Genomic DNA, 57,671 nt, shown 5'->3' with positions numbered 1-57,671 from the left:
ATTCGCTGTGGATCGGTCTCCTACGTGGTCAAGGACATCGACGGCATGGCCGATGCCTACGTGCGCGGCGGCACGTTCTCCTATGGCAAGAAGCTCACGTTTGTCCATTCACCTGAGGCCTTTGACGAAACATCGGCAAAGCTGCTCAACCTTGTTGTGACGACAGTTGCCTATCTCGATGACATCACAAGCTCGCGTTCGGCGTCGTACGACTTTGCCCGCAGCGGTTTTGTTGCCGAGCGTCAGTTGCCGCTGTCCGAGCATAGCATCGTATATGTGCTGGACCTGCTGCGCGGCCAGACCATCTCCTTTGAGCCCGCCTGGTCGCGGGGGATGACGACGCATCGCACCTACGACGTGGCGGTTGAGCTGTCTCCGCAAAGGGAGGACGAGGCATCCGCTAAGCGCCCACCGCTGCTTGCCGCCAAAATCGCGCCGGCGGCTGGTGGTAGCTATGACCTGCGCCTGCCCGCCGATATGTACTGCTTTGCGTCGGGCGATGCCGCCTACTTGGTTGACACGCGCCGCGCGCGCCGTACCGACGCTGCATTTGCTCAGCATGCCGCACCTTTTTTGTCGCGCTTGCTGCCGTGCCGCACGCCCGCCCATATTGCCGCCGAGCAGGTGGGTGAGTTCTGCCGTATGGCGCTGCCCATTTTGCGCGACTACACCGACCTCACCGCGCCCGCCGCGCTCGATACCGTGGCACCCGAGCCGAGCTTTGCTATGGCGATCGGTGTCGACGATGGGCTCGTGACCTGCAAAATTACGGTTACCTACGGCGATTGGTCGGCGGATCTCTTTAGCCTGGGCGCTCCGGGCAGCCCCTTCGAAGAGCAGCGCCCCGGTGTGCCGCCCCGCGACGAGGTGGCGGAGTTTCGCGTTATGGATACGGCGGCCCTGTACTTCGATTTCTACGAGGGCGGTCTGGCGTTTGAGGAGCGCGATGACGCCCGCTTGTTCTGCCTGCTGACCGAGGGCCTGTCCGCCCTGTCCGAACTGGGTGAGGTCATGCTCAGCGACCGTCTGCGCCAGATCTCGGTCCGCCCCGCGCCCAAGCTCTCGGTTCGTGCGACCGCTAAGAGCAATCTGCTCGATGTCGAGCTGGGCGCGAGCGGGCTTTCGGCCGCGGACCTTGCCGTCTATCTCGATTCGTACAAGCGCCATCAAACGTTCGCGCGCCTTACGTCCGGCGACATCATTCGCCTGGACGAGGGGGCGCGCGCCGCGTTTGGCCTTGCCGAGGACCTGGGTGTCGATGCCGTCGACCTGCTCGACGGCGTGTCGCTTCCCGCGTCGAGCACCCTGTTCGTCGACAGCATGCTCGCACGCACGCCGGCGCTCGAGGCCGATCGCGACGCTGCGTTCCGCCGTACCGTCGAGCGCCTGGACACGCTCGGCAAGATGGACTTTACGGTGCCGGCATCGCTCAAGGCAACGATGCGCGGCTACCAGGTCGACGGATACCAGTGGCTCGGCTCGCTCGAACACCTGGGCCTTGGCGGCATCTTGGCCGACGACATGGGCCTGGGCAAAACGCTCCAGATGATTGCGCATATTCTGGCGCGCGTGGAGGCGGGGGACACCAAGCCCACGCTCGTGGTATGCCCGGCCTCACTCGTGTACAACTGGACTGCCGAGCTGGAGCGCTTTGCCCCGTCGCTCGATGTGTGCGCCATTGTGGGTGCCAAGGCTCAACGCCGCATGCAAATTTCCGGCGTGGCCGAGCATAGCGTGGTCGTGACGTCGTATGACCTTATGCGGCGCGATATCGACGAGTACGTCGAGCAGGATTTTGCCCGCGTGGTGCTCGATGAGGCACAGTACATTAAAAATCCGCTCACGCAGGTGGCGCGCGCTGCCAAGCGCCTGCCTGCCGGCGTGCGCTTTGCCCTGACGGGCACGCCCATCGAAAACCGCCTGTCCGAGCTCTGGAGCATCTTCGACTTTTTGATGCCGGGCCTTTTGGGGACGCGCGAGTCGTTTGCCAAGCGCTTTGAGAGCCCCGTCGAGCATGCCGAGGGCGATAGCGCCGCTCGCCTGCAGGCGCTCGTGTCGCCGTTTGTGCTGCGCCGTGTTAAGGAAGACGTGGTGGCCGACCTGCCCGAGAAGATCGAGGACACCGTCATGGCACAGCTTACCGGCGAGCAACGCAAGCTCTACCTGGCCAACCAGGACCGCATCGCCCAGCAGGTGCAGCACCGCGAGGCTGGGGAGTTTAAGAAGGACAAGCTCAAGGTGCTCGCCGAGCTCACCAAGCTGCGCCAGATCTGCTGCGACCCACGTCTACACTACGAGGATTACAAGGCGGGGAGCGCAAAGCTCGATACGTGTATGGAGCTCGTGCACGGCGCACTCGACGGCGGGCATCGCATCCTGTTGTTCAGCCAGTTTACGGGTATGCTCGATATCATCGGTAAGCGCTTGGCCAAGGAGGACATCGCCTTCCTTAAGCTCACGGGCGCTTCGTCTAAGGAGAGCCGCGCCAAGATGGTCGCGCAGTTCCAAGCGGGCGAGGTCCCGGTCTTTTTGATTTCGCTCAAGGCGGGCGGCGTGGGCCTTAACCTGACGGCGGCCGACGTGGTCATCCACTACGACCCGTGGTGGAACGTGGCGGCGCAGGACCAAGCGACCGACCGCGCGCATCGTATTGGCCAGCAACATACCGTGACCGTGTACAAGCTCATCGCCAAGGACACGATCGAGGAGCGCATCATGCAGATGCAGGAGTCCAAGCGCGACCTGGTCAACAGCGTGCTCGGCGGCGACGGCATCTCGTCGGCGCTGTTTACCCGCGAAGATGTTCTGGCGCTGCTGGGCGGCGACGGGCGCTAACCCGCTCGGGTGGGGCCGCCAGGGCGGATAGCGCACGCTGCCCCATCGTCCCCGCCCGTTATGTGTTCATTTGCAATGCCGTGGATGGTTTGTCTGCCTTTGGGCATAAGAACCATCAAGAACATTGGCACGTCAGCAAAGGAGAACATCATGGCGAAATTCTTTAAGGACCCCGACGGTAAGCTCATTGCCGCCCTTGGCAACGACGTTGCAACCCCTGCCGGTTGCACGGAACTGACCGCAAACACTGAGGACGCGGCGCACGAGAAGCACGTGCCTGTTGTCGAGACCGAGCGCGACGGTCACGTGATTCGCGCACGCGTTGGCTCGGTCGAGCACCCCAGCCTGCCCGAGCACTATATTGAGTGGATCGCCCTTGAGGCCGAGGGCCGCTTAGAGGTCCATTACCTTGAGCCCGGCATGAAGCCCGCGACGTTTTTCGCGGGCGGCTCCAAGACCGGTACCGTCTATGCCTACTGCAACCTGCACGGGCTGTGGTCCGCGACGTTCTAGGAGCGCGCCCCCGCTCGGGGTATCATAGCTAGCATATGCACATGCGAGCGCCGGCTGCATTATGCGGCCGGCGCTTTTACTACGACAACGATGGTTTACGACGGAAAGGGCTGAGCCATGAAGCTCGCGCTTGCACAGATCGATATGCGCCTGGGTGATATTGAGGGCATTTGCGGCCGCATCGAGGACCAGGCTCGTCTGGCCCACGAGCGCGGGGCGCGCGTGCTGTGCGTTCCGGCTCCGCTCTTTATGGGCGCCATGCCCGGGGGCCTGGTGGGCACTGCCGACTTTGAGCACGACATGCTTGCCGGCTTGACTGGTGTCGCCGAGCGTATCCAGGAGCTTGACATGATCTGCATCGTGCCCGCGGCGGTTTCGTTTGAGGGCCAGCCGCTGCTCGACTACATGATGCTCAAGGACGGTCATGTGGTGCCGGCGCGTTCGAGCATTGCCCTGCAGCGTGGTGAGAACAACGACACGCGTTGGGCGCCGCCGGTGTTCGACGTGGACGGCGTGCGCATTGCCGTGATTTTTGACTTGGACCGCGAACTCGAGATGTTGCCGACCGGTGTTGACCTCATTGCGTATTTCCAATTCAACGCGTTTGACATGACCGACCGCGAGACTGCTGCCATTGCCGCCGTACGCAGCGGCGCCTACCGCAAGATCGCATCCAAGCGCAGCGTGTGGTTTGCCTGCATGGCGCCGGTCGGTGCTTATGACGAGTCGGTGTATACCGGCGGTTCGTTTGTGCTCGACGACTGTGGTCGCGTGGTGGCCCAGGCGCCGTGTTTTGAGGAGAGCCTGCTGGTTCAGGAGATTCAGCGCGGCGTGATGCTCGATGCCCTGGAAGATCACGAACTGCCCGAGTTCCGTTCCGAGGAGTGGCTGTGGCAGGCGCTGGTGCTCGCCGTGCGCGACAACGCCCAAGCCCACGGTGCGTCGCGTGCTGTGGTGGCGCTCGAGGGCGACTTGCCGTCGTCCCTGCTGGCGGCGCTGACCGTCGACGCTCTGGGCCCGCGTAATGTGATTGGCCTGGTGCTGGGGCGCAACCGTATCTTTACGCCGGCGCAGGAAGAGGCCGAGGCTGCCCGCTGTGCCGCCGTCCGCGCCATCGCCGAGCGTCTGCACATTCGCACCGTCGAGCGCGATGCACCGGATGCGGCGCGTGTGCTCGATCGCGACGTGTCGGCGGGCGATGCCGAGCGTCTGCGCTCGCGCACGCTGGGCCTCATGCTGGAGGACACGGCGCTCGAGCTGGGTGCGATGGCGCTGAGCCCGCTGTCCAAAACCGAGTACGCGCTGGCGGCGCCGGCGCTTTGCGGCGGCTACCAGGGCGATTACGCGCCCTTTGGCGATGTGTACCTGTCGACGCTTGAGTTTGTGGCGCGTGTGCGCAACCGCACGTCTGCCGTGGTGCCCCAAGAGCTCGTGACGCTCAACGCGGTGGAAGATTATATGGAGCGAGTGCTGGCGCAGGCGCTCTCGACGCTCGACGGTCCGGTCGATATGCTCGACCGCGCGGCACAGCTGCTCGGCGGGCTTGAGCCGGGTGAGGTCGATGGCGCGCTCGAGGCGCACGTGGACCGCAATCGATCTTTCGACGACATCCCGATGGCCGCTGGCAAGCCTGAGGCCTGCTCGCTGCTGCTGATGCTCGTTCGACAGGGTGAGGCTGCCCGCCGCATGTTGCCGACGGCGCCGATCGTTTCGTCCCGTTCGTTTGCCGAGCGCTCCTGGCCGTACATGCTCGCGTGGTCCGACCTGGGGCTTAACGGCAAGGAGCGTATGACGGTCGATTCGCTGGCGCGCGCCGAGGTGCGCCGTTTTGCTGACGAGGATACGAGCGAGCGCATGCGAAACGAGATGATGGGCGTGCTGGGTGAGCTACTGGGTATCTCGCCCGAGCAGATGGAGGAGCTGCGCTCTGAGGACGGTCAACGTCGTTTGCACGAGGGAATGAAAAAGTTCGAGGGCGAGGTTCAGGACGCCATCGATAAGATGATGGGCGGCCAGGGTGGCCCGCAGGGTGGGCCCCAGGGCGGACCGATGCCGCATCCGCCGGTGGATCCCCGACAGTTCCCATTCTTCTCGCAGAACTAAACTGGGGATGGGATTCGCTCCCAACCCCGATACTTCAACTAAGCAGCTTGGCCCCGTTGTGTTATTCTAGAACAGACGTTCGTGAATAGTGCGCGAGGCCTTGTCTTGCGCCGTACTTGTGGCGAGGGGAGGTTGGCTTGGTTATCTTGGGCATTGACCCCGGTTTGGCCCATACGGGTTGGGGGATTATCGAGGAGCGGCGTGGCGAGGTTCGCTGCCGTGCCTATGGCTGCATCGAGACCAGTGCCGGAAGTCCGCTCGCGGTGCGCCTGTCGCATATCGCCCATGACCTTAAGGGTGTCGTCGAGCGTTATCGACCCGATACCGCTGCCATCGAGAGCATCTACTTTGGCGCCAACGTTCGCTCGGCCATTCCTACGGCGCATGCCCGCGGCGCTGCACTCGTGGCGCTTTCGGAATGCGCACTCGAGATCGGCGAGTACACGCCTATGCAGATTAAGCAGGCTGTGGTGGGTACCGGTGCCGCAGATAAGCGGCAGGTCGCCTATATGGTGCGCACGCTCACGCAGCTCGATCACGACCCGCATCCCGACCATGCCGCCGATGCCCTGGCCTGTGCCATCTGCCACGTAAACCTCAGCCGCACCCGCGCCCTTACCGGTGGCGAGTTCTATCAACAGAGAGGAACCGGATACTGATGATTTCCCAGCTCCACGGAACGCTTGTCGAGGCCACGATGAGCTCCGCTGTCGTCGACGTGTCGGGCGTTGGCTTTGAACTCGGCATCTCGGGTAGCACTGCGGCCACGTTGCCAACGCCCGGCGGCGAGGTCCGCCTCTACACGCGTATGCAGGTGCGCGAGGACGCCATGACACTTTTCGGTTTTTCCTCAAAGGATGAGCGCACGATGTTCGATCGGCTCGTGTCTGTCTCGGGCGTTGGCCCGCGCTTGGCGCTCGCCGTGCTTTCCACCTATACCGTGGGGCAATTGTATTCGCTGGTGATGGCCGAGGACGACAAGGGCATGGCCAAGGTGCCCGGTGTGGGCAAAAAGACAGCTCAGCGTCTGATCCTGGAGCTCAAGAGCACCTTTGCCAAGGACAAGGGCTTTGTGCCGGTCGACGTGATTCCCGGCCAGGTTGCGATGCCCGTGCCCGCTGCCGCTCCCTCGGCCATCGATGACGCCCGTGCGGCGCTCCTTTCCATGGGCTTTAGCCCGCAGGAGACCGATGTTGCCCTGAGCGGGTATGATGGGCAGAATATGCGTGTCGAGGATCTGCTCGGCGCGGCGCTTAAGCGACTCGGAATGGATGCGTGATGTGGGAAGCCGATGACTCTCAGGACCTGTGGGCGACGCCCGGCAACTCGCCGGCGGCATCCATGGCGCACGGCGAGCGCATGGTGGGCTCGGAGCTGACGGCCGAGGATCTCGATGTCGACCGCACTTTGCGCCCCCAGCGACTGGACGACTACTGCGGTCAGGAGCATATCAAGCAGAGCCTGCGCGTGTTGATCGAAGCGGCGCAGAGCCGTGGCGAGACGCTCGACCACGTGATTTTCTCGGGTCCTCCGGGCCTGGGCAAGACCACGCTGGCCACCGTTATCGCCAACGAGCTGGGCGCTCAGATCAAGACCACGAGTGGTCCGGCCATCGCGCGCACGGGCGACCTGGCGGCCATCCTTACTAACTTGCAGCCGGGTGATGTGCTGTTTATCGACGAGATCCACCGCCTCAACCGTTCGGTCGAGGAGGTCCTGTACCCCGCGATGGAGGACTTTGCCCTCGATATCGTGATTGGCAAGGGTCCGGCGGCGCGTTCGATTCGCCTGGATATTCCCAAGTTTACGTTGGTAGCGGCAACGACCCGCTCAGGCATGTTGACAGGCCCGTTGCGCGACCGCTTTGGCATTTCATATCGCCTGGATTACTACACGGTCGAGGAGCTCGCGCAGATTGTGACGCGCTCGGCGACTATCCTGGGCGTGACGATCGACCATCCCAGTGCACTCGAGATCGGCTCGCGTTCGCGCGGCACGCCACGTCTTGCCAACCGCCTGCTCAAGCGCGTGCGCGATTACGCACAGGTGCGCGGCAACGGTCCCATTGAGCTCGATATCTGCCGTCAGGCACTCGAGTTCTTCGAGATCGACGAGCTCGGTCTGGACTGGATGGATATTCGCATTTTGGAGACGCTCGCCAAGACGTTCTCCGGTCGTGCCGTGGGACTTACGACCCTTGCCAGCGCGGTGGGCGAGGACCCGGGCACGCTCGAGGATGTCTATGAGCCCTATCTGCTGCAGTGCGGGCTGATGATTCGTACACCGCAGGGCCGTCAGGCAACCCTTCGCACCTTTGAGCACCTGGGGATTGAACCTACCGTTTAGGGCGCTTTGTTTTGGCTAGTCTGTAGGCTATCGCTGAGCATTGGATAAACATATCGCCATTCATCGGTTACGGGTGTTTTACTATTGCGCGCCCGTGCTATGCTGAATTGGTCTTTTTCTCATTCGGTAACGAAAGGACCGCCCATGCCTACTGACATCGAAATCGCACGTTCCGTCACGCCGCTGCCCATTACCGAGGTGGCTAAGAACGCCGGCGTCGACGTAAAGCACCTGATTCCGTACGGCTTCGACAAGGCTAAGGTCGACTATTCACTGCTCAACGAGCCGACTGATCACCAGGCCAAGCTCGTCCTCGTGACCGCTATCAACCCAACGCCTGCGGGCGAGGGCAAGACCACCACGACCATCGGTCTGGCCGATGGCCTGCGTCGCCGCGGCGTCAAGAGCGCCGTGGCCCTGCGCGAGCCTTCGCTCGGCCCTGTCTTTGGCGTTAAGGGCGGTGCTGCCGGTGGCGGCTGGGCTCAGGTGATCCCCATGGAGGATATCAACCTGCACTTTACCGGCGACTTCCACGCTATCGGTGCTGCCAACAACCTGCTGGCCGCCATGCTTGATAACCACATCCAGCAGGGCAATCAGCTCGGTATTGACGTTAAGCGCATCACTTGGAAGCGCGTCGTCGATATGAACGACCGTCAGCTGCGCCACGTTATCGACGGCATTGGCGGTAAGGCCCAGGGCGTGCCGCGCGAGGACGGCTTCGATATCACCGTCGCCTCCGAGGTCATGGCAATCCTGTGCCTGTCTACGAGCATCAGCGACCTCAAGGAACGCTTGGGTGAGATCGTCGTCGGCTACAGCTTTGCCGGCGAGCCCGTCCGTGCCCGCGACCTTAAGGCCCAGGGTGCCATGGCCGCGTTGCTTAAGGACGCGCTCAAGCCCAACCTGGTGCAAACGCTCGAGGGCACGCCCGCGTTTGTCCACGGCGGTCCCTTCGCCAACATTGCCCACGGCTGCAACTCCATCATGGCTACGCGTATGGCGATGCGCTTTGGCGATGTCGCCATTACCGAGGCCGGCTTCGGTGCCGATCTGGGTGCCGAGAAGTTCCTCGACATTAAGTGCCGCATGACGGGCGTTCGCCCCAGCGCCGTCGTGATCGTCGCGACCGCTCGTGCGCTGAAGTACAACGGTGGCGTCGCCAAGGCCGACCTCAACGAGGAGAACCTCGAGGCACTCAAGGCTGGCATGCCCAACCTGCTGCGTCACGTCGACAACATCCAGAACGTCTATGGTCTGCCCTGCGTGGTCGCCATCAACCGTTTCCCGACGGACACCGAGGCCGAGCTTGCTCTCATCGAGTCCGAGTGCCAGAAGCTCGGCGTCAACGTTAAGCTTTCCGAGGTCTGGGCCAAGGGCGGCGAGGGCGCGCTCGAGCTTGCCGATGAGGTCATGCGTCTGATTGAGCAGCCGAGCGAGCTTAAGTTTGCCTATGAGGACGGCGCTGATGTCGCTGATGCCCTCGAGGCCGTTGCCACCAAGGTCTACCGCGCCGACGGCGTTGACTTTACGCCGGCCGCCAAGCGCCAGCTCGCCGAGCTGCGCGAGAACGGCTTTGGTAACCTGCCGGTGTGCGTCGCCAAGACGCAGTACAGCTTTAGCGACAACGCCAAGGTCCTGGGCGCTCCCGAGAGCTTCCGCATCACCGTGCGCGAGCTCAAGGTTTCCGCCGGCGCCCACTTTGTGGTCGCACTGACTGGCAGCGTTCTGACCATGCCGGGCCTGCCCAGGATCCCCGCGGCCGAAAACATCGACGTCGACAACGACGGCAACATCACCGGCCTGTTCTAAGCTCGCTGCTCATAGCCGCTTGCCCGCCCCGTCGCGCCTACCAAGGCCCGGCGGGGCTTTTTTATCCTTAGGCCCGCGCATGTCTTGTAGATACCGACGGGCTCTGCCCATCATAGGCTTTTGCGCGGGTAGAATGCATGGATAACTTGAGGCTCACGCGCGACGGAAAGGAATCGTTGCATGGATCAGGACAAGACAACCGTGATGGGCGGCTACGGTTCCGCGCAGGCTGGCGATAGCGCCGATGCGACCCGCGTTGTTCCCAACCCCGGTTATACCGACCCCGCCGCGACGCAGCCTTCTGCCGAGCCCACCCGGGTTATGGGCTATGGCGACACGGCGCAGGATTCTTACGCTGCATCTTCGCAAGGCCCCTATGGCAACGCAGCTCCGGATCCGTTTGATTACGCGCCGCAGGATTCTTATGCTGCCTCGACGCCGAATCCCTATGATGACCTGCCGCAGAATCCCATTCCGCAGCCTCAGCAGACGACGTATATGCCGCGCACGGTTCAGCCTCGTTACGAGTCGCGCGAGCCGTATCGCGAGTACCCCAAGTCGATTCCGCAATATGGCGAGGACGAGGAGAAGAAGCCGTCGCGTTCGTCGAGCGTGATCAAGAAGATCCTCATCGTGTTGGCGATCTTCTTTGCGCTGTCGGTTGTGTTTGCCATAGTGTCGGGCATGCTCAACAAGCGAGGGAGTTCAACGGCCGATACCGCTGCCGAACAAACCGAGTCCGCCTCGTCTAGCACCGTCGATCTGAGCGATATTCCGGGGCAGTACTGGTCCAACGCCAAGAAGCTCCTCAAGTCGCGCGGCGCCGATCTTTCGAATGCCGTGGTCCTGACTGATGATGGCTCAACGCCCGTCGTCGATGCCAACTGGGTCGTTACTTCTGCCTACTATAACGACAGCGGCAACCTCGAAATTCAGCTCACGCACAAGAACAGCTCAGGCAGCTCGTCCGACGGCCAAAGCGGTACCGACAGCTCGAGCTCCAACACGCTGGAGGACTTGAGCAACAAGGCACAGGAGTTGGGAGACAAGGCGCAAGAGCTGGGCGACACGGCTCAGAATCTCGGCGATACCGCACAGAACCTGGGCGATATGGCAACGAACGCTTGGAACGCCCTGCAAAACGGCATCTCGGGCGCGCAGGGAAACTAGCTGTTAAACAGGCTACAGCTGCTCTGCTGGACGGTCGGGCGAGCTAAAGCCCGAATCAAACGTGACGACGCATGAGACGTCGGGCCGGCGCTCGTGCACGATGCGCGTGACGAGCTCCAGCAGCTCCTCGTCGGATATGTCAAAGCCGTCGGGACGCACAAGGTCAAACGAAACGAACCCGTCGTGCTCGTGCAGGTCGTGGATGGAGAGCGCGGGATCGATCTGCATGACGCCGCGCTTGACCCAGCCGCGCAAGTCATCGCCGGTTGTCGCGATGGGGTCGCAGTGCAGCGTGATACCAATGCCCATCTGGCGCTTGATGTCGTGCTCGATGGTGTCCAGAATCTCGTGGTGCTCAAACGCGTCGCCCTCGCCGGGCATCTCCACGTGGGCGCTGGCAAACTGACGACCGGGGCCGTAGTCGTGCACCATGAGGTCGTGTGTGCCCAAGACCTGCGGATAGGACATGATCTTGTCGCGGATTGCCTGGACGAGCTTGGGGTCGGGCGCTTGCCCCAGCAACGGGCTGATGGCGTCGCGCACTAGGCCCATGCCACTGATGCAGATAAAGATGCCCACACCCAGGCCTGCCCAGCCATCGAGGTCAAAGCCGGTCGTCTGCGAAATAAGCGCCGCCACCAAGACCGAGCCCGAGGTAATGACGTCGTTTTTGGAGTCCTGCGCTGTGGCGATGAGCATCTCGGAATCGATGCGGTTACCCAGTGCGCGGTTGAACGCGGCCATCCAGAATTTGACGAGCATGGACAGAATAAGGGCGGCCATGGAGAGCGCCGAATACACGGTGGGCGAGGGCTTGATGATCTTGGTTATCGACTCGAGGATTAGGTTGATGCCGACGGCGCAAACCAGGACGGCGACAAACAGACCGGCCAGGTACTCGTAGCGGCCGTGGCCGTAAGGGTGGCCCTCGTCTGCCGGGCGGCTGGCAAGGCGGAACCCGAGCAGACTCACGATGTTGCTCGAGGCATCGGAGAGGTTGTTGAAAGCGTCGGCGATGAGCGAGACAGAGCCGGCGAGCAGGCCCGCGATGCCCTTGGCCAGGCACAGGGTGATGTTGAGGCCAATGCAGATGAGGCTTGCGGCAAAGCCCGCGTTGGTGCGGCAAGATGCATCGACCGGCTCGCCCTCGCTGCCGTGAACAAGCGTATGTACCAGCCGATTTACAAATAGCATAGCGGTCGTCCTCACAATCATGTTTAAGGGGATAGTGTAGCTCGCGCGGGGGCGCCGTGCACCGATGCTCAGAAAATGCAGCAATAGTCTGCCGGTGCTAACGAGCGAGCCTTCTCGTCTGCCTGGGTGGTCCATTTTGGGCCACATGGGTATGGGCATGTGCCTGTTTGCTCGACATACTTAATGTCGACAGCCCCTGCGCAAAGGAGGACGTTTCCATGGACGAGATGTTTGCCATTAAATGTCAAAACTGCGGCGGCCCTATGTACTCGCACCAAGCTAAGCGCAGCTTTGAGTGCGCTTATTGCGGTGCGGTCATTCCGTGGCAGGCGGACGCCGGAGAGCCCAAGAGCGCCCTGGGTATCCGTCATACGCCGCAGACGGTGGTTGACGGGCTGCTCAAGCTCACGCACGTCTCGCAGCTCGAGCGCCCAGAGGACCCGGACTGGTATTTCTTCAATTCGTACTGGCGCAATCAGTCGGTCCTGGAGCATCTGCTGTGGGAAGATCGCGGAACGGCGCAGGAGTTCCAAGAGGCGACGCACGTGAGCATTCCCTGCCCCTTCTGCGGCGCGTCCTTTGAGGGGTCATCGACCCAGCGCGTGTTTGAGTGCCCGTCCTGCGGCAACAAGATCGGCATTGCCGACCTGCTCAAGCCGGGGACGTTTAGCAAGCGCCTGACCTTGGGCGTTGGTGCGGAGTATGTACCTGGGCAGGGTATTCCCTGCGAAATCTCGCCGCAGCAGGCACGTGCCAACGCACTGCAGCTGGTGCACCAGTATGCGGAAGCCTTTGCCGGGCACGACGTGGAAGATGCGATCCAAAACGACATGATGCTCTTCTATTTCCCCATGGCGCTGGCGGACCTGCGCATGATGGTGAGCTTCCCGGGCAAGGGCCTGAGCAAGGAAACCCTGGTGTACTACGAGGTGCTCGACTGGGCATACCCCAGGGCAAACTACCTGGACGTTCGTCTCAAGGGCATTTTGGAGCCGTGGGACTATGCCAAGGTTGGGCCGTTTGACCCTGCCATGCAGGAAGGTGACTTTCGTGTCGTCTCCGTCGATGCGTCTACCAAGGACCAGGTGGTCATTGATAAGTTGGCGCTCGACGTTGCGGGCAACGACGCCGAGGCTGTACTGGGGCTCAATAAAAAGAGCATCCGCACCTGGGCGCGCAAGGCCTGCAAGCATAAGGACGGCCTGGTGATGGTGCCGGTCTACTTTGTCGATCGTCCGGCGACAGACGGCCGCGATGGCGAGCAGGTGCGCATTGCCGTAAACGGTCAGACGGGCCGCGCGGCCGCGGTGGTGTTTAGCGACAAGCGCGAGACGCATATCGTGGCGCCGCTCAACCCGAGCCTGCATCTGTCCGGCGAGAGTACCGTGCATGCCACGCCCATCGAGGTCAAATACGTTAAGTCGCCGTTTCTGTACCAGATCGTACGCCGTGGAGGCGGCGAGCAGCAGCATCAGGTTGCAGCGGTCGCCGAGGGTTCTTACCGAGAGGAGAAGCCCAAACGCAAGGGCTTGCTCGCTGCGATCTTTGGGAAGTAGGGAAGCGCAGCCGGTTGGCGCTGCGATGCGATAGTTAGAGGAACGGGGCGGTCCGCAGAAGTGCGGACTGCCCCGTTTTTGTGTTGCGGGGAAGTGCTGGGCACTTCATTAAAGGTCTTCGCGCGGACTCGAATTCCAATGTCGCCTAGCGCCTTCGTGCAGGATTCCCGAAGTGACTAAAATGTGACCATAGAGGCAGTTTTAGCGAACCCCATGGGAGTGACACGCATGGACAACAACACCTTGCTGTTCCAGGACAAAGGTTCGGGCAGGTTTAAAGACGTCAAGATCTACCCTAACCGCATCGAGGTGCTCAAGAAGGGTACTTTCGGCGGCAAGCATATCGAGATTGTCTACCTTAAGGACATCACGGGCGTTAACAGGATCAAGGGTCGCGACGTTTTCCTGCGCAATCGACTGTTAACCGCTTGCGTCTTTAGTCTGAGCAGTCGTGCGAAGGCCCAGGAGTTTGTTAACGCGCTGAACATGGTGATGTAGCCCATGGCGGCGTTCGGGCCAAGGTAAAAATCGGGGGCACAGAACGGTGTCCTGCGCCCCCGATTGAGTCGATGTGTCTAAAAGGCGGGCTTGCCTATTCGCTGTCGTCCCCAGCGTTTTCGCGTTCGCTGGCAAGCATTGCTGCGCCGGCGACTGTCGTCGCCACGGCGGCGGCAGCGAGCCCGGCGGCGATGCCAGAGCCGTCGCCTGTGCCGGCAAGCTTTTCGCCTGAGCCCTTGCGCTTGTTGCCCTTGTCGTTCTTGTCGGCGCCGCCTGCGTTGGTGCCGTTGCCGTCGCCGGTGTCCGTAGCGCCTGCGTTGCCCGAAGCCGTCACGGTAAAGCTCGCGGCTCCGTCATTGGCAAGCTTGTAGTTCTGCGCCGCGTCGCCCAAAAGGCCTTTCGCGCGCACCCAGTACGTCCCTGCGGTAAATGCCTCGCCCTCGGCCATTGCCGTGCCCGGAGCGCCGTTCGCGTCGTGCACAAACTCGAGCTGGGCCGTGCAGGCATCGGTTTCGAGCTTGCCCTCGAGCGATGCCGCAATCTTGGCGCGCACGTCTTCGCCGGCCTTAAGGCCTTCGAGTCCCTCAAAATGGGGCGTCAGCGCGCGTGGATCGATATCGATGGGCACGGAGCCCCGCAGCTCCGTAACGGTCTCGTTGCCCAAGGCGTCGACATCCACATATTCGATGGCAAACGCATGGCCCGAAGCCGCCACGTTGAGTACGTTGCTGCTGTCGACGAGGCGGAAATGACCCTCGCCAACGGTCTTGCCATCCTGGAGTGAGGCATCGCTCGGCGAGTCGCCGTACGTCATGCGCATGCGGGTCGGGAGGCAGCACGAAGCCGACTGCGTGTGCTTCGTATCGTAATTGTAATTGCGCTGGTAGATGCTCCGGGCCAGCGCCGCATCAACAAAGTCGGATGCGATGATGCCAATGTGCTTGAGGTAATCTGACTTTGTATCCTCGGTGCCGCTGGGATTGATGTACGGGCTCTCGTACAGATGCTCGTTGACGACTCGCGCTGCGGTAAAAGGATTGCTTCCTTGCTTGTGATTCGTGCAGCTGGTGTAGTTGATAGACCAGCAGCGCTCCAGGACTTGCTCCTTGGCCCCGTTATCGTCCTCGACATCTACCTCGTTGCGGGTGAGCTTAGCCGTCTCCTGCAGGGCCATATCGACCCAGCTGATCTTGTCGGTTCCGGTGCATTCGTAATGGTCCTGGGCATATACCTTGGTGCAATAGGCTTTTTTATCGCCTGTTTCCCCTGCGGCTTCAAAGCCTTGCGCGTTTTGGACGAGACACATAGAGGAGCTGCTGGGGTGTGCTGCGATTATGTTGTCCCATTCGGTAAGGTCGAGGCCCCACGTGTGGCCGCTTACACTGTTGCCGGCGAGCCTAAATCGACGCAGCAGAACGATCTTTCCGCGCACCTCGTGTAGCGCGGGGATTCGGCTCGACGTATAGAACAGTTTGGGGTTGTCGTCCAAAACCTTGGCGAAAGCCGTCGTAACACTTTCGTCGGTAGCCTCGTCGTTGCCTCGTGATACAAGCATGATGAGCGCTTCTGTCGGGTTTTCGTTCAAAAACGTTTTGAAGTAGCCTATGACATCGGAAAGATGCATAAAGTACGCGTCTTTTTTGAGCAGGTAGTAATCCCCGTGGTCGATACCGGGGTCGTCGCCCTTTCCGAGCCGGATATCAAAATAGCGAATGCCTTCGAGCAACTGCGTGGGAATGTAATCCTGCTGGCATTTTACTTGCGAGGATTGGGGCTCAGTGTCGTTGTCCACGCTGCAGGTGCCCGAATCGTGCGTACCCGGGATGCTCAGCTCGTCGAGGAACTTGTTGTCGTCGACGTATTTCATCCAACATGGCCCATCGACGTAGCTGCTGTACGTGATCCAGTCGAGGCTGCTAACCGTGGCATCGTTCTTTTTCATGTCGTAACCGATAAGTTCGAGCTCCCACGGAATGCTCTTACTCTTATGGCAGATCTTATTGTTGTCCTGGTCTTCGCCGTTCGATTCTATTGCCAGGTACTTAATGTCTTTTTTCTCGGTTTCTTTCTCGACCGTGCGGTCTCGGATGATATAGGTTCCGTTTGATTGACGCTCGAACGCAAAAGCGCGGCTGGGCTTGTTGTCATACTCGCCGCCCCATACGTGGATGACCTTTCCATCTTTGTCAGAGTCGTCGTCGACCGATCAAATGCTGTAGCCCGTCTTTTTATGCTCTTCGAAATTGAGCAAGGTGCGGATAGCATACCAGTTTGTATCGTCATTCTTGGTCGTTACGTTCTCAAGGATGAGCTTGCTGGACGTGCCGTCGTTAAACAGGTGGCAGACGTTGCCGCGAACGTTGCCGTCTTGGTTGACGCTCGCGGTGCGAAAATAGCCCGCGGGGCGAAGGCGAATGACGAAATTGTCGAGGCTGACTGACGCTGTGGCAGCGTCTTCTGCAAATGCCGCGCGCACGGGAAGGCCCAATCCCGCGGTTTCGGGCAGGCTTACAAATGGCGACAATGCTGCGAGTCCTAGGCCCAACGTGAATGCTCGACGGCTGATGGCGTGGTGTTCGGTCATAACTCCTCCGTTCGCAGGGTGCGGTTATGCACTCATTTTGTTCACTATACTGCCCGGATGTCTAAACGTGTTGGCTTAATTGTCTGCGTGGCGCCATAAATCGGCGGGCGGACGCGTTGGGGCGCTTGTCTATTTGTGCTGCTACCGCGCTGGGGGTGGTTTTGCCGCCCGGCACCCTCGCGTTCGCCGGCTATCGGCATAAGAAAAGGAGGGTCGGTTTACCGGCCCTCCCTGGGTACGAAGCGCTGGGGTACCGTCGCTTGTTTGCTCTGCGACCGTGTTTCCCGTTGCGCTCGCCAGTCGCTTAGCGCTTGATCTCGATATCGTCGAGCTTGACGTCCATGGCCTCGGTCTTGGCCTTGGCAATGTCATCGGCAAACTCCAGAGACTTCATCATGGTCTCGACGGCGTCCTTGTGCTCCTCGACATTGTCGATGCTCACGTAAACGCTGCCGCCGCCTGCTTCGGTGAAGTACTCAGTCGTTACGCCGCCCGAGTGTGTATAGGAAGCGTTGCGCCAAGTCTTGCCGTTGTACTTGACGGAATCATTCTCGGTCCACTCAAAGTTGGCCTTCCATTTGGCCTCGTAGTCGAACAGCTCGTCAGCGTTCTTGTCAGAGTCGAAGACAGGGATGAAGCGATCGCTGGCGTGCTCGCTCTCGGTGAACTTAAACTGGGCCCTGTCGGCGGTGTCGCCGGCAACGTCGGTGATCTCGACGCCCTCGGGCACCTCGACCTTAAACCAAATGAAGTCGGTCCTCATATCCACGGCTGGCTTTTCTGCGCCGCCGCCACCGCCACTGCCGGTAGCGCCGCCGCTTCCGCCGCAACCCACCAGGGCAACCGCGGCAAGGAGACTGATGCAGAGTGTGAGAATCGCAAAGGCCTTCTTTTTCATGGTCGTGTCCTCCTCGATCTGTAACCGCCCATGGATTACCTGCCTTTACTGTACGCGTGGGCGGCTCGCTAGGGTGGGCCATGTGTCCCATTCTGAGGGCCGGATTTGCGCCGTTAAGTGGCAATATGCTCGGACGCAAAAGAGGGGAGGGCCGATGCTGTCGGCCCTCCCCGGGGTTGGGTGCCCGTTGTTTTAATGGGGCGCGTGTACGCGGGTGCGCATAGGCACGTGCGGGTGTCCCGTTACTTGATCTCGATGCTCGAAATCTCGACTTCGCGTGCCTCGTCAACTGCTTTCTTCATGTCGTCGGGGAACTCGATGGAGTTGAGGAGCGTCTCGGCTTCTTTCTTGTGCTGGTCGAAGTTCGAGATGAGGACGTAGACGCTTCCCGGCTCAACGTCGGTAAAAAGCATGGTTGAGATGCCGCTGTTGTCCTCGTATGTTCCGACGAGCCACGTCCTGCCGTTATACTCGACGGGGTCGCCATCCTCCCACTGGAACGTTCCAGTGTGCCTTTCGGCCTGCTCTGCAAAGGACTCTTCGGCCGTCATCTTCTCTTGCCAAACGGGGATGAAACGGTCGACTGTGGTGTTCTCGTTCTCGGGGAAGGTGAGCTGGACCCTGTCGGCATTCTTGCCGGCGGAGTCGCTTACGCCGACGCCCTCGGGCATCTCGACCTTAAACCAGATAAAGTCGGTCTTCTTGGCGACGGGGGCCTTTTCCTTGCTCTCGCTCTTGGCGGTGCTGCCGCTTCCGCCCGATGCGCTCCCGCCGCAGCCGACAAGGGCAAATGCGGCAAAGAGGGCGATGCAAAGGGAAAGAATCGATAGGGTCTTTTTCTTCATGGTGGCGTCCTCCTTGTCTGCCGATGACATCACGGCGCCGCATGCTGTTGGGGTACTGATTGCGCTGGCGGCGGATGTCTCTGTGTGCTGTGCGGCTTATGCCTCCGTTCATTGCTTGTGGCCGTTGCCCGGCCGTGCCCCAACGGGTTCCTTACTTATAGATATGCCCCAGCTTGTGCTGCCCGGGAGTCTCGAAAGGTGGGCCATGTGTCCCATGTTTGTGTCGCTGCCGCCTATCGTGTGCCATAGAAATCCGCGATGGCCAGGTGCGCTGACGCCCATGTGCTTATGGGCTAGACTTAGCACCATTACGTGATCGATGCGGTCGGTCGGCGGTTGCCACCCGACCGATGTATATGACTTGAAGGTGCATGTGCATGAGCCAAGAGATGATGGACAAGACCTGCCGCGGGTTTGCCGAGGCGCTGGCCGCGCGCGAGCCGGTTCCCGGCGGTGGCAGCGCGAGCGCCTTTGTGGGCGCGCTGGGCGCCTCGCTGTGCGGAATGGTTGCCCGCTACGGTGCGACCAATCCCGCGCTTGCTGATCGTGCGGATGACCTGACGCGTGCGTTTGCCCATGCTGATGAGCTGGCCCAGGAGCTTGTCGAGTTGGTTGCCGAGGACGTTCGTGCCTATGGGCAGGTGTCCGCGGCATACGGTATTCCGCGTGACGATCCGGCTCGAGCGACCGCGATTCAGGATGCGCTGCATGTGGCCGCTATGCCGCCGTATCGCATTATGGATGCCTGCGGGCGCGCGCTGGCGCTGCTCGAGGACATGGCCGACAAGGGTTCGCGTCAGCTGCTGTCCGATGTGGCGTGCGGCGCCGTGTTCTGCCGTTCCGCTATGCAGGGCGCGAGCTTGACGCTCTTTGCGAACACCACGTCTATGAAGGATCGCGCTCGTGCTGAGGAGCTCGAGACGGCGTGTGATGAGTTGCTCGACATGTGGTTGCCGCGCGCCGATGCGCTGGCGCGCCGCGCCGCCGACGCCGCAAGGAAGAGGGGATAGCCATGGCTGAACTGCTGAAGGGTGCCCCCGTTGCTCGCGCTTTGACTGAGGAACTTGCTGCGCGCTGCGTGGCTTTGCGCGAGCGCGGCGTTGTGCCGACGCTGGCTATCGTGCGCGTGGGTGAACGCGAGGACGACCTATCCTACGAGCGCGGTGCGCTCAAGCGCTGCGAAAAGGTTGGCATTGAGGCTCGCCGCGTTTTGCTTCCCGCCGATGTTTCGCAGGACGAGCTGTTGGCGGCCATCGAGGACATCAATACCGATTCGTCTGTTCATGGCTGCCTGATGTTCCGCCCGCTGCCCGCCGGCCTTGACGAGGATGCGGTTGCCGCGGCACTCGATCCTGCCAAGGACGTTGACTCCATGACGCCGGTTTCGCTGCTCACCACGCTTTCGGGGCGCGGCGAGGGTTTTGCCCCCTGCACAGCCGAAGCCGTGCTTGCTTTGCTGGATCATTACGGCGTTGAGCTGGATGGAGCTAAGGTTGCTGTGGTCGGGCGCTCGCTGGTGATCGGGCGTCCTGTTGCCGCCATGCTTACGGCGCGCAATGCGACCGTGACGACGTGCCATACGCATACGCGCGACCTTGCTGCCGAGTGCCGTGCTGCCGACATTGTGGTTGCCGCCGTTGGACGCGCGCGTACGATTGGCGTGGATGCGGTTCGCGAGGGCCAGACGATCATCGATGTTGGCATTAATTGGGACGAGGCCGCTGGCAAGCTGGTGGGTGACGTCGATTCTGATGCTGCGGAGCCGGTCGTTAACGCCATCACGCCCGTGCCGGGCGGCGTGGGCGCTGTGACGACGGCGATCCTCGCTAAACACGTGATCGAAGCGGCCGAGCGCGCATCGAAATAGGCGTTTTGGGCTGTTTGAGGGGTTAGCTCTATACCCCGTGGACAGAAAATGCCAAATATGAGTACTGTTGCCAAGATAGTCACATATATTTTAGGTCAAATAGGCTTTCTAACGATATTTATTATCGATAGAGAGCCTATTTTATTGGACCTATGAGGAATTACATCATCTAATTTTTGAACAAATGTAGACTTTCGACACCCATACGTAGCAAAATTGCTGTTACTAAATTGGTGACAGTACTCATATTTGGCATTTTTTGCCCACCGGGTTTGCCGGGGCCGTGGTTTCGCCCTTTCTGCGCCGAAGCGATACACTGTTATCGTTTGATTTCTTCGCTCAAGGAGGATGCGCATGCCGTGCACAACGATTCTGGTTGGTAAGAATGCGAGCTACGACGGGTCGACGCTTGTCGCCCGCAACGAGGATTCGTCCAACGGGGTGTTTGAGCCCAAGCGTATGCGTGTGGTGCATCCCGACGAGCAGCCGCGCGTCTATACGAGCGTCCTGAGTCACCTGACCGTTGAACTGCCCGATAACCCCATGCGCTACACGAGCGTCCCCGATGTTGTCCCGGGCCACGGCATCTGGGCCGAGGCCGGTTTCAACGAGCTCAATGTGGGCATGTCCGCAACCGAGACGCTCACCACCAACGAGCGCGTTCGCGGCGCCGACCCGCTCGTCGACTACGTGCCCGCCAAGGGCAACGAGGACGAGGACGGCTATGTTCCGGCGCAGCCCGGCGGTCTGGGCGAGGAGGACATGGTGACCCTGGTGCTGCCATATGCCAAATCCGCCCGCGACGGCGTACGCATTCTGGGTGACCTGCTCGAGCGTTATGGCACCTACGAGAACAACGGCATCGCCTTTAGCGACGTGGACGAGATCTGGTGGCTCGAGACCATCGGCGGTCACCACTGGATCGCCAAGCGCGTGCCCGATGACGCCTATGTGACCATGCCCAACCAGCTGGGTATCGACAGCTTTGACCTGGATGACGCCGAGGGCGCCCAGGCCGATCACATGTGCTCCGCCGACCTGCGCGCTTGGATGGCCGAGTGGCATCTGGACCTGACGCTGGGCGTCGAGGGCGACGGTCCGGCCGCGGTCTTCAACCCGCGCGAGGCCTTTGGCTCGCACAGCGACAGCGACCACGTCTACAACACGCCGCGCGCCTGGTATATGCAGCGCTGCCTTAACCCCAGCGATGTGTGGGACGGTCCCGAGGCCGACTACACGCCCGAGAGCGACGATATTCCCTGGAGCCGCGTGCCCGAGCGCAAGGTGACCATCGAGGACATCAAGTACGTACTCTCGAGCCACTACCAGGGCACGGAGTACGACTGCTACGGCAGCAAGGGCACGCCCGCCACGCGTGGCGCCTATCGCCCCATCGGCATCAACCGCAACAGCCAACTCGCCGTACTGCAGCTGCGTCCCTATGCGCAGCCGGCCTACCGCGCCGTGCAGTGGATGGCCTTTGGCTCCAACTCGTTTAACGCGCTGGTTCCGCTGTACGCCAACGTCGAGACCATGCCCGAGTACTATGCCGACACGCAGGCTCGCGTAACGTCCGAAAACTTCTACTGGGCCAACCGCCTGATCGGCGCCCTGGCCGACGTCCGTTTCCATGAGTGCGGTCGCGCCGTGGAGGACTACCAGGAGAAGGTCGGCGGCATGGGCCACAAGCAGATTCACGACGTTGACGCTGTCGTAGCCACGCTGCCCGAGGCCGAAGTGCCCGCCGAGCTCGCCCGCGCCAACGAGGCCTTTGCCGAGCTCATGCGCGTGGAGACCGATGCCCTGTTGGGCAAGGTGCTCTACACCACGAGCTGCGCCATGAAGAACTCTTTCGCGATGAACGACAACATTAGGTAAAAGCCGTATTGCAGCGAACGAGCGGGGCAAACGCCGTCAAAGGCTTTGCCCCGCTCGATTTCTATCTTGGCGGTAAAACGATTTTGTGTCGTTCACTCAATCTTGGGTACAAGAAGGCCAATGCAGTTGTTCATGATTGGAGCCAACCATGGTTATGAAACTCGATCAGCTTGTTAACGGCGCCATTAACGTGGGCTTCGGTGCCGCCGCCGTTGCCGTCGAGGGCGGCAAGAAGGTCCTCGACGACCTCGGTACCAAGGGCGAGCAGGTCCGCAAGGATGCCGGCACCCCCGATATCGCCCGCAGCGTGTCCGATATGTTCGAGCAGGCGGGTGGCACCATCTCCGACCTGACCGAGCGCCTGGGCATGCAGGGCGAGACTGCGGCCCAGCGCGTGCTCGATGAGCTCATCCTGGCTCGCGTCCGCGTTATGACCGCCCCCGAGCGCACGGCCTTCCTGGCCCATGTGCGCGATATCGTCGATTCGGTCGAGGACAACGTGACCTCGGTGCCCGTCGAGTCCGTTGAGCCCGACGATGCAGGGGACACCGAAGAGGCCGAGTAGCAGCGCAGATGGCAGATTCCACTACCGATTACAACAATCTAGATCCCTTGGGTGACGAGGCGGCGGTTGTCGATGAGGTCGATGCCGCCGTCTCGGGCGCTCGCAAGAAGCCGCGCGCTGTCGATATGGTCCCCGAAGAGCCCGACGCGATGGCACCGGACGAGGAATACCAACTCACGCCGGCAGGTCGTCGTGAGCGCATTGGGCAGATTGTTCGCCTGATCAAAAAGTATCGCGTGTGGGACAACCTCACGCCGGTTCGTTTGCGCCGCCTGCTCGAGGAACTCGGCCCCATGTTCGTCAAGATGGGGCAGATTCTGGCCAACCGGTCCGAGATTCTGCCGCAACGCTTTTGCGACGAGCTGCGTCGTCTGCGCTCCGACGTGGAGCCGGTGCCGTACGAGGTCGTACTCAGTTGTCTGGAAGAAGAATACGGCCTGCGCCTGGGGGAGATGTTCGATGCGATCGACCCCAATCCGCTTGGTAGCGCATCGCTCGCGCAGGTGCACCGCGCTCGTCTGGTGACGGGCGAGGACGTGGCCGTCAAGGTGCAGCGCCCCGGTGCGCAGCAGGTTATGGCACAGGACATCGATATCATCCGCTCGGTGGTGCGTATCGTTTCCAAGTTCGTCAACACCGATCAATTTGTTGACCTGCACGGCGTAGTCGAGGAGTTGTGGACCTCGTTTCGCGAGGAGACCAACTTTTTGGCCGAGGCCAAAAACCTCAACGACTTCTACGAGTTCCATAAGAGCGTTCATGGCGTGACGTGTCCTAAATCCTATCTGGACCTGTGCACCGAGCACGTGGTGGTTATGGACTACGTCGACGGCATTTCGATCGCCGATCCTGAACGCTTGGTGGCCGAGGGCTATGACTTGGAAAAGATCGGTGCCGCAATCGTCGAGGATTACTCGACGCAGGTGCTCGATGACGGCTTTTTCCATGCCGACCCGCATGCGGGAAACATTATTCTCAAGGACGGCATCGTTTACTTTATCGACTTGGGCATGGTCGGACGCATGTCGAGTCACGATCGCGGTATCGTCAAGGACATGATTTTCGCCGTGGCCGAGGGTGACGTGCCCAAGCTCAAGGATTCGCTCATGCGCTTCGCCGTGACGCGTGGCGACTCGGCTGAGCTCGATCATTCGGCCTTTTTGTCCGATTTGGACTTTATCGTGGCTGACTTTGCGGGCCTTGACCTGAAGGATCTGGATATCGGCGAGTTTTTGACCTCGCTGTTAAACCTGGCGCGCAAAAACGACGTTGAGCTGCCGAGCGTGGTAACGATGTTCGCCCGCGGCATGGTGACGCTCGAGGGCCTGTTGACCGAGTACATGCCCAACGTCAACATGATCCAGATCATTCAGACGCATATCAAAAACGAAAAAAGCACTTATGCGCGCGTGCGCGACATGGGACGCGATCTTGCCGCGAGCAGCTATCGCGCGGCAAAAGGCTCGCTCGAGGCGGCCGAGTATCTTGGCCTGGCTTCGCGCATGCTCACGCGCGGCCAGCTTAAGGTGAACACGCAGATCATGAGCAGCGATAAGGCGCTGCGACAGCTGGGCGGAATTATCGACCGTATGTCGATGGCAATTGTGATTGCTGGCCTGTTTATCGGTTCGTCGGTGGTGTACTACGCGCGCATCGAGCCGGTTGTGTTTGGTATCCCAGTCATTGGCTTTATGGGCTACGTGAGCGCGCTGGTGCTGGCGCTTATGCTGGGCCGCAATATCTGGCTCAACAGTCACGGCGGCAAGCACTAGAGGCCGCGACCGTCACCGCATTTTCCTATCGCAAACAATAGCTTTTACCTTGGGCTTCGCCTGCGTGCGAGGCTCTTTTGCGTGATACCATTTTGACGGTAATAATCGATGGCCTAGATGGTGGTGCGGAGACGCATGAATGCGCGGTTTACCTGCGCGTTTGGGAGAATTGGGGTGCAAGTCCCCGGCTGTACCAGTAACCGTAATTCCTCTTGGCTCGGGATGTTCGCGTCGCAGATCGGACGACGTGCCCGAGTCGTTAAGGTTAAGTCGGATCGCCTCCCATCTTGCATGCGGTTGCGGCGTATGCCGCCGGTGTGCATAGGGCTCTGGAGGGAAGGGGGACCCCGATGGGGGAACTCGAGCGCAACATGCGCGATGACGTGGGGCAGCCTCAAGGCAACGCTCCAAGTACAGACAATGGGAGACAAATGGATATGTTTGTGGACGAGCGTCAGCGCGTCTCGCATCGCCGTGGCGCAATTGCGCGCGGCGTAGCCAAGCGCGGCCTGGTGGCATTCCTGGCCTTCGCGATGGCCTTTGGCACCACGCCGGCTCAGCTGTGGGCCGAGGGCGCCGAGGGCATTGCCGAGGCTGTGGCTCAGGCTACGACGCCGGACGAGGGTGCAGCGCCTGCGGATGGTGCTGCCGACGGTGTCGTTTCTGAAACCGGCTCTAACGCGAGCGATGCGTCGGTTAACGATGGCGCTTCGGCGAATGCCGCAGATAGCAACGGCGTAGCGTCGGACGATTCTGCCGCAGTCGAGGCTCCTACTGCTTCGCCGGATTCATCCGAACAGAACGTCAAAAGTGTTGTAGCCGCTTCCGATGAGGCTGAATCTCAGCCTACCGAATCCGCAAGCCAAGAGGTCGCGGCCACGTGCTCCGTCGTCGGCACCGACGCCAAGGGCGTCCAGCAGACCTGGGCCGCCGCGCAGCAGATCGCTCTGAAGGAGGGCTCGACCGCGGCCGACCTCTCCGAGCAGCTCTTCAGGCAGGCCGGCCTCAAGGCCGACTACGACCCCAACGGCTCCTGGGGCTGGGCGCTCAACTCGATCACGTCGCCCTTCGACGCGGGCCGCACGCTCGCCTACGACCCGGCGACCGGCGCGTACTGGCAGTTGTTCGTCAACGGCAGCGCCTCCGCGGTCGGCGCCGGCGGCTACACGCTCAAGGACGGCGACTCCGTCGTCTGGTGCTACTCGAAGTACGGTGACCCCGCGCCCGCCAATCAGATTTCCGTTAGCTGCACCGTTGTCGGTCAGGACGCCTCGGGCGCTCAGCAGACATGGGCGCAGCCCACGACAGCTTTGGTGGAAGAGGGCACGACCGCTGCTGATCTTTCCGAGCAGGCCTTTAAAAAGGCCGGCATTGGCGCCAAAACGGGGAAAGGCACGTACGGCTGGTATCTCGAGTCGCTGACTTCACCGTTCAACAAGACCGTGACGCTTTCGAGCGAGAAAGTTAACGAAAACACTTGGAAATTCTGGCAGTTCTTCGTTAACGGTCAGGCGGCCAATGTCGGCGCGGGCAATTACACACTCAAGGCCGGGGACAAGGTTACCTGGGTCTATGGCTTTGATGGAACCATGCCCGGCCAGGTTTCCGTTTCAATGGAGATCATCGGTAAGAAGGATGAGAAGGCGCAGCGCTGGACCGATCCTTCGACGCAGGTGTTTGTCGAGGGCACGACGATCAAGGACGCTTCCGCTGCCTACTTCGATGCCATTGGCATTGAGTCCAAGATGTACGACCAATTTGGTTATTGGGGTGTTCATAGTCTTGTCTCCCCGCTTGATGGCACCGAGCTGTCGGGTGCATGGTCGTTCTTTGTTAATGGCGTTCCCGGGCCTCAGCTCGATAGCGATTACGTGCTCAAGTCGGGCGACAAAATCGTCTGGGCTTACGCCCCTGGCGACACCGTTCCTAATCCCGATGAAGTCGTAGTCGATCCGAGCGCTTCGCGCCCGACCGATTGGAAAGCCGACTGGAGCGGCAATTCCAATGCGGTGGTCAAGAACGTGTCCACGCCTACGGGCACGCTGGCAAGCTCTTGGACGTTCGATTGGAGGGCCTACTCGGGTGCCACGTATCCCAATGCGAGCGAGCCTATTGTCGTGAACGGCAACGTTTACCTTGCCGTGAACAAGCGTTTGCTTAAGATCGACGCCGAGTCGGGCAAGGTGCTTGCCGAGTCGAACCTTCAGACTGCGATTGGCTACACCACGCGTCCGATTTATACGAAAGGCTTGGTCATCGTCCCGCTCGACGGCGGTGCGGTCCAGGCTCTGACGGCCGATACGCTGACGACGGTTTGGGTCACTGACTCTGTGAGCAAATCTGCCCAGTCAAATTCCCAGTTGACGGTCGATGGCAACTATCTCTACGTTGGCACCGTTGATGTCGACTATGGAACGAGTACGTACAATAACGGTCATCTGACGCGTATTAATATACTGACCGGCGCTGTTTCTTGGCAGCATGTTAATGCTGATGAGGGCTACTACTGGACGAGCGCTACAGTGGGCGACGGCTATATTCTGGTTCCGACGAGTGCAGGTACCGTTGAGATGCTGAGCAAGTCGACGGGTGATGTGCTCGGCAGCGTTTCGGTTGGTGCCATCGTCAACTCCAGCTGTGTACTGTCCAAAGACGGCAAGCATGCCTATGTGATCTCGCGTGACGGCAAGCTCCACGTGCTGGCACTGTCGGACGCAAACGCAAGGGCCTCTTCGCGCATTTCCGAAGAACGCGTCATCGATCTTGGTCTTACGGGTTGTGCCTGCATGCCCACGCTGTATGGCAATAAGCTGATTGTCGGTGGCGAGGTTTCTGGCGGTTCGGCGCTGGCGATTGTCGACCTTGATAATGACTTTGCTACGACGTTGGTTTCGTCTGCCGATGGCTCCGTGCTTCCTGCCGGTGGCATTAAGGGCGCACCGCTCGTGAGTGTCCAGGCGGATGACACGTACGTTTATTTCACTGTCAACTATGGTGCGACTTCCGACTATGTGAACTACACCTCGGGCGGTGGCGTGTATCGCTACAAGATGGGTGACGCACAGGCGACCGGTGCGTTTAGCGCGGCGGGACACAACAATTACTGTGACTCGCCGATTGCCTGCGATGCCAAGGGTAACCTCTACTACATCAACGATTCCGGCACGCTTTTCAAGCTGAGTGGTGGCGTTAAGGTCTCGTTTGAGACTGGCGAGGGTTCTAAGGTCGACTTCCAGACTACGGCCGATGGCAAGCTGGTCAAGCCGGCCGATCCGACGCGCGATGGCTATACTTTCGGCGGTTGGTATACCGATGAGGCTTGCACGCAGGCGTATGACTTTAGCGCGCCGGTGACGGCCGATCTGACGCTGTATGCCAAGTGGACCAAGAATGCTGTTAACCCTGGCGGCAATGGCGGTTCTGGCACTAATGGTGGCAACGGTGGCGCTGGCAACGGTTCCGGCGCTGGCGCTGGCGCTGGCACTGGCACGGGTTCCGGCTCCGGCTCTAAGGGCCAGCAGGCCGGCGGCGCTATCGCCCCGGGTCAGAAGCCGGTGACCAAGACGACGGTGTCGACCAAGACCGAGACCAAGGACAACAAGTCCGACAAGAAGGACACCGATAAGTCCGATAAGAAGGACGAGAAGAAGTCTGACAAGAAGGACAGCAAGTCCGATACGGGTGCTGCTTCCACGACCACTGCTAAGAAGTCCTCTAGTGCCTCCGAGCAGGAGGCTGGCACCAACCCGCTCGCTATTGTTGGCGTTGCCGCTGGCGTCATCGGTCTCGCCATCGTCGGCGTGTTCGTGTTCACCAAACGTCGGTAGGTGAGGGCTGTGTCCAATAAATCCAAGGACGCTGACCCCAAGCAACCAGATTCCTCGTTCATTCAGTTCGACGATACAAAGCAACAGGGCGCCGCTTCGGCGGCGTCCGCCCCTCGTCGCAAGGCTCTTCTCGGCGTCCTGACTGCCGCGTGCACCATTCTGATCGTCGTCTCGCTGGGCTTCGTCCATCCTTCCGAGAGCGGCGCCTGGTCCATCGACTGGATCATTCAGGCCGTGACGGGGGAGAGCGTCGTCACCAAGGATACCAAGGCGTCTGGCTCGACTATGACTTCGGGCGAGGCCAGTTCCGAGGACTCCAAGTCATCGAATGATGCAAAAGACGAGTCCAAGGGTTCGAACGACGGCAAGGACGATTCCGAGTCTTCAAACAAGGAATCGGACAAGAACTCGGATAGCAAGAAGTCCGATGGTCAGGACGGCAAGAAGTCTGGCGATAAATCCGCTGCCCAAAATACGGGAGCCGGTGATACTTCCAATGTGTCTGGCGGTGCTTCTTCGGGCGGCGGTCAGTCGTCTGATGGAGCCTCCAGCTCTAATGGCGGCAGCGCTCCCTCGGGCGGACAGGGCGGTTCGCAGGAGTCCAACTACGTAACGGTGTCGGTCTCGGTCACTTCGAGCGCTGTGGGCAATCCTGTGTCTTCTGGCGGCTCCTTTACCTTTAACGAAGGTGCTACCGTCTACGATGCCCTGTGCGCGCTGGGCCTTTCTGTCAACGCACACGGCTCGTCGTACGGCACGTATGTCTCCGCGATTGGTGGTTTGGCCGAGAAACAGTACGGCGGCACGAGCGGCTGGATGTACTCCGTCAACGGCGCAACGCCCATGACGGCGTGCAGCAACTACGTTCTCTCCAACGGCGATAACGTGGTCTGGTATTACGTTACAGGCTAATGACCTCGACATAGCGCACCAAGCGGGCGGTTCGGACAAACATCCGGGCCGCCCGCTTTTCATGCGTAGAGGACTTGGTCGCCGGGTCTTTCGGCAAACAAAAAAACCGGTTGGAATGGGAATTCCAACCGGTTATACATTCAAGCAAATAGTGAATCGACTACGACCGTGCGCCCTCGAGGAAGAAGCGACGGCTGAAGTAGTTGTACCAGGTGACGAGGAACGTGGCGATGGCCTTCATGGCCTGGTAGCCGATGCTCAAAAACGTGACGCCCACAAACATGTACAGGTCGTTGAGGCCCAGGCCGATCACCGACAGGATGGTGAAGATCGTGAACTCGCGCTTGCGGCTCATGCCCTCGCGATGGTCGAACACGTACTTCATGCTGAGCCAGTAGTTGACCACAACGGAGGTGGTAAACGAGACCGTGGTGCTCATCAAAAAGTCGAGGTGAAACAGCTCGACGAGCGCAATGAGCATACCCCAGTCGATGCCAAAGGAGATAAGGCCCACGACAGCGAACTTGAGGAACTGCTTGGTATGAGGTTGTGCCAGTGCCTTGCGCACGTAATCACATCCAATGCGTTGATAAATCGAGCAGAGGATACTTTAGAGCTTTTGCAAGGGAAACGTAAGGTCTTTGCCAAGAACTATACGAACTCGCCAAATTTTCAAGAGCTAATCCGCAAACGTTGAAAATTTGCCCGTAAACGAGCAATGCCCGCGAACAACACGGCGCTCGACGCGCGTCATCCGTGGGCATTGTAAAGCTGTAAGGTTGCGAGTTACTTGGTCTCGTCGCCTTCCAGGAAGATCTTTCGGGTCACAAAGTTGTAGACCATGACAAGCGCGGTGGCGCAGATCTTGGCGATATTGGCCTCGAGTCCCAGGCCGGCGTTGAGTGTCAACACGATACCGTCGTTGAGTGCCAGGCCGATCACGGACAGCACGACAAAGATAATGAACTCGCGGCGGCGGCTTATGCCTTCCTTGTGCGCAAACACGTATTTCATGCTTGCGAGGTAGTTAAAGATGAGTGAGATGATAAAGCCGCTGGTGTTGGCGATTAGGATGTTAAGGCCCAGACCGTAGTGGAGCAGATTCATAATGCCAAAGTCGATGACCGTGGCAATGACGCCGACGACGCCAAACTTCATGATCTGCGCAAGGAGCTTTTGCATGGTACCTGCCTTATGGTGGCGCCGGGGCGCCGTGGGGATGACAAACTCAGCAAGTTTAGCCAATCCCCGCGGGTGGGGCTAGACGCGCTCCTCGATAGCACCGTTTCTATATGCATCGAGCAGCTGGCGCAGATCCTGGATCTGGCTGCGAATCTTGGCGCCAGTATCGGTGTCGCTCACCATGCGGCGACGGTCTGCTTGGTCAAAACGGTTGGTCTCGCTCTCGATGTCCACGTTGCGTGTGAGTGCCTCGGCAACCGTCGTAAAGGCCCGGTGCGACTTGAGGCGGCAGCCGCGCGAGCTCGAGATGAGCGTATAGCCGGCGATACCCGTCTTGGGATGGTAAGCGCGGCAGAAGCCGCCATCGATGACCAGCAGCTTGCCTTCGGCGCGGATGGGCTGCTCGCCCTTGGTGGTTTTAACGGGCGTGTGGCCGTTGATGATGTGACCGGTCGGTGAGCATGCCATGGGCGCGACGCCAAACTCGCGCATGATGTCGTCGCAGACCGAGGGCGACTTGGTAAGCGTAAAGTATGGGTCCATCGGCTCGACCCAGGTGCTCTTATCGGCGATATAGGCGCGCTCAAAGGTACGCACCAGGCGTCCGCTGGCGGGTGAGTTAAAGCCGATCCACAGGTACCACATCCAGTCGAGGGCGTCGCGGTCGCCCATGCGCCAGGCGCGGCGGGCGATGTGGTCGCAAAAATCGAGATAATCGCGGCCAGCGTGCCAGGTGCCCAGGCAGTTCATGCTGCTAAAGGTGCCGTCTTCGTTGAGTGGCACGCAGCCGTGGAAGAGCAGGTTGCCGTTGGCGACTTTGTACATCGAGCCGTGGGAATAGAGGAAATCGATATGGCGATGCAGGTGATCGGCGGTGACAAACTCGGACACGAGCTTGTCGATGATGTGCTGCTCCTGAGACGTGAGCGTATAGGGGTCCGCCGGGTCGACGGTGGGGAAGTCGTTGGTCGTGAGCGGCCACACGCTGCCGTCGGCGAGCGTGACCGTGCCGGTGTCGTGGTCGATCTTGTCGAGTAGCAGGCGGTCGGTCATGTCGAACTCGGGGTGGCGCTGGATAATCTGACCCTCGAGCTTAAAGAGCAGCACGTTGATGGCCTTGATCAGCGGGGTGATGGACTCACCGGCGGTGTAGGTGGCATCGGCAAAGGCGACAAGCTCACGCAGCGAGATACCGTAGTCGTTCTCCAGGATCTCGTAGTTGTCGTAGCGTAGGTTGTTGCGCAGCACCGTGGCGATGCAGGCGGGCTCACCGGCCGCAGCGCCCATCCACAGCAGGTCGTGGTTGCCCCACTGGATGTCGAGTGAATGGTAGGTGAGCAGGCGGTCCATAATCTTGGCCGCGCCGCCGCCGCGGTCGAAGATGTCGCCCACCAGGTGCAGGTGGTCGACGGCCAGGCGCTTGATGAGCGAGGCAAGCGACTCGATAAAGTCGTCAGCGCTGGCGGTCTCCAGTATGGACTCCACGATGCGCTCGTGATAGCGCACGCGATAGTTGTTCTCGTCCGGATGCGTGTGTAGCAGCTCGTCGATGATGTAGGAGTAATCGCGTGGGATGGCCTTACGCACCTTGGAGCGCGTATAGCGGCTCGAAAGCGAGCGGGCAACCATGATGAGCTGATCAAGCATCGTCTTGTACCAGGTGGGCGAGTCTTCGCGCTGGCTGCGGACCAGGTCGATCTTCTCGCGCGGATAGTAGATGAGCGTGCACAGCTCGCCCTTTTCGTCAAAGGTGAGCGTGTCGCCAAAGATCTCGTCGACATGCTCGCGCACGACGCCCGAGCAGTTGTTGAGGATGTGCATAAAGGCTTCGTACTCGCCATGCACGTCGCTCATAAAATGTTCGGTGCCCTTGGGCAGGTTGAGAATGGCCGAGAGATTGATAATCTCGGTAAACGCGGATTGCTCGGTGGGAAACTGTCTCGACAGCAGGCGCAGATACTTGAAGTCTTGCGGATTGCGATCGAATGCGACCATGAAACACCTTCCGATAGGGCTGGTAAAACTGATAAACAGCGTCAAACGTTTATCAGTATGCGCCGCTTTTGTTTCGATTGGGGATGGGCAGCCGAATTGTTAGCCGAACGGTTTGGTAAATCGATTTAGTGGAGGTAGATATGGCGGTTGAGTGGAGACGACAGAGGGTGTTTTCTCAGATATTTATGCGTGGGGTCGGTGGAGACGATGGTGGTAAAGATGTTCGCTATTATTGGTTCGATTTGGTAAATAGTGGACATATGTACCGTATGTAGGCTCACTGTGCGATAATTTGCGCAGCAATGAGTAAGGAGCCTCATATGAGTGATTTTGTCCTGACCTGTGAATCCGCCGCCGACCGAACCCGTGAGTTCTTTGCGTCGCGCAATATCCCTGTCGTGTGTTTTCATTACGAGATCGACGATGTTGTCTATACGGACGATCTGTATCAGTCGATTACGCCGGACGAGTTTTTTGCCCAGATTGCCGCAGGCGCCATGCCCAAGACGTCTCAGGTGAGCGTGGGCGAGTACGAGGAGTTTTGGGAGCCGTTTGTTGCCGAGGGTAAAGACGTGCTGCACCTGACGTTGTCGTCGGGTATTTCGGGTACGTATGGCTCGGCTTGCGTTGCGGCGCAGATGCTCGTGGATCGCTATCCCCAGGGCGGCAAGGTGCGCGTCATCGATTCGCTAGCGGCGTCTTCGGGCTTTGGCCTGCTGGCGGAATGTGCCGCCGACGTGCGCGATAGCGGGGCTTCACTCGACGAGACGGCCGCTTGGATTGAGGAGCACAAGCTCAACCTGCACCATTGGTTCTTCTCGACCGATCTATCGAGCTACCTGCGCGGCGGTCGCATTTCGGCTGCGAGCGCGATCATCGGCACGGCGCTTAAGATTTGCCCACTTATGACGGTCGATTGCGAAGGTAAGCTGTCGCCACGTGAGAAGATTCGCACTAAGAAGCGCGCGATTTCCGAGATGGCTAAGACCATGATGGCACACGTGCAAGACGGTGCGGATTATTCGGGTAAGTGCATCATGTCGCACTCGGCGTGCCGCGAGGATGCCGAGGCAGTTGCGGCGCTGATTGAGGAACAGGTTCCTCAGCTTAAAGGCAAGATTGAGATCAATAACATCGGTACTCTGATTGGCTCGCATACCGGACCTGGCACGGTGGCGCTCTTCTTTATGGGCGACAAACGCGTGGATTAATTTGCCCCATCACATCGCTGCATGATTGCTCAGACGAAAACGGCCCGCCTCACGTTTGTGGGGCGGGCCAAGATGTTTTGTTAGCGTTTCTTTCCGCGGAAGAAGAAACCGTGCAGTGACGGCTTGAGGCCGCGGTTGGCGCGACGCTCCTCGACGCGCTCGTGGATCGAAGCGACGCGCTCGATGACCTCGTCGGGAATCGGCACGTCGGGATTCATGTTCTCGACCTGGCTGACCTCGGCGGCGGCGACCTGGTCGATAATGGGCACGTCGTCGCGCGAGATAACGGGCGTGGCGTCTTCCTTCATCTTGCGATAACGCTGCATCATGTCGGTCTGTAGCTGCTGGGCCGAAGGCGGCGTCCAGATGATGGCGTTGGCGCCTGCGGCGATGGTTTCACGGATGCTCTCGGGCGTCTTGCCGCCCGGCGCGATGAGCGGCAGGTTGGGATAGTGCTCGCGCAGCTCGCGTAGGACCTGGGGCGTGTTCTTGCCGGCGGCGATGTTGAGAATCTTGGCTCCAGCGCGCACCTTGGCGTGGGCATCGTCGTCGCAGCGAACGACCGTAGCGATGACGGGGATGTCGGCGATGTTGGTGATGTGCTCGACCATCTCGGCGGTGGCGGGGGAGTTGACCACACAGCCCGCCGCGCCCTGCATCTCGGAGACGGCTGCCATCTGAACGGAGCGCTTGCCGGTGGTGGTGCCACCGCCCACGCCTACGAAGACCGGGCACTCGGCGACGGTCAGCAGCGCCTGCGTAATGGCGGGCTGCGGCGTGAAGGGGTAAACGGCAAAGACGGCATCGGCGTTGGAGTTGCGGATGACCGCGACGTCGGTGGTGTAGATGAGCGATTTGATACGACGGCCGAAGAGCGTGAAGCCGCTGGCCTCCTCAATCTCGTCAGGCATGCGAAGGGCCGCCTTGCGCAGGCGCCCGTCGATGGGCAGCGGCTCCATGGGAAGCAGTCCGTTGGGGGTCACGGCTACCTGGGGTTCGGTGAACTCGTCTGCGAGCTCGACCTCGGAGAAATCGACCGAGGCGACGATGTCCTCGTGAACCTCGGCGGGCACATCGATGGGGGCTTGGTCGTTTGCCGCGGCAGGCGTGTCGAAGGAGCTGGTGCCGACGAAGGCGTCGACGCGCTCATTTAGATCGTTGAGGGTATCCATGGAAGCTCGATTCTATGTGATGACGGCCGGCGCGATGCAGCCGGAATTGCGAATGCTAAATCGTTTGACGAGTTGATTTTTCCCCGCCGCGCCATCCGTTAGACCGAAGGGCCGGCGAACGTGAAGGAGCTGTGGTGGCGGGTATTGAGGTGCTATCTTGAATGTCCCGTTTAAAAGAGAGGTGACGCGGTATGGAATTGACAGCAATGTTTAGCTCGATTGGCCTGTGCGTGGGCGCAATCGTTGCCGCCGCGGTCATCTACTTTGTGGTCACGGCCATTAAGGGCAAAAGGGCCGAACGCAAGGAGCGCGCGACGCTTAAACAGCATCGCGACCAGCAGGGCAAACGCGCACGGAGATAGCTTGTTGAGTTTTGGATCCGTGCGCTAGCTGCGTTTTCGGATCAGGGCGATGTAGAAGCCCTCAAAGTCGCGGCTAGGCGGAATGGTGAGCGTGCCGGACAGGCCGTTGGCGATGGCCGATACCTGACCCGCGGCAATGGCCTCGGTTAGGGCGTTGGACTCGATGCGCGGCTCCTCGCCAGCTTCCTGGGCGCGGCGTGCCTCACTTTCGCTTGGCGTGCCGTCGAGGGGGATGAGCTCGCAGTCCATATGCTTGTCGAGGGCCTCTTGCAGGGCGTCCTCGTTTTCCTGCGGCAAGATCGAACAAGTCGAATAGACGAGCGTGCCGCCCGGTTTGAGGGCTCCCATGGCGCGGTCCAGAAGCGCACGCTGCGAGCGGGCGCATTTGACGAGCAGCTGCTCGGTCAGGCCGCGCAGGCTTTTCTCGTTGCCGCTGATGACGGTGCCCGTGCCGGTGCAGGGAGCGTCGAGCAGGATGCGGTCAAAGCGGAAGAACTCGTCGAGCTCGCGTGCGTCGGTGCGCATGACGGGCACGTTTTTTGCGCCTTGGCGGTGGAGGTTGGCTTCGAGCTTCTCGGCGCGGGGAATGCTCATCTCGCAGGCGGTAAGGTGCGCCTGCCCCTGCGTGAGGGCGGCGATCTGCGTCGTCTTGCCGCCAGGGGCTGCGCACATGTCCAGGATGTCCTCGCCTGCCTGAGCGCCCAGGACCAGCGGCGGCATCATGGACGACAGGCTCTGCAGGTAGATTTTGCCGTCGCGGTAGATGTCGAGATCCCACAGATCGGAAACCTGGGCCTCGGGCAGGATGAAGGCGTCTGGGTACCAGGTGACGGGGTTGTGGGCGATGTCGGCGGCATCGAGCGCCGCAGCGATGTCCTCGGCGGTTGCCTTGAGCGTGTTGACGCGCAGCGTGACCGGGCGCGTGGCCGCGGCGCCGAAGCCCTCGATCATGAGCTCGGCATCGGCGGGCGCATAGGCGCCGGCGACCGTGTCGACCATAAAGCGCGGCAGGTCGGCGGCGGAGTGTTGGGCGGCAAGCTGGTCGGAAAGCTCGGTGGCGGCAAACTGCCTGAGCTTGAGCTCGGGCTTAACCTGCTTTTTCTGCTTACGACGACGCGGCTTGGACATCCGTCTTTCCTTCCCATTCCATTACATGTCGAGTGTTTAGTACTGGCTCTCGTGCTTGCTAAAGAAGTCGAAGCGCGGGGGCAGCGGCTTCACGCGGTGCTCGCCGGGCTTCTCGCCCAAGCTCTCCACAAACTCGTCCGTGGAGGCGAAGATGTTGTCCCAGCTAAAGAAGGCGACCGGGTCGACATCGAAGTACTCGCAGATGAGCTCGCAGCCGGCCGGCACAATACCGTGCATCAGGACGGTCGCCACGCGAAGCTCGGTAAAGGCGTCGACGAGCGCCTGCGTCATCGCAGCGTTTGCCTCCTCGCCCTCGAGCTTGTTAGCGGCCTTGGAGGCGTCGCTCCAGCGCTTGTTGGCGGCGCGCAGGTAGTCGTCGCACACGGCAAGCGCGCGGTGCGTCTCGAACTTGTACATAGCCTGCTCAAAGGCGAGAGCTGCCTGCTCGGCGGCTTCGACCACGGTGTCAGAAGCGGCACCGGCGGGGATGCAGCCGTTGCGGTAGGGGCTCTCGTCGCCCTCCTTGATGGCGACGCCGTAGAAGCAGCTGCGGGCCAGGCGGTTGAACACGCCGGTCAGCAGCGCGCTCTCCTTAAGGGCCGGATCGATAACGCGCTTGTCGTCGCAGGCACGCACCTCGTTGCCGTCCTTGTCCTTGCCGGTCACACGCGTGTCGTATGCCTTGGGGCTAAAGCTCACCGGCTTCTCGGATAGGCCGAGCGACAGCCAGTGCGCGCGCATCTGCTCGCAGGTGTAGTGGTTGAGCAGGTCGTCTGCCGGCGGGGGAGGGGTCTGCGAGGACGAGCTCGCCTTTTTGCCCATGTAGAGCAGGTGATAGCAGGCGCTGACGGTGCTCTGCGTAAGGTCCCAACCCAGGGCCTCCCACATGGCGGTTTGCGCGATGCAGTAGAAATAGATGTTGTCCTGACCGATGAACTGGTAGATCTGCGCGTCGTCCGAGCACCACCAGTCGCGCCAGTCGAGCGAGCTGTGCTGGTAGGTGGGCGCGGGGACCTGCGTGGAATCGGCGGCGGGCTCGCCCATGAGGGCGGCATCCTGGGCGGCGACGCCCTCGGTCACGCCGGCGGCCTTGGCATCGCGTGCGAGCACGGTGCGAGTGTAGCTGATGGGCGCCCACAGGCTCTCGGGCCAGCACCAGCAGGTGACGTCGGTTACGCCGTCAACCTCGGGCACCGGAACGCCCCAGTCGATGTTGCCGGTGATGCGGAAGGGCACGAGCGCCTTGCCGCTGCGGAAGCGCACGCCACCGTTGGCGAGCACCGCGTGGGCGTCGTCGCGCTCCTTCCAGCTGGGGAAGGTGACGATAAAGCTGCTCTTGTTGCCCTCGGGCTCCAGCACGGTGTGCTCGGGGAGCTGGTCCTCGACGGCATCGAAGGCCTCGCGGAACTTGTTCTGGATGTAGAGCTGAGCCGGCAGCAGCCACTCCTCCATGGTCTTGGAGACCACGGAGCGAACCTGCGGGTTCTGGGCGAGCTTGGCGGTGTAGGTCTTCATAAAGTCGAGGTAGGCCGGCAGGTCAAAGTAGAGATTGTCGACCGGGCGCAGCTCGGGCACCTCGCCGGTGAGCTGGCTCTTGGGCGCGATGAGCTCCTCGGGCTCAAACTGGTGGCCCAGATCGCACTCGTCGGCATAAGCCTTCTCGGACTTGCAGCCCTGGATGGGGCAGCGGCCGATGACCTGGCGGCCGTTGAGGAACGTGCCGGCCTTGGCATCGTAGAACTGCAGCGTGGAGCGCTTGGAGATGGTGCCCTGCTCGTGCAGGCGCTCGATAATCTCGGCAGTCACCTCGTTGTGGATCTGGGCCGCCGGCTCAAGGCCCGAGCCGCCGTAGATGTCGCAGCTGATGTTGTAGTTGTTGAGGGTCGCGGCCTGGCGGGAGTGATTGGACTCGACATACTCGCCGATGGACTTGTCGTAGCCCTCGTTCTCCTTGAGCTTGCGGTAGCTCTCCATGATGGGCGAACCGTAGCAGTCGGTGCCCGAGGTGAAGATGACGTTTTCGCGGCCCAGGCGGTCGCGCAGGAAGCGGGCGAAGAAGTCGGCCGGGACAAAGACGCCGCCGACGTGGCCAAAGTGCAGACCCTTGTTGCCGTAGGGCTCGCCGGCGGTAACGATGGCGCGGCGCGGCCAGCTGGGACGGTCGTTCATGGAGTATTTGGATGCCATGGGACTCCTTCGCATATAGGTAAGAGCGCGGCCGGGCACGGGGTTCGGCGGCGCGGTGGTCAATTCGTGCATATCGTTCGACATTATCGCACATGCGGGCGGGTGCGTGGCAGGGGCGCTATCCTAAGATGCTATGAATGAGATTTCCAACATACATGCGTTTGAGGACGAGGATTTTCTACACGCTTGCTTCGTGTGGGGGATGGCCGTGATCGCGGTGTTTGCCGTGTGCCTGGTGCCGGTGTTTATGCTGTTGGGCGGGCCTGCAGACTTGGATGCGGCTGAGGCGGGCGGCTGGATGGCTGTCGTGGGCTGGATAGTCGGCTTGGCTGCGGTCTCAATGGCATCGTTTGCCGTGCACGAGCTGGTGCATGCGGTGTTTTTTAAGCTGCTGGCGCCTGCGGGCGCGCAGGTGACCTTTGGGGCGAATCGCGAGACGGCGATGATCTATGCCTGCGCCGAGGGCGTTGTGTATTCGCGCCGGCGGTACATGGCGGTTTGCCTGGCGCCGACGGTTGTTGTGACGACAGCATTTGCCCTGGGGTTTGCGTTCTCGGACTATCCGCTGCTGTGCTACCTGGCGGCTGGTCTGCACTTGTCGGGCTGTGTGGGTGATTGGTATTACGTGCGGACCATTCTGCGCGACCGCCGTATCGTCGCCTGCGAGGATACGTCCTTTGGCGTGCGCTTTTTCGCAAAGTAGTCTTTTTGGGACGGGGCTATTTTAGCTGCCATGATGTCGGTGTGAGTTTTCTGGGACGGGGATGTCGATGAAGTCGTTGTTGCTGCATGCGTGCTGTGCACCATGCTCGCTTGAGCCGGTTCGCCTGCTGCGCGAGGAGGGGTTTGAGCCCACGATTTGCTGGACCAATCCCAATATTCAACCGCGCGATGAATGGCGGCGGCGTCTGGACGAGCTGCGCCGGTGGTGTGCCGATGGCGACATCGAGCTCATCGAGGCGGGGGAGGACCGCGAGCGCTGGGAGGCCGGCGTGGCCCCGCTGGGTGCCGATCGGCCCCGTCGCTGTCGCTCGTGCTATGCCTTGCGCTTGGCCGAGGCATGCCGCGTTGCCCAGGAGCGCAGGTTTGAATATGTGGGTACGACGCTCGCCGTCTCGCCGTATCAGCTGTTCGACACCTGCAATGACGTGCTTGAGCGTTTGGCGGCCGCCCATGGGCTCACCCCGGTGATTCGCGATTTTCGCCCGTATTATCCCGAGGCTACGCGCCGTTCGCGCGAACTGGGCATGTATCGACAGAACTACTGCGGCTGCCGCTTTTCTGCTGTCGAGGCGGCCATGGACCGCGCCCGCATCCGCGACGAGCGCAAAGCCGCCAAAAAGTAGTTCGTTTGGGACGTCAGCCTGCTAGGATGTAGAGCGGACTTTAGCTATATAAGGAGTATCCGACGTGTCTATGCGTACCGATGATTTTGACTACAACCTTCCTGAGGAACTGATTGCCCGGGCTCCTGCCGAGCCGCGCGACTCCTGCCGCCTGCTGGTGGTTGATCGCAAAGGCTCCGAGACAGGAACGCCGCTAGAGCATGGCGGTACCGTTGAGCACCGCATCTTCCGCGACATTATCGACTATATCGAGCCGGGCGATGTGCTCGTCATCAACCAGACGCGCGTGATGCCGGCCCGTCTTATCGGTCGCAAGGCTGGCTCGGGCGGTGTGGTCGAGACGCTGCTGCTCAAGCGCCGCGAGGATGTTGACCCGCTGGGTCACGTTTGGGAGTGCCTGGTCAAGCCGGGCAAGCGCCTGAAGCCCGGTGCTCAGATTGAGTATCGCGCCGGTGGCGCCCATGCGCCCGAGGGGGCTCCCGTGGTGCTGATGGCCGAGGTCATCGACTTTGTCACCGATAGCCGCGGCGGTCGTCTGGTGCGTTTTGAGCCGGCCGGTTGCAATGCCGCCGGTGACCCGCGCACGCTCGACGAGGCCATCCATGCTGCCGGCCACGTGCCGCTGCCGCCTTACATTACCGATTACGAGGGCGATCCCGAGAAGTACCAGACCGTCTACGCCATGAAGGAGGAGCACTCGGCTGCCGCTCCTACGGCGGGTCTGCATTTTACGCCCGAGCTTATGGCCGCTATCGAGGCCAAGGGTGCGAAGTTTGCCGCCGTCGAGCTCGAGGTGGGTATCGATACCTTCCGTCTGGTGGAGGAGGACGACCCCACGCAGCACGTGATGCACACCGAGCGCTACCACGTGTCGCAGGAGGTTGTCGACGCCGTGCATAAGGCTAAGGCCGAGGGGCATCGCGTGATTGCTGTCGGTACCACCGCAGTGCGCTCGCTCGAGAGCGCCTTTGACGCTGAGGCACCGGTGTCCGATCCGGCCGTGACGGCGCGCTATTTTGAGGGCCGCGAGGACGGGGCCGATACACTTGGCCGCGGTGACATCGTGGTGCGCGAGAACGCCACGACGCAGCTCTACCTTATGCCCGGCTCGACCTATCACGTGGTCGACGCGCTGATCACAAACTTCCACGTGCCGCGCTCCACGCTCATGATGCTCGTGAGCGCGCTTGCCACCCGCGACCAGATCATGGATGCCTACGCCGCCGCCATCGAGGAGCGCTACCGCTTCTTCAGCTTTGGTGATGCGATGCTCATTTTGTAGGTTACGGCGTTTTGCAAACGCCGTAACCGGCCGACGCTGCAAACCCCCCTAAGCGGCAATCTGACGTTCAATCGTCGGGCATGACCAGAAGGTCAATGCCCTCCTCTTTCACGTCACCTTGCTCGCTTAGGGGCGTTTTCGCTGACTTTGCCAAAGCATCGGCAGGTACTCATTGGGGACGTACTTAAATGAGTGCCTGCAGAATGAGAGTGGATAATCTCCCGTTTTTGGCCTGCTTGGGGGCTCAAAGTGGGAGATTATCCACTCTCGTCATTGGGCTTGTCGTTGGGGACGTTCTTGTTTGACTAGTCGTTTAAGAACGTCCCCAATGACTACTTGCTTGCGAACAGCCAGACTAGGATGATCACCAGGATTGCGGCGATGATGCAGGCGATGGCTCCGGTGAATTTGACGCGTGAGTCGCGGGTGCGCTCTCGTACGTCGTCTTCGGCGGCCTCGAGCTGGTCGACTTCTTGCTCGGTCTCGGCGTGTTCGGCTTTGTCTCGGGCCAAGGATCCTGCAAGCGACTCAGTGATCTCTGGGTGGTCGTGCACTTCGGTCGCCTGTTCGATGATCGACTGTGCATGTGCGGCATCTGCTTGGGCGTTGGCGATGGTCTGCTCCTGGTCGCGGCGTGCCTTGTCCTCCGCGGCGATCTTCTCGCGCAGTTCGCGCTGACGAGTCGCGGCGGCAGTCTTCGCCGTCTGCAACTCGTCGCGCGCGGCATCGGCTTCGGTCGTCACGGCTTGGTGCGCGCGTTTTGCGTCGGCGATAGGGGCTTGAGCCTGCTCGACGGCCTGCTCGGCTGCGGCAAGTGAATGCTCAAGGTCGGCGGTGATGCGCGGGACATCTTCTTCGGCTTTACGCAGGGCATCTGCCGTGTCGGAAATCTGCATCGAGAGCTCGCTGGTGCGCACTGTATAGTTGGCGGGATTTGCCGAGGGATTGCGTTGCAGCTCGGCATACTCATGACGCAGTGTCTCGAGCTGGGCGCGCGTGGCGTCGACGGTTTGTTGTGCGGCGGCAATGCCGGTGTCTCGCTCTGCCTTCACCTTGTCGCGGATGCGCTTGGAATCCTCAAGACGTCGAACGAGGCGGTTGCCGGTCTCGCGCGAGCTCGCCTCGCGGGCCTCCACGGCATCGAGCGCGGCCTTCAGACGGAGCTCAGTCGCGTCATCCTCTGTCTTCATTTGTTCGAGCTGACCCTTGAGCTTTGTCGCTTTGGAGGCGTGGGCATCACGGTCAATCTCGGCGGCCGCTGCAGTCTTTTGGGCCGTGGCAATCGCCTGGCGCTGGTCGGCGACGATCTGGTCGTAGCGGCCTGCGATATCCTGGCGCGTCTCGAGTTCCTCGGCCTGATCGGCAATGCGCTGCTCAAGTTCGGCCAGGTGGGCGCGGGCATCGGCAAGTGCCTTTTTCGCGGCGTTCATCTCGCGCATGGCCGAGGCGCCCTGGGCGATAAAGGTGCCCACGGCGTTCGCAGTGTTCGAGACAGCGGTCCCCAGATCGCGGCTCGCGGCGGGGGAGTGCGGGGCAGTCGGGCGAGCGGTGTCGGCAGCGTCCGTATCGGCAGCCTGCGGCACGGCGATATTGCCGGTACCGCCCTCGATCACAGAAAAGCCTGCTGCGTGCGGGTCGACCGCATCGGCGCCAATCGTGGGATGCTCGAGCTGCAGAAACGAGGGCATGGTGCTGCCCTGGTCGGCAACCGGAGTCTCGCCGGGTACGAAGGTCGAGGCTGCCTCGGCGGCCTCCTCTTCCTCGGCGTCAACGTCAGCGTCGGCCACGGCGTCTTTCATCGCTTTGACGGCATCCATCATGGAGTCCATGACGGCGTCGAGCTCTTCTTCCGAAGAAACCTCGATAGGGCCCGCAGCTTGCGAAGCGGCATCCTGTACGGGGTCGTCGTCCTGAGCGGGCGCATCGTCGTTTTGCTCGCCGGCATCTTCGGCGCCGGGGGTTTCCGCCGTAGCGCTTTCGTCCAAGATGGGGTCGTCGAGGTCAATATCATCGCAGGTCACAGCGTCGGCATCTGCAGTGACGTCTGCGGAATCATCAATATGCTGTTGAGTCTGGGGGTCCAGCTCGTCTGTCATAGGCATGTGCTCCTCATCGTTGTTTGTCACCCTATGATAAAGTCTCGCGCCGACATCCCGCGCACTGCAGCAAAGTTTCAAAACGTGTTCGATGGCTCGCGTCGATAGCAAAAACTCGGCCACTTTATCCAGTTTGTACTTGACATTCCCTTCGCCGAAAGACGTTGCGCCGTTCGCCTGCCATGGGCTTTATTTTTCACTTGAACCCGCTAAAGTTGCATTTCAGCTTTTGGCGCGTGAAGTTGGATGCGCGCAGTCGACGGGCGGGCCCGTCGCGATTTGAAAGGACTTTGTATGGGACTTTTCACTGGTAAGACCGTGATCGTCACCGGCGGCGGCAAGGCCACGCTCAAGGACGGCTCCGCTGGCTCCATCGGTTACGGCATCGATATCGCTTTTGCCAAGGAGGGCGCGAACCTCGTCATCACCGGCCGCAACGTTGCCAAGCTCGAGGCCGCCAAGGAATCCCTCGAGGCCGAGTACGGTGTCAAGGTTCTGCCTGTTCAGGCCGATGTCTCGGCTGGTCAGGACAACGAGGCTGTCGTCCAGAACGTCATCGACAAGGCCATTGAGGAGTTCGGCCGCATCGACGCCGTCGTCAACAACGCTCAGGCCAGCGCCTCGGGCGTGACGATCGCCGATCACACCATGGACCAGTTCAACCTCGCCATTTACTCCGGTCTGTATGCCACCTACCTGTACATGCAGAAGGCCTACCCGCACCTGAAGGAGACCAAGGGCTCCGTGGTCAACTTTGCTTCGGGCGCCGGCCTGTTTGGCAACTATGGCCAGTGCAGCTACGCCGCTGCCAAGGAGGGTATCCGCGGTCTGACCCGCGTCGCTGCCAACGAGTGGGGCAAGGACGGCATCAACGTCAATATCGTTTGCCCGCTTGCTTGGACCGCTGCGCTCGAGAACTTCCAGGATGCCTATCCTGAGGCGTTCAAGGCCAACGTCCACATGCCGCCGGCTGGCCACTACGGCGACGTCGAGAAGGAAATCGGCCGCGTTGTCGTTCAGCTCTGCGGTCCCGACTTTAAGTATATGAACGGCGAGACCGTCACCCTCGAGGGTGGCATGGGCCAGCGTCCGTAGGAGTTACGGCGTTTTACCAAACGCCGTAACGGGCCGACGCTGCGCGGTCACCAGAGCGACAACTTGTCATTCAAAGAGGGCGGCATGACCAGAAGGTCTATGCCGTCCTCTTTTCATGCCAATTTGTTCGCTCTGGTGACCGCTCGCTGATGTTGTCAGAGCATCGGCGTTACCTTGACTGTTGGATGTAGTCGTTGGGGACGTTCTTAAATGACTAGTCGAAAGGGACACTCTTGCCGGCACTTGGGGACAGTCCCTGAGTGCCGGCAGATTGGGGCGCTCATTTGCAAGATGGCGCTGAAGACTGTCCCCAACGTCTAGTCGTTTAAGACTGTCCCCAACGACTACCCAACGACTAGCGCGGGAACCTGATCCTAATGCACTAGTTTCTGTCGAGTCGGTGCTTCTTGCGGGTTGCCCGTATAATGGTTTGCGTATGAACCGCAACCAAGGAGTTCCAGTTTATGGACCAGAACCTTTTTAAATTCGACCTGATTGCCGAGGATCCGACGACGCACGCGCGCGCCGGCGTGCTGCACACCCCGCACGGCGACATCGAGACGCCGATCTTTATGCCCGTGGGCACCAAGGCAAACGTCAAGGGCATTCCTACCGAGACTGTCAAGAAGCTCGGCGCCCAGATCGTGCTCGCCAATACCTATCATCTGTCCATGCGTCCCGGCGAGGATACCATCGCCGAGCTGGGCGGCCTGCACAAGTTCATGAACTGGCACGGCCCCATCCTCACCGACTCGGGCGGTTTCCAGGTCTTCAGCCACAACGATGCCGTCAAGCTCACCGATGAGGGCGTGCGCTTTATTGTCAACGATTACGACGGCCGCCACGTGTTTTGGACGCCCGAGGACAACATGGAAATCGCCATGAAACTCGGCTCCGATATCTGCATGCAGCTCGACCAGTGCCCGGGCTATCCCGCCACGCGCGCCTACGTTGAGCGCGCCGTTGAGCTGTCGAGCATGTGGGCCGAGCGCTGCTATAAGGCGCATACCCGCGATGACCAGGCGCTCTTTGGCATCGTTCAGGGCGGCATGCACCTGGATCTGCGCCTGCGTTCGCTGCGCCATCTGGAGGAGTGCGGCGACTTCCCGGGCTATGGTATCGGTGGCTATTCGGTGGGCGAGGATCACGAGACCATGTTCGAGACCCTGGCGCCGCTCGTGAGCGAGTACATGCCCAAGCATAAGCCGCGCTACCTGATGGGTGTCGGCAACCCCACCACGCTCGTACGCGGCGTGGGCGTGGGCATCGACATGTTCGACTGTGTGCTGCCGACGCGCACCGGTCGCATGGGTACGGCGTTCTCCAGTGAAGGTCGCCTTAACTTCCGTAACGCGCGCTTTGCGCACGACGACGGCCCCATCGACCCCACCTGCACCTGCCCGGTGTGCACGGGCGGCTACAGCCGCGCGCTCATTCGCCACATGGTCACGCAGAAGGAGATGCTCGGCGGCATTTTGCTTTCGATGCACAATATCTACTACCTGCTCAACCTTATGCAGCGTGCCCGTCAGGCCATTATCGAGGGCCGCTACGGCGCATTCGTGAGCGATTGGATGAATAGTCCTGCCGCGGTGGATTACTAAGGGCGACAGACACGCTTGCAGAGCGTGGGCAACGGCAATGGTCGGGCGCCAGCCGGTCGTCACATTCGTTGACACCGGCTGCGCGACCGCTGACCGATAGCTTGCAAGTGCTTGATGCGTCGTGGGTACCATACCGAATAGTTGATGCTCGGGCGGGTGTTTGACGCATAGCGTCGACCCCGCCCGTTTTTCTTTTTCTCGATAGGAGTACCCATGATTAAGAATGAGAACGTCGAGGGCGAGCCTGCCTACGACGAGACGTACCGCCGCGGCCCCGTGGTCATGCGCGGCCCCATGATTCCTAAGGACAACACCTACGCCAACCTGCTGGCGCCCGAGGACTCGACCGACTGGCTGCATGCCGACCCGTGGCGCGTGCTGCGCATTCAGGCAGAGTTTGTCGATGGTTTTGGCGCGCTTGCCGAGCTTGGACCTGCGGTGACCATCTTCGGTAGCGCCCGCACGCCCAAGACCGATCCGCTCTACAAGGCGGCGCGTACCGTCGGGCGCAAGATCGCGCAACGTGGCGTGGCGGTCATCACCGGTGGCGGCCCCGGCATCATGGAAGCGGCCAACAGGGGAGCGGCGAGTGTCAACGGCAAGTCAGTTGGCCTAGGCATTGAATTGCCGCACGAGCAGGGGCTCAATAAATACGTGAACCTCGGCATGGACTTCCGCTACTTCTTTGTGCGCAAAACCATGTTCGTTAAGTACAGCTCGGGCGCCATCGTATTTCCCGGCGGCTTTGGCACGCTCGACGAGATGTTCGAGGTTCTCACGCTGGTGCAGACGCACAAGGTCAAGCGCATGCCGCTCGTGCTGGTGGGCACCGAGTACTGGCAGGGCCTATTCGACTGGCTCAACGGCCCGGTGATGGATGCCGGCATGATCAGCCCACTCGATCAGGAGCTGGTGCACATCACCGACGACCTCAACGAAGCCGTCGACATTGCGCTCAGCGGGCTGATGTAGATCAATCGTGCCCACGCGACATGAATACGCATGGCAATCTGATGTTATCTAACATCAGATTGCCATTTATATTGGGTATACTGGTGTAAAAGACGAGGGCGAGGAGGTCGCAAATGTCTACAGCAACAGTTAAGCCTACGACGGTTCGAATCGAAGAGGGGCTCAAGGAGCAGGCGACTGAGTTCTTGGATTCGGTCGGCCTCAGCCTCAATTCCTATCTCAATCTTGCCGTTCGGCAGCTGGTAAATCAGCGAAAGATTCCTTTTGAGATTGTAGGAAGGGCGGAGGTGCCCAACGAGGTGACGAGGCGCGCCATGGTGATCGCCGAGGCTCATGAGCTGGGGATTTTGCCGGACGATAGCCTGTCATTCAATAACGCTGATGAGCTTATGTCATTCCTCGATGAGGAATAGCGATGTTCGAGATTAAAGTCGAGGCTCAATTTAAGGTGGACTACAAACGAACGATGCGCATGCATCCGCAGCTAAAAAGTGAGTTTAAAGCGGCGGTTGCAGAGCTTGTGGCTCATGGGTCACTTCCGGCGGAGTATGGCGCCCACGAGCTCTCAAACCCGGGCGGAAACTACAACGGCCACATCGATTTCCACCTATCCGATGGCTTGGTCGATGTGGTCGTTCTTTATCTTCCCCATAAGACTAACCCAGTGATTAGGCTGGTGAGAATGGGCACTCATCAGGAACTGTTTCAGGGTCCGCTGGGCTGATCGCCGATTTCTAAGTTGCGGTGGAATAGGGATTGATTTGCGGCTGATAAGCCAAAAACAGTTCCTATTCCACCGCAAGTGGTAAAGGTGCCCCTAGTGGATGGGCTGGTAGCGGGGGCAGTAGCTGATGGCGATGGCGTCGACGCCTACATGGGTGGCGATGGTGCAGCCGATGGGGCCGGTGCCGGCGTCTACGTAATCCTGGCCCGCGAGTGCCTCGTTGACAAGTTCCTGCTCCTCGGCGGCGCCGGTCGTGAGCACACGCACGCTTGAGCCCGGGTGCTCGTCCAAAAACGCGAGGCAATCTGCCATGGTGTTGGCGACGATGCGCTTGGCGCCGCGGCCCTTTTTGATGGCCTTGATCTCGCCCGATTTCCACTCCGGCGAAACGGCCAGGCGAATGTTGAGCATCTGCGTGAGCTGGCCGGCAAGCTTGGGCGCGCGGCCGTTCTTAACGAGGTTCTCGAGCGTGCGGGGAATCAGCAGCAGGTGGGCGTCGGGCAGGGCCGCGCGGATCTGCGCCTCGGTCTCGTCCAGGCTGCGGCCGTCCTCGCGCATAGCCAGCGCGTACTCCACCAGCAGGCCCTCGGCGCCCGAGCCGGTGCGCGAATCGATGCAGCGCACGTCGAGCTCGTGGGTCTCGGCGACCAGGCATGCGTTGGAATAGCAGGCGGACCACTCGCTGCACAGCGAGATAAAGATCGCGCTGTCGTGGCCATCGGCGCGTACGCGGTCAAACAGCGCCTTGAACTCGCCGGCGCTCGGCTGCGAGGTGTGCGGCAGCTGCTCGGAGCCGGCCATGCGGGCGACGTATTCCTCGGCGGTAATCTGCACCTGGTCGAGCAGGTCCTCGCCCTCGATAATCACATGCAGCGGAATCACGTAAATGCCGAGCTCTTGGGCACGGGCGGGGGAGATGTCCGACGTGGAGTCGGTTATGATGGCAAAAGACATAATTGCACCTTTCGTTGGGGCGCGGCAGCGCCGCCTTCTGAAAGCAAAGTGCGACAAGTATAGTGGAGTTGCTCTACATTGCTAGGTTCAATTGTTGAATAGTCAACAGTTTGAAGCGGTGGTGTGGAAATCATCAACTGGGGAAGAAGGGTGCCGATGGCGGCATTGCAACTTTGCGAGCGGCCGGTTGTGCTGTTCGATTTTGACGGCACGGTGGCCGATACGGGTCGGGCAGTGATGACCTCGACGCGCAAGACGCTGGCTGCGCGCGGGTTTTCGGAGACGCAGATGGGTGATCTGCGCCGCATGATCGGGCCGCCCCTGTGGAAGAGCTTTCACGACTTTTACGGCTTTTCCCGCGAGGAGTCGCTTGTGGTGGCCGATGAGTACCGCGCCTTTTTTGATGAACTGGGACCGGAGGAGTATCCCGTGTTCAATGGGGTCCCCGAGCTGCTGGATGGGTTGGTCGCCCGGGGCAAGCGTATGGCCGTGGCGACGTCACGCATGGAGGCCAAGTGCATCGACATGGTGCATGAGCTCGGGCTCTCTCAGTTTGAGGCGGTGATTGGCATGAATCCGCCGCAGGGACGCGAGACCAAGGCCGATTCGGTCCGCGATGCCCTGGCGGCGCTCGGCGCGACGGCCGACGATGCCGTGATGATCGGCGATCGCTTTAACGATGTGGAGGGCGCGCACGCAATGGGCGTGCCGTGCATCGGCATCTATTCGGGCGCGGCGGCGCCGGGCGAGCACGAGGCGGCGGGTGCCGATGCGGTGGTGCACTCGGTGGCCGAGCTTGCTAAACTTTTCTCTATCTAGGAACTAAATGTGAGGGGCGGGTACGCTTGCCGCTCATTGGTAAGGAGGCAGTCTATGAATCAGGTGGAGCAGAGCGTCGCCGAGTATGTCGACGAGGTCTGGGAAGATGTCGTCGCCGATATCGAGCAGCTGGTGAGCTATCCGTCCGTGGCAGTTTCTGCCGATGCAGAGCCCGGCGCGCCGTTTGGCCGCCCGGTCCGTGACGCGCTCGACTGTGCGCTCGGCATCGCGCAGAAGCTCGGCTATCAGACGAGCGACGACGAGGGCTATGTGGGCATTGCCGATATTCCTGGCCGCGGCGACAAGCAGCTCGCGACCATCTGCCACGTGGACGTGGTGCCCGCCGGCCCGGGCTGGAACACCGACCCGTTTGCGATGGAGCGTCGCGAGGGCTGGCTGCTCGGCCGCGGCGTTATCGACGACAAGGGTCCGGCGGTGCTGTCGCTCTACGCCGGCGCCTATCTGCTCAAGCACGGCATTGTTCCGCGCTACACCTTCCGCGCACTGCTGGGCTGCGATGAGGAAGTGGGCATGTCCGACGTTCACCATTATCTGGAGAACTACGCAGACCCCGACTTTTTGTTTACGCCCGATGCCGAGTTTCCGGTCTGCAATGCCGAGAAGGGCCAGTTTGGGGCGACATTTGTGAGCTCCAAGATCGACGGCGGGCGCATTGTGTCCTGGAGCGGTGCCGAGGCGAGCAACGCCATTCCGTCGCAGTCTATCTGCGAGCTTGCGATTGCCGCCGATGAGCTGCCGGCGCCGGTCGAGAACGGCGACCGCCTGGAGATCACGGCGCTCGATAACGGGCATGCGCAGATTTTCGCCCACGGCATTGGCGGTCATGCCTCGATGCCAGAGGGAACGATCAACGCCGTCGGGCTGATCGTGGCGTATCTGCGCGAGGCCGAGGACGCGTTTGGTGCACGCGACGAGCGCCTGCTGACGCCTGCCGAGCACGAGTTCGTCAAGTTCCTGGCCTTTGTGCATGCGGACGCCTATGGTCGCGGCCTGGGTATCGATGCGACGAGTCCGGCGTTTGGCCCGCTTACCTGCAACGCTGGCGTCATCCGCGTGGCGGATGGCCATATTGAGCAGGTCATCGACGTGCGCTTCCCCGACAGCACGAGTGCTGATACCATCCGCGAGCAGCTCGATCCGCTCGTGGGCCGTTTTGGCGTGACGTGCCGTGTGGGTCGTGCGAAGGTGCCGTTCTCGGTCTCTGCCGACGATCCGGCCGTAAAGGCGCTTATTGATACCTATAACGAGTTTACGGGCAAGCATGCTGAGCCCTTTGCCATGGGCGGCGGCACGTACGCGCGCAACTTTGCCCGCGCCGTCTCGTTTGGCCCCGAGGAGACCGGTCTGGAGCTGCCCGAGTGGGGCGGCCAGATGCACGGTCCCAACGAGTGCGCCAACGAGGAACAGCTCAAGCAGGCGCTCAAGATTTATATCGTGGCGATCTTACGTTTGAACGAGCTTGAGCTTTAAGGCTGCGGCGTTTTAACAACTTAGCACCCCTTTCGTCCGGGCTTTTTAAGTTGCGGTGGAATAGTTCCTAGAATGGGCCATTTGATGGCCAAGCAGGAACTATTTCACCGCAACTTTGTTTTTATTGGTGTAAAAGGCGGGCCATGCTTGGTGGCGGGTTTGTTATTCGTTTGTAAAGCCGAGCCGCGCTTGCGGTAAGGGTCTATCAGATGCCCGTAATAAAGCGCAGCTGACGCGGGCGCTGCCCGATCGAGACCGTATCTTTCCAAACAGCAAAGCGGGCAGGGTGCCCGCGAGTCGCTTGTATGAAAGGAAGATCATGCTCGATCAGGCTTATTCTCGTCGTCAGTTCCTCGGCCTCGCTGGTGGTCTTGCCAGCATCGTCGGTCTCGGTCTCGTTGGTTGCGGCGGCTCCAACGCCGCCAACACCGCTGCTGAGGGCAGCGCCGCTGCTGCCGAGTCCGTCTCCGGCGAGGTGACCTACGACGGCGCCTCCTCGTTCCAGGCTCTCGTCGAGGCTGCTGCCGAGAAGTTTATGGATGCCAATCCCGACGTCTCCGTCTCCGGTTCGGGCAACGGTTCGGGCAAGGGCCTGACCGCTGTTGCCGCCGGCACCGTTACTATCGGTAACTCCGACGTCTTCGCCGAGACCAAGCTCGAGGCCGATCAGGTCAAGAGCCTCGTCGATCACGAGGTCGCCGTCGTGGGCATGGGCCCTGTCGTCTCCAAGAACGTCAAGGTCGATGATCTGTCCCTCGAGCAGCTCAAGGGCATCTTCTCCGGCCAGATCACCAACTGGAAGGAGGTCGGCGGCGACGACGCCAAGATCGTCGTCCTCAACCGCAAGGCAGGCTCCGGCACCCGCGCCACCTTCGAGGCCGCCGTCTTTGGCGACGAGGCCGTCGACTTTAAGGGCGACGCCGAGCTCGACAAGTCCGGCGACGTCCAGACCCAGATGGCCAGCACCGACAACGCCATCTCCTACCTCGACTTCTCGCACTTCGACGACTCCAAGTTCAACGCCATCAAGGTTGAGGGCGTCGAGCCCAAGAGCGCAAACGTTACCGACGACTCCTTTAAGATCTGGGCGACCGAGCACATGTACTGCTCCAAGGACGCCGACGAGGCCACCACGGCCTTCCTGGAGTTCATGCTTTCCGACGACGTCCAGGGCAAGCTCGTCGAGGAGCAGGGCTTTATCCCCGTCTCTGCCATGAAGGTCGTCAAGGACGCCAGCGGCAAGGTATCCGCTAAATAAGTAATCGCCCCGGAAAGGTTTGCAATGGCAAAACAGCTGCCAAAGCGCGACCTTGAGAACGTGGGCCTGGGCGTCACGGGCGCGTGCGTAGCGCTCGTGACGCTTGTCGTTGCCGCGCTCATCTTTATGGTCGCCCAAAAGGGCCTCTCGGCTTTTTTCAAGGACGGCGTCTCGATCGTCGAGTTTTTTACCGGTACCAAGTGGGACCTGGCCAACACGGCCGAAAACGGCCTGCCCTACACTGGCGCCCTGCCCCTGATCGTCACCTCGTTTGCGGTCATGGTGCTCTCCACGCTCATCGCACTGCCCATCGCCATCGGCTCTGCCATCTTTGCGGTCGAGATTCAGCCTAAGTTTGGCTCCAAGGTCTTTCAGCCGCTTATTGAGCTTTTGACCGGCATTCCCTCGGTCGTCTTTGGCCTCATCGGTTTTCACGTGGTCGTCGGCCTTATGAAGAGCGTTTTCCACGTGAGCACAGGCCTGGGTATCTTGCCCGGCGCCATCGTGCTGGCCGTCATGATTCTGCCGACGATGACCACGCTTTCGGTCGATGGCCTGCGCGCCGTGCCCGATAGCTACCGCCAGGGTTCGCTCGCGCTGGGCTACACCCGCTGGCAGACCATCTGGCACGTGGTGCTCAAGTCCGCCATGCCCTCGCTCATGACCGCAGTCATCCTTGGCATGACCCGCGCCTTTGGCGAGACGCTCGCCGTGCGCATGGTCATTGGCGGCATCGAGGCCATGCCGACGTCGCTGCTGTCGCCGGCGTCCACCATCACCACCACGCTCACCACGTCCATGGCGGTCTATGCCGAGGGCTCGGCCCAGGACGACGTCCTGTGGGCGCTCGGCCTGCTGCTGATGGGCATGAGCCTCATCTTTATCCTGATCATCCACCTTATCGGCCGCAAGGGGGCGAAGGCTCGTGGCTAGCACGCGCATCCACATCGACGAGGCGAGACTCGGGCGTGTCCAAAAGCAGGACTGCATCGCCACGGGCGTGCTGACGGCGATTGTCGCCATCGTCATGCTTATCGTCGTCTCCATGGTGGCCTACATCCTGTTCGAGGGTATCTCGACGCTGTTCCAGCCGGGCTTTCTCACGCAGCCCGCACGCGCCAACGGAACGCAGGGCGGCGTGCTCTACCAGCTGTTCGACTCGTTCTATCTGCTGCTGATCACCCTGATCATCTCGGTGCCCATTAGCCTGGGCGGCGCGGTCTTTTTGGTTGAGTACGCGCCCGATGGGCCCATCCGCGACATCGCCTCCACCGCCATCGAAACGCTGTCCTCGCTGCCCTCCATTGTCGTGGGCATGTTCGGCTTTCTGGTGTTCTCGGTGCAGCTGGGCTGGAAGTACTCCATCATCTCCGGCGCTGTCGCGCTCACCATGTTCAACATCCCCACCCTGGTGCGCGTGATTCAGCAGGCGCTCGAGGACGTGCCGCAGGCCCAGCGCGATGCGTGCCTGGCCATGGGCCTCACTCGCTGGGAGGCCACACTGCACATCCTGATTCCCGAGGCCATGCCCGCCATCGTGACCGGCATCGTGCTTTCGGCCGGCCGCGTGTTTGGCGAGGCCGCGGCGCTGCTCTTTACCTCGGGCATGAGCTCGCCGGTTCGCCTGAACTTCTTGAGCTTTAACCTGTCGAGCCCCACCTGCGCCTGGAACGTGTTCCGTCCCGGCGAGTCGCTGGCCGTGCACATCTACAAGATCTATGGCGAGGGCAGCCCCGAGGCCCAGCAGATCGTTTGGGGCACCGCCGCACTGCTGATGACCTGCGTGCTGCTGTTTAACGTAGTCGCCCGTATCGTGGGCAAGCAACTGGCAAGGAAGATGACGGCCGAATGAGCGATATGAATGCAACGCCCGCAACCGAGGCGGCCGCGTCCGACACCCAGGACTTCCTGTCGAGCGTGGGGGAGAGCGAGAAACGCGTGCGCGTGAGCGGCAAGGTCGTGAGCGACGAGGTCGTGCTCTCCGCCAAGAACGTCAACGTGTACTATGGCAACCACCATGCTCTGCACGATGCGTCGCTCGACTATCACAAGGGCGAGATTACGGCGCTCATTGGGCCTTCGGGCTGTGGTAAGTCGACCTTTTTGCGCAGTCTCAACCTTATGAATCGCGAGATTCGCGGTTGTCGTGTGGAGGGCGAGATCAACTACCGCGGGCGCAACGTGAACACCAAGACCGAAAACACCTACGAGCTGCGCCGTTCCATTGGCATGGTGTTCCAGCAGCCCAACCCCTTCCGCAAGTCTATTCGCGACAACATCACGTTTGCGCCCAAGCGCCACGGCATCACCGACCGTGACGAGCTCGATCGCATGGTCGAGGAGAGCCTGCGCGGCGCGGCGCTGTGGGACGAGGTCAAGGACAAGCTCGACAAGAGCGCCTACGCGCTTTCGGGCGGCCAGCAGCAGCGTCTGTGCATTGCGCGCACGCTGGCGCTCAACCCCGACGTGATTCTGTTTGACGAGCCCTGCTCGGCGCTCGACCCCATCTCGACGCTGGCGATCGAGGACCTGATGTCGTCGATCGTTGCCGACCGCGCCATTGTCATCGTGACGCACAACATGGAGCAGGCGTCGCGCGTGTCCAACCGCACGGCGTTCTTCTACATGGGCGATATGGTTGAGTACGACGAGACCGACGAGATTTTCCAACGGCCCAAGGATAAGCGGCTGAATGATTACCTCACCGGCATGTTCTCCTAGTCCGGGACATGCTTGAGGCCCGCGGCGGCCATAGTCGCCACGGGACTGATTGGAGAGGCGGGTCATCTCTTTTGCGAGATGGCCCGCCTTTTTGCGTCGTGTGCTGGTGCGCTTGCCCAAAACCACCACAAAGGTGCCTGTCCCCTTTGTGGTGGTTTTCGCTATCATGGACAACGTTGAATTTCTACGAAGGAGCAGGGCATATGGCGATTCTTTTGGGATGCGATTCCGTCAGCCTAGAGTTTCCCACCAAGCATATTTTTAATAGCGTAACGCTCGGCGTGGGCGAGGGCGACCGTATTGGTATTGTCGGCAAAAACGGCGACGGCAAGTCGACGCTGCTGAGTGTACTCGCCGGCACGCTGGAACCCGACGACGGCCGCGTGACGCACCGCCGCGGCACGACGATCGGATTGCTCGGCCAAAAGGACAACCTGGTCGATACCGACACCGTGCATCATGCCGTCGTGGGCGACGCGCCCGAGTATGAGTGGGCGTCGAGTCCGCGTACGCGCCAGATTCTGGCCGGCCTCATCAGCGATGTGCCCTGGGAAGGCACGGTGGGCGAGCTTTCGGGCGGCCAGCGCCGTCGCGTGGACCTCGCGCGCCTGCTGATCGGCGACTACGACGTGCTCATGCTCGACGAGCCCACCAACCACCTGGACATGCGTACCATCAACTGGCTTGCGCGTCACTTAAAGGCCCGCTGGCAGCGCGGTCAGGGCGCCATGCTCGTGGTCACGCACGATCGCTGGTTCTTGGACGAGGTCTGCACCAGCATGTGGGAGGTCCACGACGGCCAGGTCGATCCCTTCGAGGGCGGCTACTCGGCATACATCCTGCAGCGCGTGGAGCGCGACCGCATGGCCGCCGTCACCGAGGAGCGCCGCCGCAACATGGCGCGCAAGGAGCTCGCGTGGCTGAGCCGCGGCGCCCAGGCACGTTCCACCAAGCCCAAGTTTCGCGTGGATGCCGCTCGCGAGCTGATCGCCGACGTGCCGCCCGTGCGTGACGAGCTGGAGCTCAAGCGCCTGGCCGTGAGCCGCCTGGGCAAGCAGGTTATCGATGTGGTCGACGTGGATGCCGGCTATGCGGATGCCGATGGCACGTCCAAACAGGTGCTCACCGATGTGACCTGGCTCATCGGTGCGGGCGACCGCTATGGTCTTTTGGGCGAGAACGGCGCCGGCAAGTCGACGCTGCTCGACGTGATCCAGGACAAGATCGCGCCCCTGCGCGGCCGCGTGAAGATCGGCCAGACGGTGCGCTTTGGCGTGCTGTCGCAGCAGCTCGAGGAGCTCGAACCCTACATGGGCGACACGATCCGCGAGGTGCTCAGCCACTATAAGAAGTACTACGTCATTGACGGCAAGGAGACTTCACCCGAGAAGCTCTGCGAGCGTCTGGGCTTTACGACGCAGCAGCTCTGGAGCCGCATCGGCGATCTTTCGGGCGGCCAGCGCCGTCGTCTGTCGCTGCTGCTGACGATCCTGGACGAGCCCAACGTGCTCATCCTGGACGAGCCCGGCAACGACCTGGATACCGACATGCTGGCGATTGTCGAGGACTTGCTGGACGGCTGGCCCGGCACGCTGATCCTGGTGACGCACGACCGCTTCTTGATGGAGCGCGTGACCGACCAGCAGTGGGCGCTGCTCGACGGCCACCTGACGCATATGCCCGGCGGCGTGGACCAGTACCTGCGCCTGTGCAACGCTACCGCCGAGGGCGAGCCCGTGGGTGCGCCGAGCGCCAAGACCGGCACGTTTGACACCGGTGCCGCGGCGGCTGCGGCCGAAAAGCCCAAGTCGAGCGGCCAGCCCAATGGCCTTTCCAACGCCGAACGCCAGAAGCTTCGCCGCGAGGTGAGCTCGCTCGAGCGCAAAATGGAGACGCAGCGCGCCCGCGTTGAGGAGGCCGAGGCAGCAATGGCCCAGGTCGATCCCACCAACTACACGGCGCTGGGCGAGCAGCAGGCAAAGATCGACGAGGCCCACGCCGCCATGGACGAGTTGGAGATGGCGTGGCTCGAGGCGAGCGAGAAGCTCGAGGGCGAGGAGTAGGCGAGGATGATCAAGGCCGCGTTTTTCGATATCGACGGTACGCTGCTGAGCTTTAAGACCCATCGGATTCCGGCGTCGGCGCAGCAGGTGCTCGACAGCTTTCGCGAGCAGGGGATCGCGTGCGCGATCGCCACGGGTCGCCCGACCTATCAGATGCCCGATTGGCTATTCGATCTTGGTTGGGATGCGTACATTACGCTTTCGGGCCAGCACTGCTTTGATGCCGAGGGGGTTTACCGCAGCTGCCCGATCGATCCGGACGACGTCGCGGTGATCGTGGACCAGGTGGCCGAGGGGCGCTACGACTCGCTGTGCATGCAGGGCGAGAACTCGTTTGTGAACCGCCTGTCCGAGCGCGTGGTGACGGCCGGTAGCAACGCGGGAATCGTCTACCACGAGGAACCGTTTGAGCACGCTTTTGACGCGCCGGTTTACCAGTTCTGCGCCTTTGTGGACCCGGCCGACGAGCATATCGTGACCGATGCGGTGTCGCATTCGCTCACTACGCGCTGGTGCGATCTGTTCTGCGACATTATTCCGGCAAACGGCGGCAAGGACCTGGGTGTGGCGGCGACGCTGGAGCGCCTGGGCATCGACGCGAGCGAGGCGATTGCCTTTGGCGACGGCGAGAACGACCTGTCGATGTTTGCCGCCGTGGGCACGAGCGTGGCCATGGGCAACGCGCAGGATACCGTGAAGGCCGCGGCGACCTACGTGACGACCGCCGTGGACGACGACGGCATCTACAACGCCGCCAAACACTTTGGCCTGCTGTAGCTGCGGATTCGGCATCTGGGGACGTTCCTTTTAATATGAGCAGGACATTGTCAAGAG

General features: G+C 61.1%; 48 protein-coding genes (1 of these 48 running past the window's edge). 35 read left to right on the top strand and 13 right to left on the bottom strand.

Going from position 1 to position 57,671, the window contains the following annotated elements; translation table 11 throughout:
* The 8 genes from DW151_RS07140 to DW151_RS07105 form a co-directional block, all read left to right on the top strand.
* On the top strand, nt 1-2,835 hold the 3' portion of the coding sequence (locus tag DW151_RS07140) for an SNF2-related protein (RefSeq protein WP_118335131.1). The gene continues 630 nt to the left of window position 1, outside the view; the window shows 2,835 of its 3,465 coding nt (coding positions 631-3,465); its start codon lies beyond the left edge, outside the window; it ends in the stop codon at nt 2,833-2,835.
* A 150-nt stretch (nt 2,836-2,985) separates the two neighbouring features.
* Nucleotides 2,986-3,348, top strand: coding sequence for a desulfoferrodoxin family protein (locus DW151_RS07135; RefSeq protein WP_089572163.1), 363 nt, complete (start codon nt 2,986-2,988; stop codon nt 3,346-3,348).
* A 117-nt stretch (nt 3,349-3,465) separates the two neighbouring features.
* Nucleotides 3,466-5,451, top strand: a complete 1,986-nt coding sequence (locus DW151_RS07130; protein ID WP_118335129.1) for a hypothetical protein — start codon at nt 3,466-3,468, stop codon at nt 5,449-5,451.
* Between the two features lie 137 nt (nt 5,452-5,588).
* Nucleotides 5,589-6,110: a crossover junction endodeoxyribonuclease RuvC gene (ruvC, locus tag DW151_RS07125; protein ID WP_117639774.1), complete on the top strand. Its 522-nt coding sequence runs from the start codon at nt 5,589-5,591 to the stop codon at nt 6,108-6,110.
* Entirely contained in the window at nt 6,110-6,730 is a 621-nt protein-coding gene (gene ruvA, locus DW151_RS07120; protein ID WP_055310211.1) for a Holliday junction branch migration protein RuvA, read from the top strand. Before ruvC ends, ruvA begins: the two co-directional genes overlap by 1 nt.
* On the top strand, nt 6,730-7,797 hold the full coding sequence (ruvB, locus tag DW151_RS07115; RefSeq protein WP_022095140.1) for a Holliday junction branch migration DNA helicase RuvB: 1,068 nt from the start codon (nt 6,730-6,732) through the stop codon (nt 7,795-7,797). The genes ruvA and ruvB overlap by 1 nt, the downstream gene beginning before the upstream one ends.
* 144 nt (nt 7,798-7,941) lie before the next feature.
* A complete protein-coding gene (locus tag DW151_RS07110) occupies nt 7,942-9,609 on the top strand; it encodes a formate--tetrahydrofolate ligase (RefSeq protein ID WP_118335127.1) in 1,668 nt (555 codons plus the stop codon).
* A gap of 180 nt (nt 9,610-9,789) precedes the next feature.
* Nucleotides 9,790-10,779, top strand: a complete 990-nt coding sequence (locus DW151_RS07105; RefSeq protein WP_118335125.1) for a hypothetical protein — start codon at nt 9,790-9,792, stop codon at nt 10,777-10,779.
* A gap of 12 nt (nt 10,780-10,791) precedes the next feature.
* On the opposite strand, the gene DW151_RS07100 is transcribed toward DW151_RS07105, so the two are convergent.
* On the bottom strand, nt 10,792-11,973 hold the full coding sequence (locus DW151_RS07100) for a cation diffusion facilitator family transporter (RefSeq protein WP_118335121.1): 1,182 nt from the start codon (nt 11,971-11,973) through the stop codon (nt 10,792-10,794).
* A gap of 218 nt (nt 11,974-12,191) precedes the next feature.
* On the opposite strand from DW151_RS07100, the gene DW151_RS07095 reads away from it, so the two are divergent.
* Nucleotides 12,192-13,529 (top strand): hypothetical protein, encoded by a 1,338-nt coding sequence (locus DW151_RS07095; protein WP_118335119.1) that lies wholly within the window; start codon nt 12,192-12,194, stop codon nt 13,527-13,529.
* A 228-nt stretch (nt 13,530-13,757) separates the two neighbouring features.
* Nucleotides 13,758-14,027: a hypothetical protein gene (locus DW151_RS07090; protein ID WP_118226338.1), complete on the top strand. Its 270-nt coding sequence runs from the start codon at nt 13,758-13,760 to the stop codon at nt 14,025-14,027.
* A 94-nt stretch (nt 14,028-14,121) separates the two neighbouring features.
* Here the strand turns inward: DW151_RS07090 and DW151_RS07085 are convergent, their stop codons facing one another.
* The 4 genes from DW151_RS07085 to DW151_RS07070 form a co-directional block, all read right to left on the bottom strand.
* Nucleotides 14,122-15,969, bottom strand: a complete 1,848-nt coding sequence (locus DW151_RS07085) for a phosphatidylinositol-specific phospholipase C (RefSeq protein ID WP_118335117.1) — start codon at nt 15,967-15,969, stop codon at nt 14,122-14,124.
* A 264-nt stretch (nt 15,970-16,233) separates the two neighbouring features.
* Nucleotides 16,234-16,611 carry a hypothetical protein gene (locus DW151_RS07080; protein WP_147351770.1) on the bottom strand — a complete coding sequence of 126 codons (378 nt, stop codon included), beginning with the start codon at nt 16,609-16,611 and terminating at the stop codon, nt 16,234-16,236.
* Between the two features lie 304 nt (nt 16,612-16,915).
* Nucleotides 16,916-17,509: a hypothetical protein gene (locus DW151_RS07075; RefSeq protein WP_118335113.1), complete on the bottom strand. Its 594-nt coding sequence runs from the start codon at nt 17,507-17,509 to the stop codon at nt 16,916-16,918.
* Nucleotides 17,510-17,751: 242 nt separating this feature from the next.
* Nucleotides 17,752-18,354, bottom strand: coding sequence for a hypothetical protein (locus DW151_RS07070; RefSeq protein ID WP_118335111.1), 603 nt, complete (start codon nt 18,352-18,354; stop codon nt 17,752-17,754).
* Between the two features lie 377 nt (nt 18,355-18,731).
* Here DW151_RS07070 and DW151_RS07065 point away from each other — a divergent pair, with 377 nt between their 5' ends.
* The 7 genes from DW151_RS07065 (at nt 18,732) to DW151_RS07035 (ending at nt 29,175) form a co-directional block, all read left to right on the top strand.
* Complete coding sequence (locus DW151_RS07065) at nt 18,732-19,364, top strand: cyclodeaminase/cyclohydrolase family protein (RefSeq protein WP_158549281.1); 633 nt, start codon at nt 18,732-18,734, stop codon at nt 19,362-19,364.
* A gap of 2 nt (nt 19,365-19,366) precedes the next feature.
* Entirely contained in the window at nt 19,367-20,221 is an 855-nt protein-coding gene (locus DW151_RS07060; protein ID WP_118335109.1) for a bifunctional 5,10-methylenetetrahydrofolate dehydrogenase/5,10-methenyltetrahydrofolate cyclohydrolase, read from the top strand.
* 354 nt (nt 20,222-20,575) lie between these two features.
* Entirely contained in the window at nt 20,576-22,099 is a 1,524-nt protein-coding gene (locus tag DW151_RS07055) for a C69 family dipeptidase (protein WP_118335107.1), read from the top strand.
* A gap of 148 nt (nt 22,100-22,247) precedes the next feature.
* On the top strand, nt 22,248-22,664 hold the full coding sequence (locus DW151_RS07050; RefSeq protein ID WP_118227279.1) for a hypothetical protein: 417 nt from the start codon (nt 22,248-22,250) through the stop codon (nt 22,662-22,664).
* Between the two features lie 8 nt (nt 22,665-22,672).
* Nucleotides 22,673-24,436, top strand: coding sequence for an AarF/ABC1/UbiB kinase family protein (locus DW151_RS07045; RefSeq protein WP_118335105.1), 1,764 nt, complete (start codon nt 22,673-22,675; stop codon nt 24,434-24,436).
* Between the two features lie 431 nt (nt 24,437-24,867).
* Nucleotides 24,868-28,263 (top strand): DUF4430 domain-containing protein, encoded by a 3,396-nt coding sequence (locus DW151_RS07040; RefSeq protein ID WP_158571673.1) that lies wholly within the window; start codon nt 24,868-24,870, stop codon nt 28,261-28,263.
* 9 nt (nt 28,264-28,272) lie between these two features.
* Nucleotides 28,273-29,175 carry a DUF4430 domain-containing protein gene (locus tag DW151_RS07035; protein WP_233543366.1) on the top strand — a complete coding sequence of 301 codons (903 nt, stop codon included), beginning with the start codon at nt 28,273-28,275 and terminating at the stop codon, nt 29,173-29,175.
* A 160-nt stretch (nt 29,176-29,335) separates the two neighbouring features.
* Here the strand turns inward: DW151_RS07035 and DW151_RS07030 are convergent, their stop codons facing one another.
* The 3 genes from DW151_RS07030 to DW151_RS07020 all read right to left on the bottom strand — a co-directional run bounded on the left by DW151_RS07030 (nt 29,336) and on the right by DW151_RS07020 (nt 32,352).
* Nucleotides 29,336-29,743, bottom strand: a complete 408-nt coding sequence (locus tag DW151_RS07030; RefSeq protein ID WP_055250894.1) for a GtrA family protein — start codon at nt 29,741-29,743, stop codon at nt 29,336-29,338.
* 218 nt (nt 29,744-29,961) lie between these two features.
* Entirely contained in the window at nt 29,962-30,357 is a 396-nt protein-coding gene (locus tag DW151_RS07025) for a GtrA family protein (RefSeq protein ID WP_117629590.1), read from the bottom strand.
* A gap of 78 nt (nt 30,358-30,435) precedes the next feature.
* Complete coding sequence (locus DW151_RS07020; RefSeq protein WP_118335101.1) at nt 30,436-32,352, bottom strand: fructose-1,6-bisphosphatase; 1,917 nt, start codon at nt 32,350-32,352, stop codon at nt 30,436-30,438.
* A 320-nt stretch (nt 32,353-32,672) separates the two neighbouring features.
* On the opposite strand from DW151_RS07020, the gene DW151_RS07015 reads away from it, so the two are divergent.
* Nucleotides 32,673-33,563 (top strand): DegV family protein, encoded by an 891-nt coding sequence (locus tag DW151_RS07015; RefSeq protein WP_118335099.1) that lies wholly within the window; start codon nt 32,673-32,675, stop codon nt 33,561-33,563.
* A gap of 80 nt (nt 33,564-33,643) precedes the next feature.
* On the opposite strand, the gene DW151_RS07010 is transcribed toward DW151_RS07015, so the two are convergent.
* Nucleotides 33,644-34,735, bottom strand: coding sequence for a hypothetical protein (locus DW151_RS07010; RefSeq protein ID WP_117639734.1), 1,092 nt, complete (start codon nt 34,733-34,735; stop codon nt 33,644-33,646).
* 191 nt (nt 34,736-34,926) lie between these two features.
* Between DW151_RS07010 and DW151_RS10585 the strand changes: the two genes are divergently transcribed.
* Complete coding sequence (locus DW151_RS10585) at nt 34,927-35,097, top strand: hypothetical protein (RefSeq protein WP_158568425.1); 171 nt, start codon at nt 34,927-34,929, stop codon at nt 35,095-35,097.
* Nucleotides 35,098-35,121: 24 nt separating this feature from the next.
* Here DW151_RS10585 and DW151_RS07005 read toward each other — a convergent pair whose 3' ends face one another.
* Nucleotides 35,122-36,225, bottom strand: a complete 1,104-nt coding sequence (locus DW151_RS07005) for an RsmB/NOP family class I SAM-dependent RNA methyltransferase (RefSeq protein WP_118335097.1) — start codon at nt 36,223-36,225, stop codon at nt 35,122-35,124.
* Between the two features lie 36 nt (nt 36,226-36,261).
* Nucleotides 36,262-38,412 (bottom strand): methionine--tRNA ligase, encoded by a 2,151-nt coding sequence (locus DW151_RS07000; protein ID WP_118335095.1) that lies wholly within the window; start codon nt 38,410-38,412, stop codon nt 36,262-36,264.
* Between the two features lie 133 nt (nt 38,413-38,545).
* Here DW151_RS07000 and DW151_RS06995 point away from each other — a divergent pair, with 133 nt between their 5' ends.
* The 3 genes from DW151_RS06995 (at nt 38,546) to queA (ending at nt 41,040) form a co-directional block, all read left to right on the top strand.
* Entirely contained in the window at nt 38,546-39,115 is a 570-nt protein-coding gene (locus tag DW151_RS06995) for a DUF3267 domain-containing protein (protein WP_117564474.1), read from the top strand.
* A gap of 67 nt (nt 39,116-39,182) precedes the next feature.
* On the top strand, nt 39,183-39,758 hold the full coding sequence (locus DW151_RS06990) for an epoxyqueuosine reductase QueH (protein WP_117564473.1): 576 nt from the start codon (nt 39,183-39,185) through the stop codon (nt 39,756-39,758).
* Nucleotides 39,759-39,828: 70 nt separating this feature from the next.
* A complete protein-coding gene (gene queA, locus DW151_RS06985) occupies nt 39,829-41,040 on the top strand; it encodes a tRNA preQ1(34) S-adenosylmethionine ribosyltransferase-isomerase QueA (protein ID WP_118335093.1) in 1,212 nt (403 codons plus the stop codon).
* Between the two features lie 332 nt (nt 41,041-41,372).
* On the opposite strand, the gene DW151_RS06980 is transcribed toward queA, so the two are convergent.
* Complete coding sequence (locus tag DW151_RS06980; protein WP_118335091.1) at nt 41,373-43,136, bottom strand: hypothetical protein; 1,764 nt, start codon at nt 43,134-43,136, stop codon at nt 41,373-41,375.
* Nucleotides 43,137-43,430: 294 nt separating this feature from the next.
* Between DW151_RS06980 and DW151_RS06975 the strand changes: the two genes are divergently transcribed.
* The 5 genes from DW151_RS06975 (at nt 43,431) to DW151_RS06955 (ending at nt 47,531) form a co-directional block, all read left to right on the top strand.
* The gene (locus DW151_RS06975) at nt 43,431-44,231 is read left to right on the top strand and encodes an SDR family NAD(P)-dependent oxidoreductase (RefSeq protein WP_006235414.1); all 801 of its coding nucleotides are present in this window, start codon (nt 43,431-43,433) and stop codon (nt 44,229-44,231) included.
* A 464-nt stretch (nt 44,232-44,695) separates the two neighbouring features.
* A complete protein-coding gene (gene tgt / locus DW151_RS06970; protein ID WP_055250876.1) occupies nt 44,696-45,835 on the top strand; it encodes a tRNA guanosine(34) transglycosylase Tgt in 1,140 nt (379 codons plus the stop codon).
* A gap of 213 nt (nt 45,836-46,048) precedes the next feature.
* Nucleotides 46,049-46,807, top strand: a complete 759-nt coding sequence (locus DW151_RS06965) for a TIGR00730 family Rossman fold protein (RefSeq protein ID WP_118335089.1) — start codon at nt 46,049-46,051, stop codon at nt 46,805-46,807.
* A gap of 113 nt (nt 46,808-46,920) precedes the next feature.
* On the top strand, nt 46,921-47,220 hold the full coding sequence (locus DW151_RS06960; protein WP_055250873.1) for a type II toxin-antitoxin system RelB/DinJ family antitoxin: 300 nt from the start codon (nt 46,921-46,923) through the stop codon (nt 47,218-47,220).
* Between the two features lie 2 nt (nt 47,221-47,222).
* Nucleotides 47,223-47,531 carry a type II toxin-antitoxin system YafQ family toxin gene (locus DW151_RS06955; protein WP_055250871.1) on the top strand — a complete coding sequence of 103 codons (309 nt, stop codon included), beginning with the start codon at nt 47,223-47,225 and terminating at the stop codon, nt 47,529-47,531.
* Between the two features lie 93 nt (nt 47,532-47,624).
* Here the strand turns inward: DW151_RS06955 and DW151_RS06950 are convergent, their stop codons facing one another.
* The gene (locus DW151_RS06950; RefSeq protein ID WP_117735923.1) at nt 47,625-48,485 is read right to left on the bottom strand and encodes a DegV family protein; all 861 of its coding nucleotides are present in this window, start codon (nt 48,483-48,485) and stop codon (nt 47,625-47,627) included.
* Between the two features lie 156 nt (nt 48,486-48,641).
* Between DW151_RS06950 and DW151_RS06945 the strand changes: the two genes are divergently transcribed.
* The 8 genes from DW151_RS06945 (at nt 48,642) to DW151_RS06910 (ending at nt 57,614) form a co-directional block, all read left to right on the top strand.
* On the top strand, nt 48,642-49,304 hold the full coding sequence (locus DW151_RS06945; RefSeq protein ID WP_118335087.1) for an HAD hydrolase-like protein: 663 nt from the start codon (nt 48,642-48,644) through the stop codon (nt 49,302-49,304).
* A 54-nt stretch (nt 49,305-49,358) separates the two neighbouring features.
* Nucleotides 49,359-50,795, top strand: a complete 1,437-nt coding sequence (locus DW151_RS06940) for a M20 family metallopeptidase (RefSeq protein ID WP_118335085.1) — start codon at nt 49,359-49,361, stop codon at nt 50,793-50,795.
* Between the two features lie 319 nt (nt 50,796-51,114).
* Nucleotides 51,115-52,053, top strand: a complete 939-nt coding sequence (locus DW151_RS06935; protein WP_117854930.1) for a phosphate ABC transporter substrate-binding protein — start codon at nt 51,115-51,117, stop codon at nt 52,051-52,053.
* Between the two features lie 24 nt (nt 52,054-52,077).
* A complete protein-coding gene (gene pstC, locus DW151_RS06930; protein ID WP_118335083.1) occupies nt 52,078-52,986 on the top strand; it encodes a phosphate ABC transporter permease subunit PstC in 909 nt (302 codons plus the stop codon).
* Nucleotides 52,979-53,905, top strand: a complete 927-nt coding sequence (gene pstA / locus DW151_RS06925) for a phosphate ABC transporter permease PstA (RefSeq protein WP_118206527.1) — start codon at nt 52,979-52,981, stop codon at nt 53,903-53,905. Before pstC ends, pstA begins: the two co-directional genes overlap by 8 nt.
* On the top strand, nt 53,902-54,774 hold the full coding sequence (pstB, locus tag DW151_RS06920; protein ID WP_118335081.1) for a phosphate ABC transporter ATP-binding protein PstB: 873 nt from the start codon (nt 53,902-53,904) through the stop codon (nt 54,772-54,774). Before pstA ends, pstB begins: the two co-directional genes overlap by 4 nt.
* A 203-nt stretch (nt 54,775-54,977) precedes the next feature.
* The gene (locus DW151_RS06915) at nt 54,978-56,837 is read left to right on the top strand and encodes an ABC-F family ATP-binding cassette domain-containing protein (protein ID WP_118335079.1); all 1,860 of its coding nucleotides are present in this window, start codon (nt 54,978-54,980) and stop codon (nt 56,835-56,837) included.
* Between the two features lie 6 nt (nt 56,838-56,843).
* On the top strand, nt 56,844-57,614 hold the full coding sequence (locus DW151_RS06910; protein WP_118335077.1) for a Cof-type HAD-IIB family hydrolase: 771 nt from the start codon (nt 56,844-56,846) through the stop codon (nt 57,612-57,614).
* Nucleotides 57,615-57,671: the final 57 nt, after the last annotated feature.

It is taken from the genome of Collinsella sp. AM13-34 (assembly GCF_003473055.1).
Classification (GTDB): domain Bacteria; phylum Actinomycetota; class Coriobacteriia; order Coriobacteriales; family Coriobacteriaceae; genus Collinsella.
Note: the sequence above shows the minus strand (reverse complement) of the source record. Positions and strands in the feature narration are given on the sequence as shown.

Excerpts from the sequence above, each read along its gene's own strand:
- DW151_RS07055 (WP_118335107.1), top strand. The coding sequence starts at position 20,576 with ATGCCGTGCACAACGATTCTGGTTGGTAAGAATGCGAGCTACGACGGG.
- DW151_RS07065 (WP_158549281.1), top strand. The coding sequence starts at position 18,732 with ATGAGCCAAGAGATGATGGACAAGACCTGCCGCGGGTTTGCCGAGGCG.
- DW151_RS07100 (WP_118335121.1), bottom strand. The coding sequence starts at position 11,973 with ATGCTATTTGTAAATCGGCTGGTACATACGCTTGTTCACGGCAGCGAG.
- DW151_RS07110 (WP_118335127.1), top strand. The coding sequence starts at position 7,942 with ATGCCTACTGACATCGAAATCGCACGTTCCGTCACGCCGCTGCCCATT.
- ruvB (WP_022095140.1), top strand. The coding sequence starts at position 6,730 with ATGTGGGAAGCCGATGACTCTCAGGACCTGTGGGCGACGCCCGGCAAC.
- DW151_RS06975 (WP_006235414.1), top strand. The coding sequence starts at position 43,431 with ATGGGACTTTTCACTGGTAAGACCGTGATCGTCACCGGCGGCGGCAAG.
- DW151_RS07090 (WP_118226338.1), top strand. The coding sequence starts at position 13,758 with ATGGACAACAACACCTTGCTGTTCCAGGACAAAGGTTCGGGCAGGTTT.
- DW151_RS07080 (WP_147351770.1), bottom strand. The coding sequence starts at position 16,611 with ATGACCGAACACCACGCCATCAGCCGTCGAGCATTCACGTTGGGCCTA.
- DW151_RS06960 (WP_055250873.1), top strand. The coding sequence starts at position 46,921 with ATGTCTACAGCAACAGTTAAGCCTACGACGGTTCGAATCGAAGAGGGG.
- DW151_RS07070 (WP_118335111.1), bottom strand. The coding sequence starts at position 18,354 with ATGAAGAAAAAGACCCTATCGATTCTTTCCCTTTGCATCGCCCTCTTT.
- pstC (WP_118335083.1), top strand. The coding sequence starts at position 52,078 with ATGGCAAAACAGCTGCCAAAGCGCGACCTTGAGAACGTGGGCCTGGGC.
- DW151_RS06980 (WP_118335091.1), bottom strand. The coding sequence starts at position 43,136 with ATGACAGACGAGCTGGACCCCCAGACTCAACAGCATATTGATGATTCC.
- ruvA (WP_055310211.1), top strand. The coding sequence starts at position 6,110 with ATGATTTCCCAGCTCCACGGAACGCTTGTCGAGGCCACGATGAGCTCC.
- DW151_RS07095 (WP_118335119.1), top strand. The coding sequence starts at position 12,192 with ATGGACGAGATGTTTGCCATTAAATGTCAAAACTGCGGCGGCCCTATG.
- queA (WP_118335093.1), top strand. The coding sequence starts at position 39,829 with ATGCGTACCGATGATTTTGACTACAACCTTCCTGAGGAACTGATTGCC.
- DW151_RS06965 (WP_118335089.1), top strand. The coding sequence starts at position 46,049 with ATGATTAAGAATGAGAACGTCGAGGGCGAGCCTGCCTACGACGAGACG.
- DW151_RS06915 (WP_118335079.1), top strand. The coding sequence starts at position 54,978 with ATGGCGATTCTTTTGGGATGCGATTCCGTCAGCCTAGAGTTTCCCACC.
- pstB (WP_118335081.1), top strand. The coding sequence starts at position 53,902 with ATGAGCGATATGAATGCAACGCCCGCAACCGAGGCGGCCGCGTCCGAC.
- DW151_RS06950 (WP_117735923.1), bottom strand. The coding sequence starts at position 48,485 with ATGTCTTTTGCCATCATAACCGACTCCACGTCGGACATCTCCCCCGCC.
- DW151_RS07060 (WP_118335109.1), top strand. The coding sequence starts at position 19,367 with ATGGCTGAACTGCTGAAGGGTGCCCCCGTTGCTCGCGCTTTGACTGAG.
- DW151_RS07020 (WP_118335101.1), bottom strand. The coding sequence starts at position 32,352 with ATGGTCGCATTCGATCGCAATCCGCAAGACTTCAAGTATCTGCGCCTG.
- tgt (WP_055250876.1), top strand. The coding sequence starts at position 44,696 with ATGGACCAGAACCTTTTTAAATTCGACCTGATTGCCGAGGATCCGACG.
- DW151_RS07105 (WP_118335125.1), top strand. The coding sequence starts at position 9,790 with ATGGATCAGGACAAGACAACCGTGATGGGCGGCTACGGTTCCGCGCAG.
- DW151_RS07135 (WP_089572163.1), top strand. The coding sequence starts at position 2,986 with ATGGCGAAATTCTTTAAGGACCCCGACGGTAAGCTCATTGCCGCCCTT.
- DW151_RS07005 (WP_118335097.1), bottom strand. The coding sequence starts at position 36,225 with ATGTCCAAGCCGCGTCGTCGTAAGCAGAAAAAGCAGGTTAAGCCCGAG.
- DW151_RS07045 (WP_118335105.1), top strand. The coding sequence starts at position 22,673 with ATGGCAGATTCCACTACCGATTACAACAATCTAGATCCCTTGGGTGAC.
- DW151_RS06935 (WP_117854930.1), top strand. The coding sequence starts at position 51,115 with ATGCTCGATCAGGCTTATTCTCGTCGTCAGTTCCTCGGCCTCGCTGGT.
- DW151_RS06945 (WP_118335087.1), top strand. The coding sequence starts at position 48,642 with ATGGCGGCATTGCAACTTTGCGAGCGGCCGGTTGTGCTGTTCGATTTT.
- DW151_RS07075 (WP_118335113.1), bottom strand. The coding sequence starts at position 17,509 with ATGAAAAAGAAGGCCTTTGCGATTCTCACACTCTGCATCAGTCTCCTT.
- DW151_RS07000 (WP_118335095.1), bottom strand. The coding sequence starts at position 38,412 with ATGGCATCCAAATACTCCATGAACGACCGTCCCAGCTGGCCGCGCCGC.
- DW151_RS06940 (WP_118335085.1), top strand. The coding sequence starts at position 49,359 with ATGAATCAGGTGGAGCAGAGCGTCGCCGAGTATGTCGACGAGGTCTGG.
- DW151_RS06990 (WP_117564473.1), top strand. The coding sequence starts at position 39,183 with ATGAAGTCGTTGTTGCTGCATGCGTGCTGTGCACCATGCTCGCTTGAG.
- DW151_RS10585 (WP_158568425.1), top strand. The coding sequence starts at position 34,927 with ATGGAATTGACAGCAATGTTTAGCTCGATTGGCCTGTGCGTGGGCGCA.
- DW151_RS06995 (WP_117564474.1), top strand. The coding sequence starts at position 38,546 with ATGAATGAGATTTCCAACATACATGCGTTTGAGGACGAGGATTTTCTA.
- DW151_RS07010 (WP_117639734.1), bottom strand. The coding sequence starts at position 34,735 with ATGGATACCCTCAACGATCTAAATGAGCGCGTCGACGCCTTCGTCGGC.
- DW151_RS07085 (WP_118335117.1), bottom strand. The coding sequence starts at position 15,969 with ATGAAAAAGAACGATGCCACGGTTAGCAGCCTCGACTGGATCACGTAC.
- DW151_RS07130 (WP_118335129.1), top strand. The coding sequence starts at position 3,466 with ATGAAGCTCGCGCTTGCACAGATCGATATGCGCCTGGGTGATATTGAG.
- DW151_RS07015 (WP_118335099.1), top strand. The coding sequence starts at position 32,673 with ATGAGTGATTTTGTCCTGACCTGTGAATCCGCCGCCGACCGAACCCGT.
- DW151_RS07040 (WP_158571673.1), top strand. The coding sequence starts at position 24,868 with ATGGATATGTTTGTGGACGAGCGTCAGCGCGTCTCGCATCGCCGTGGC.
- DW151_RS06910 (WP_118335077.1), top strand. The coding sequence starts at position 56,844 with ATGATCAAGGCCGCGTTTTTCGATATCGACGGTACGCTGCTGAGCTTT.
- DW151_RS07025 (WP_117629590.1), bottom strand. The coding sequence starts at position 30,357 with ATGCAAAAGCTCCTTGCGCAGATCATGAAGTTTGGCGTCGTCGGCGTC.
- DW151_RS07050 (WP_118227279.1), top strand. The coding sequence starts at position 22,248 with ATGGTTATGAAACTCGATCAGCTTGTTAACGGCGCCATTAACGTGGGC.
- DW151_RS06955 (WP_055250871.1), top strand. The coding sequence starts at position 47,223 with ATGTTCGAGATTAAAGTCGAGGCTCAATTTAAGGTGGACTACAAACGA.